Raw genomic sequence first — 41,900 nt, forward strand, 5'->3', positions numbered from 1 at the left:
GCCAAAAAGAATGACCACTTTTGAGGTGCCAAGGTTTTCTTTTGTATGCTGAGTCCACGTTTGTCCAATTAATTGGCGATTAGAGGCGTAGCGATCGCAACATCAAAGCGTCAAACCCCAGCCCGATCGTTTTGATAGAAACCTATAGGAGAAAAAAAGAGTGAAACTCGCAGTTTACGGAAAAGGTGGAATTGGCAAATCGACAACAAGCTGCAACATCTCCGTTGCCCTAGCCAAACGCGGCAAGAAAGTTTTGCAAATCGGTTGCGATCCAAAGCACGACAGCACATTTACCCTCACGGGCTTCTTGATCCCCACAATTATTGACACCCTTCAGGAAAAGGACTATCACTACGAAGACGTTTGGCCCGAAGATGTCATCTACAAAGGCTACGGCGGCGTTGACTGCGTAGAAGCAGGCGGCCCGCCCGCAGGAGCTGGTTGCGGCGGCTACGTCGTCGGCGAAACCGTCAAACTACTCAAAGAACTCAACGCCTTCGAGGAATACGACATCATCCTGTTCGACGTGCTCGGCGACGTAGTGTGCGGCGGTTTTGCTGCCCCATTGAACTACGCCGACTACTGCATGATTGTGACCGACAACGGATTCGACGCATTATTTGCAGCCAACCGCATCGCCGCCTCAGTTCGCGAAAAAGCCCGCACTCACCCGTTGCGCCTCGCCGGTCTAATTGGCAACCGCACCTCCAAGCGCGATTTGATCGACAAGTACATCGACACTGTACCCATGCCAGTGCTCGAAGTCCTGCCGCTAATTGAAGACATCCGCGTTTCTCGCGTCAAAGGCAAGACTTTGTTTGAGATGGCCGAGAGCGATCCCTCCCTCAACTACGTCTGCGATTACTACCTCAACATCGCCGACCAAATTTTGGCAATGCCCGAAGGAGTAGTGCCCAACGACACGCCCGATCGCGAATTATTCTCCTTGTTGTCAGATTTTTATCTAAATCCTGTGCAACCAGTGGTCAAGAAGGAGGAAGATGAGCTAGACCTGATGATGGTTTAATAGGTCTAGCGATCAGGATGAGGATAAAGAGGTTATGGCTTTTTTTGATACTTTTTCAGTTGCTCTCAAACAGAAGTGGTTGGACTACTACCAGGCAAATCGGACTTGGCTGCTCCTGCACATGACGGCTGACAACACGGTCGCCACACCCGACGGCGGGAAAAGGCCTGTTTCTTACCTCATCCTGGGAATTGCGGCTGCCCTGGAGCCGGAACTCCAGCAATTAATGCTGCCCTTCTCAAAACTCAAGCCGGATGCAGACAGCCTGATCGAAGTCTTGGGTCTAAATTTTGACCCGGATCTAGCACTGGGTATGCCTTCAAGTACCGTGCCACAGGTAGCCGGTCAACCTCCAACTGCAACTGCTGCACCCGCAGCCGCTCCAACTGCAACTGCTGCACCCGCAGCCACTCCAACTGCAACTGCTGCACCCGCAGCCGCTCCAACTGCAACTGCTGCACCCGCAGCCGCTCCAACTGCAACTGCTGCACCCGCAGCCGCTCCAACTGCTGATGCCAAATCTAATAAATTAGGCGGTGCGGCGTTAACAGCAGCCGGAGTAGTCGCCGGAGTCGCCGGAGTCGCTGGTCTGGCTGCTGCTGTTAACGCACTGAGACCGGATGAGGAAGAAGCAGTCTCTGACTTCGACATGGACGAGGACGAAGCAGAATCTATCTCCGACTTCGACATGGACGAGGACGAGGCAGAATCTATCTCCGACTTCGACATGGACGAGGATGAGGAAGAATCTGTCTCCGACTTCGACATGGACGAGGATGAGGAAGAAGAAGCCTCGGCTTTGGACGGTCTCGCTCTCGGGGACGATGAGGAAGACGGCATATCAGACTTTGATATGAGCGAGGATGAGGAAGACGGCATATCTGGCTTCGATATGGGCGAGGATGAGGAAGACGCCATATCAGACTTCGATATGGGCGATGACGAGGAAGATGAAGCCTCAGCTTTGGGCGGTCTCGACCTCGACGATGAGGAAGATGAAGCCTCAGCTTTGGGCGGTCTCGACCTCGATGATGAGGAAGATGAAGCCTCAGCTTTGGGCGGTCTCGACCTCGACGATGAGGAAGATGAAGGCTCGGCTTTGGGCGGTCTCGACCTCGATGACGAGGAAGATGAAGCCTCAGAATTTGGGACTTTGACCTCTGGGGATCTCGAAGCGGGGATATCCGATCCGTTTGGGGAAGAAGATGCAGAGTTTGTCGCCGAAGCAATACCCGATCCGTTTGGGGCTACGACCTCAGATGACCTAGATATGGATCTGGGCGACTTGGACGAAGATGGTCTTGACGATTTCTCTGTATCTGATGACGATGACCTCGACGAACTCGGACTAGACGATTTGGGGGAAGCAACTACCGGAGATCCTGATGAAGATGATTTAGATGCTCTAGGTCTCGGTGATTTGGATTCTGATGATGAGGATGAAGAGATTTCGGGCTTTTTGTCGGATTTTAAGTAAGGTTGTTGCGATCGCCAAAGTCTATCCTAGTCGGGAGTTTTCCCGCCTATTTGTGAGTTGTGAGTTGCGAGTTGTTAAATTTTAATTGTTAAATTTTAATTGACTCAAACTCACAACCACCAAAATGGTTTTTAGCTTAGCGAGTTGAAAAACACTAAATCCCTGCTGTGAGGGATTACAAGCCCTCGCGCAGAATTTTTGAGCTGGAATTTTAGATGCTGCTGCTGCGAAAATATTCAGTTTGCTGCATCTATTTTTCACAGGAATTACGCCAAAACCAGGTATTTCTATTATTGTTCTGCGATCGCGCGATCGCCAAATACAGCTATTTCCTCGCTAGCCTAGCCTGGGAAAGTTCAAGACGAAAAACAATTTAAATGGAGAACATTTGAAATATGACTGCAATTACGACTACTGAGCCAGAAGCTTTAAACTTTGAATGCGAAACTGGTAATTATCACACATTTTGTCCGATTAGCTGCGTAGCTTGGCTTTATCAAAAAATTGAAGATAGCTTTTTCCTAGTCATCGGTACCAAAACTTGCGGCTACTTCTTGCAAAACGCCATGGGCGTGATGATTTTTGCCGAACCGCGCTATGCGATGGCTGAGTTGGAAGAAGGCGACATTTCCGCTCAATTAAACGATTTTGATGAGTTGAAGCGGCTGTGCTTGCAAATTAAGCGCGATCGTAACCCCAGCGTAATTGTTTGGATCGGTACTTGCACCACCGAAATCATCAAAATGGACTTAGAAGGCTTGGCGCCGAAGCTGGAAGCCGAAATTGGCATTCCCATCGTCACAGCCCGCGCTAACGGCTTGGATTACGCCTTTACTCAAGGTGAAGATACAGTTTTGGCGGCGATGGCTGCTAAATGCCCTGAGAAAGCGCCAGTGATGGAATCTCAGAAAGTAGAACGCAATGCTATCTCTCAACTGCTGAATTTCGGCAAGAAAAAAGAGGAAGTTGCAGCAGATGAATCGGAATATGTCAAGCACACACCGCTGGTACTTTTCGGTTCTTTGCCCGATCCGGTTGTGACTCAGCTAACCTTAGAATTGAAGAAGCAAGGCATCAAAGTTTCTGGTTGGCTGCCTTCCAAACGCTACACTGAATTGCCAGTTCTGGAAGAAGGTTATTATGTATCTGGCATGAATCCGTTCTTGTCCCGTACCGCTTCGACGTTGATGCGCCGTCGTAAGTGTAAGCTAATTGGTGCTCCATTCCCGATCGGGCCAGACGGAACTCGCGCTTGGATTGAAAAAATTTGCTCCGTACTCAACATAGAACCAAAAGGTTTAGACGAACGGGAAGCACAAATCTGGGCGGGCTTAGAAGATTATCTGCAAATCATTCGCGGCAAATCAGTCTTCTTCATGGGCGACAACTTGCTAGAGATTTCTTTAGCACGTTTCTTGATTCGCTGCGGCATGACTTGTCCAGAAATCGGCATTCCTTACATGGACAAACGCTATCAGGCGGCTGAATTGGCTTTGTTAGAAAAGACTTGTCACGAGATGGGAGTTCCCACACCTCGGATTGTCGAAAAACCAGACAATTACAATCAGTTACAGCGGATTTACGCGCAAAATATCGACTTGGTGATTACTGGCATGGCTCACGCAAATCCTTTGGAAGCGCGGGGAATTAATACTAAGTGGTCAGTTGAGTTTACTTTCGCACAGATTCACGGGTTTGGAAATGCGCGGGATATTTTGGAATTGGTGACTCGTCCGTTGCGCCGGAATAATTCGCTGAAGGATTTGGGTTGGGGTGACTTGGTGAAGAAAGAAGCTAAGGTTTAGTTTCTCAATAACACCTGATTCCTAGCGAGGGTGGGCAATGCCCACCCTTTTTTATTAGAATAGTATAAGCATCTATAAAAATTCATGGGCAAGTTAGAAAAACTGGTAGAACAATTTTTATCAAATCCACCAGAAGTGCGGTTTGACGATGTGTGCTATATCCTAACTGCTTTTGGGTTTGAAGAAAAGCGATCGAAAGGAAGCCACCATACTTTTGTTAATGCTGATGGATTAAATATTACAGTTCCTAAAAAAGGTGGTAAAAAGGTAAAAGGAGTATACGTAAAGCAAATTGTTGCGCTATTGAAACTGGAGGATTGGAGCAATGAATCAGAAGATAGAATTGAAGAATAAATCTTTAGAATATTACCTGAGCCTGAGATATGCTATAAGTCTTTACCCAGATCCAGAAGGAGGCTATACAGTCCTCATCAAAGACCTTCCAGGTTGTATGTCTGTAGGAGAAACTTTGCTAGAAGCAATGGAGAATATTGAGGAAGCTAGAGAATTGTGGATAGAGACTGCTTATGAGTGCGGGCATGAGATTCCTTTACCTACAACGGAAATTGAGTATAGTGGAAGTTTATCTTTACGGATTCCTAAATCACTGCACAGGAATTTAGCAGGCCATGCTGAGAGGGAGGGAGTAAGTATTGAACAATATATTTTAGCTGTGTTGAGCAAGGCAGCCTAAAATTCAACCTTCCGAGTAAGTTATGAGGAATGGTTATCAAGCGGGCGACGGCTTAAGAAAGATTTGAAGATAGTAGAGAAAATAATATGGATATAAATGAGCTGATTTTTCAAGGAGTTTCTTATTTTAAGCAACGCAACTATGACGAAGCTCTTGAATGCTTTAACCAAGCTATCAGTTGCGATCTAAACTGCGTCCAAGCCTACCACTACCGATGCTTGATCCACAGGCGACAACAAAACAAGCAGGAAGCTCTTGAAAATTTACAGCAAGCAACAAAGCTCTTGAACGATAAAGAATATACGACTATCTCCAATAATTTACAAATACTTATCGAGCAGGATTGTTTCAAAACAAGTGAAAATGTACAATCAGATAATAGTGACCATAATTTAATATTTTACAATGAAAACTGGTATGAGTGCTATGACGATCTGGTAGACGCATTTCCCAATGAGTTTATGTCGTATTGGGAGATAGAATCTTTAAGACAAGAGTGTGAGAGCATTGTAGAAGATCAGTTTCTACGGCGAGAGTGCTGGCTTTCTAGGCAACTAAAACAGAGTCAAATCTTGCAGGAGAAGCGTATTAACAATGCCAAGTTTGATTCGGAGCGATTGCAAAGCCAGAACTTGCCATTGTGTAATTCTCAGGAATCCATCGCCCAAGCTATGGGAGTTAGTGTTAAAGGATTGCGCTTTCTGGCTTTCTCACGCAAAAAATACCATTACATCCGTTTCCAAATTCCGAAAAAAACGGGTGGAAATAGGAAAATCTCAGCACCGACACACTTGTTGAAGAAAACTCAAAAGTGGATTCTTGAGAATATTTTAGAAAAAATTCAACTACACGATGCTGCTCACGGTTTTCGCCTTAAACATTCTATCGTTACGAATGCAGAGCCTCATGTAGGAAAAGATGTAATAATCAATATCGATCTCAAAGATTTTTTTCCTTCTATTTCCTATAGACGAGTTAAGGGACTTTTCAAATCATTCGGCTATTCGGAAACTGCCTCAACAATTTTTGGTTTGATTTGCACGGAACCGAAAATTCAAGAGATTGAATTGAACGGTAAAACAGAATTATTACTTTCGTGGACTAAACGATACTTACCACAGGGAGCACCAACAAGTCCAGCAATTACAAATATTCTGTGCCACAAGCTGGATCGGCGATTATATTCGATGGCGAAACAGTATGGTTTTGGTTATACTCGGTACGCTGATGACCTAACTTTTTCAGCTTCGGGTGAGAGTCTGGGCCATATCTTTAATATCTTCCAAAACACCAGGTGTATTGTCGAGCAAGAAGATTTTGACATTAATGAACAGAAAACTAGAGTGATTCGCAGATATCAGCAGCAGGAAGTTACTGGTATTGTAGTTAATGAAAAACTTAATGTTTCAAGAGAAAAACTCAAAAATTTTCGTGCTGTTCTTTATCAAATTGAAAAAGATGGTCTGGAAGGTCACAACTGGGGACATTCTGGGGATATCATCGCATCAATTGAAGGTTTTGCCAATTTTGTCTCAATGGTCAATCCTGAAAAAGGTGCTAAATTCAAAGAGCAGATCGATCGCATAAAAGAGAAATACGGACGCAAAAATCAGGCAAAAGTTCCTAATGTCAGTCAACCGATTCTGAATCAATCTGACATAGTGGCTCAGATTCATACTCAACTTAAGGAATTTAGATTTTCCAAAAGAATTAAACAGATATATTTAAATAAAATTTATAATAAGCAATCATTGCAACAGTTAACAGACGAAGAACTATTAGAATTGCTGCGTGATTTGACAACTTGGTCATCAGTAGGTCATGGCAGAAAAATGGTCAACTTTCAATTAAAATATATAGGATTAAGCTGTGAAATCAGATCAGATACTCCTAATGAGGAAGATGTTAATCAGTTTTAAAGGTAGACGATCGCATTTTTTACTAAAAAGGTTGCTATATATTGTTGGGATTTGTTATACTTTAATAGTCACGCGCGCTGTAACTCATGTACAACAGCCTTGCAATTCGGACGGTGGATCGCCGTCCATACGTTTAAGCTAACTCCTAATCGCCTGACCTTCGGACTTTCGGCGAATTGCCCAGTTACTTTGTAAGTGATTTGGCTTCTCGTTTGCGAAGGGGCAACTTGATAGCAGCAGCGCGTGATATTTTTTGATTGCTATTTTTAAATTTTGTATTTACCAATAAAAAATTGTTCCATCGCTTCAATATTGAATTCAGACAAGCCAAGGAAAAATTATTTTTACCAGGCGCGAAAATTACTACAAAAAATGAACGATTCCCGGCGTTGCTGATTGACGGTATGAAAGGCTAAATATGCCAGTCATAGAAACGAGTATCGACAAAGCTTGGGGATTTTCAACTTATTTTTTTCATACCCTGATTAAGCAACACCCGATTCCCTACGGGATAGCTTTGCTTCACGCACTTTTCCCCAACCCTTCCCGAATCCGAGCCCGATCGCCCGCCACACGATCGCCCAAAACGCCGCCTATAATCAAAACTAGCCCCAAAATCTCATCAATTGACGAACCGCCATGAGTCGAGACAGCGAAAAAATCAGCTATTCAGAGAAAACAGAACGTCTCAAAGTCATCACCCAGTTTATCAAAACCGTGACGCCGATGATTTGGACAGTTGTAATTATAGTAGTCATCATTCCCCTACTAGGCAACTTTCTCATCTCCCAGTCGCTAACAAATACGGCAACCACAACCGTTGTAGTCTCACCGCCCCACGACTTCAGCAAAGTCAACCAAGACATTAAAAACGCCATCCAAAAAGCCAATACAACAGCCGAGGCTTTCGCATCAAAAGAATTGGACAAATGGGAAACCGAAGTAATAGCACGAGTAGACAACAGCTTCCTCGATTGGTACTTCGATTACTTCAACCAAAAAAAGATGGAGTTTACAGTACCTTTCAACTTCGTCAAATCCGCCGTACTCAACCGATTTGACATGACAGCAGCATCTCGCGCTGTTTCCGAAAAATTAACAGAAGACTTCCAAAGAGAATTTGCTAACCGCGTGCTGGTTCCCAAAAATGCTCAATTGAAATTTCAATTAATCACTCAAGATACTGCTAACTTGTACATAGCCGAAGTCAGCAAAAATGTCAAAGTAGTTCAAAACAACTATAACATCCCACAAGTACAGTGGGACAAATATCTGAACGACATTGCCACCACAATTAGCGACAAAGGAAACGTCTCAAATTTATCATTAAAAGTATTAGTTGGCGGCAGCGGTTACTTAATTGCTAAACCATTAATATTGGGAGTAGCAACCAAAGTCGGCAGCAAAGTTACAGCAAAAGTTGCCAGCAAAGCCGCCGCCAAAATAGCAACAAAAACAGGCGGTACAGTTGCAAGTCAGCTAGGAGTAGGTTTAATCGACCCGATTGTCGGTGTCGGGATTATCATGTGGGATTTGTGGGATTACAATCATACAGTCACAATAGAAAGACCAATTTTGCGCGAACACCTTGTAAGTTACTTGAAAGATGTCAAAAAATCCCTGTTAACCAATCCTGAAACTGGAATTATGGCAGCGATTTATCAATTAGAAAGTGGCATTTTAAAGTCACTTTCCTAGAAGTTACGCATGGGAGACCAAAAACCAGGTTTATGAACCCCGTGCGTAAGTCACGATCCATTCTCTCCCTCTGCGTCCTCTGTGTTCTCTGCGGTTAAATCATTCCGCTACAATAGCTGAAGATAAACTCGCCCTTTAATTAACTCACGTCCTCAAAAACAGTTTCAACCTCGTAAATACCACCACAATTAACGCTAAAATCGCCGTATATCCAAAGCCCCTCAAAAAACCCATAAACGGATCGGTGGAAGTCATCTCAATAATCACAGGTTCCCATTCATTTAACACCAGAATCGGCCAGATAATATTGGCAAATCCCGCATACCCAATCATCGGATTCACCCCGTTATCAATAAACAACTGCAAAAAGCATCTCTTCTGAAACACATCGATAATTATCGTCAACCCAATTAACAGAAAAATCGCCATTCCAGTCGTTACAAAAAAGTAACTCATCGTCGCCGAATCTTTCTTAATTCCGCCTTCATAAGGCTCAAATAGCAAACCCAGAACCAGCCAATAAAAACCCCATTTGTAAAGACGGTTCAAGACATTTTCCGTGACATTCCGAGGCTTTCTCAACAAAAGCAAACCGCACAAACACAGTACCACCGTCACTAAGGTCGTCTGCCACACCAATCTAGATTGCAGTCCAACTAACAAAACTAAATTGACAGCAAACATCAAAATCATAATGCTAAAATAGCGCCAACTTTTCCAGCTAGCATAAATCGCCTCTTCCGGCGAACGATACTCTATCCACCTTGCAAGTAAATCTCCAACAATCGTACCAGGAATCACTACAAACAAATACTTTAAATAATCAAATTGAAACAGCCAAGGTGCAGGAGAGTACAGCCAAATAGACTTAATCCAACCAGCATCATGAGAAGACAGGCGCGCCGCCAATAGCAAGCCCAAAAATCCGACTCGCAACCATACATTTGAACGAGTAAACAGCCAAATTATAGAACCAAAAACCGCTACATTTGCAAGTACCATCAAGATGATATCCTGGCGTTCAAAAGAAATTCCCCTACCATCGGGATATTTGATATTAGAGATGAAGCCAATTCCGGCACTCCAACCAGCAACTGTCATCGCTCGCCACAGCCAAGTTGACCATTTTTGTGGCCAGCGAACGTACATTAAAAATAATAGAAAAAAACCGCACAAAGCCAGCCACCACTTTTGCGGACTGGGTTCGTCGGGATTAATTGTAGTCGGGCGAATGTGCTGGAGAAATATGGCAAATGATGCTAATAAAAAGCCTCTTTGCAAAATAGAGAATATTACTTTTTTAAAATCCCCTCCCTTGGCGATGCGGCGCGACAAAGCTAGCGGTATCGCGGCGCCCATTGCAAACAAAAAGAAGGGGAAAACTAAGTCAACCCAGGTTAATCCTGGCAGTTTGTTATTGAAAATATGGTCTGGTGGTGGTAATTGGGCGTGATACATCCACGCTGGTAAGGTTTTGCGGGCTATTGTACCTGATAAAACCATTGCTAATACTGCTAGTCCGCGCAGCGCATCCAGTGCGTCGGCGCGTTGGGAAACGGCAGCAATTGCTAAGGGTTTTTGGTTTTCGATGCTATTTTGTGATTCCGATGTTGCGTGTTCCAATGCACTCACCAATTCTTCATTGAATAACTGTAAAAGCTGTCTAGCTTATTTTTTGCCAATTAGTTTGTGTAGCCAGCTTCCTGATGCTAGGCTGCTGAGTCTTTCTGCGGAGTGTTTTTTGTTGACTGTTAATCTCGAAACCCGGTATTTATTGGGTGGAAAAAACCGCAATTTTAATTTGAGACTGTCGTATAAGTATCCTGATGAGAAGTATTTGACGAGATATTTGTCAACTTCTTTGTTGACTGCGCCAAAGGGGTAGGCTATGTGAGACGCAACTATTTGATTTGGATCTAAGTCTTTGGTGCATTTTCTGAGTCTAATTTGGTCTTGAGATAGTTCTCTGTCTAATGCTGTCATAGAAATTTTTGTAAGATTTTCGTGGTTCAGTCCGTGGGATTGAATGTCATAAAATCCTTTTTGCATTCCGTCTCTTAAGTCCTGACAAGTTACTTTTTTTATGAGTGAGTCTTGACGACCTAAAAAGCCGGAGTTGACAAATACAACTACTTTAGTTTTTCTGCTGTATTTATTTTCGAGTCTTTGTAAAATCGGGAGTAAGTGCGTATAAATGCTTTTGTTGCCATCGTCAAAGGTAATCATAACTTTTTTGCGATCGCGATATTCACTCGGCACCGGCTTTTTGGGATTGGCGATGAAATACTCGTAAAGCTCTTGGGTTGACAAAAACCAATAGTTCTGCCTAACTAAGTCATCTAAAAAGGGTTCCAAGTTTTGCTGGCTGTAGTCGCCGGGAAAGTCTCGCCGCTGCGGCGGTATTTCCTGGGGATTCCGCAGGTCTACTATATCGTGAAAGCCGAAAATCGGAATTTCTACTGTGATGATTTCTAGGATTGCTTGATAGGTGATGAAAGTTAGGAGGAATGCTAGTAAAAATCTAATAATACGTTTTTTTCGGGGCGTCATACCGGGTTGAAAATACTCGGGCCATTTGTTAACTAAATAATTTATCATTGACAATTACAACCTCATAAGGTATATAGTTCAGGCGGTAGTATGACGGTTTTTCGAGTTCAGATGTTGGGAGTGTCTAGATTGTCGATCGCCCGTGTCGCCCCTAAAGATGAGCTAGGTCAAGCCTACCATGATACAATTTATGGCGATCGTACTTTTTCCGCAGCCCCCTTCAAACTTGACAAGATTTATTGTTGGCTAACTTTTTGACACCTGATGTCCTGTACTTGTGATTTCTTGCCCGAGGTGGTAGCATACTTCTGCGAAAGCGCGATCGAACAACAATGATGAAAATCGCAGTAATTCTGCCTGTTTACAACGAAGCAAATTGCATAGAGCAAACCTTTAACAGAATTTTAGAATTTACTCAAAAAAATTATGCTTACAATTTTATCATTGTTAATGACGGCTCGACCGACAATACACTGGAAATTATAGAAAACAAACTCAAAGCTTTTCCCACACATCACATAAAACTAATTTCTTACAGCAACCGTCAAGGCAAAGGGTATGCCGTCAAAAAAGGATGCGAAGATGCAGACGCCGACTGCATTTGCTTCATGGATGGCGACTTAGCATACTCCCTCGAACATCTCGAACCCTTAGTAGAAAAATTAGAAAAATTTGATGTCGTAATTGGTTGCCGAAATCTCGATCGAGACAACTTCCGAAATCTTACCTTACTCAGAAAAATAGCTGGCAAAATATTTAACTTAATTTCCCGAGCCATCCTGAATCTACCATATAGAGATATGCAAGCCGGACTCAAAGGCTTCAAGAAAATACCAGCCCAAGAAATATTTAAAAGACAAACAATTACCGGGTTTTCCTTTGATGCAGAACTGCTGTTTTTAGCTCACAAAAAAGGATATACAACTGGTGAGATACCCGCCCGAGTTTCACAAGAACATCTCTACAAACTTTCTCAAGTCAACATACTTAAAGATTCCCTAAAAATGCTGATCAGCTTGTTTAAAATTAGATACAACGACCGCGCAGGCTACTATGAATAAATCAATATTGTTGAGTTTTGATCTAGAAGAATTTGACATCCCCGAAGAATACGGTCAACACCTGGAAGAGGAAATCAAATTTGAAATATCTAGCCGAGGATTGTCAAATATTATATCACTTCTCGACAGATTAGAGATTACAGCCACATTTTTTGTGACAGCCAACTTTGCACTCAACAACCGAGATACAATCAGAGAACTATCAAAACACCACGAAATCGCCTCCCACGGCTTTTACCACTCTCAATTTAGCCTCGAAGATTTACAAAAATCAAAGCAAACCTTAGAAGAAATAACGAATACTCAAGTCACTGGATTCAGGATGGCAAGACTTCAGCCAGTTGACGACATAGAAATAGAAAAAGCAGGCTACGAATACAACTCCTCAATGAATCCTACTTACATCCCCGGCAGATACAATAATCTATCTAAATCCAGAACTGCATATTATACGAATAAACTGCTCAACCTTCCCATTTCAGTCACTCCTATGATCCGATTTCCGTTATTTTGGTTGAGCTTTAAAAACTTTCCTCTGTCAATGATACAATTGGCAACCAAGCTAACGCTAGAAACAGACTCGTATCTGAACATCTACTTTCACCCCTGGGAATTCACTGATATTTCCCAGTTTAAATTACCCGGTTATGTCAAAAAAGACTCAGGCAGCAAAATGGTTGATAAACTCGAAAAATACCTTACCAAGCTTAAAACCCAAGGCAAATTTATTTCTATTTCCGAATTTAAGCACAACTTCAGTCAACCAGGGCTTGATCGCTCCGACTAAAGAAACCGGGTTTTTCAACTCTTATTAAGGGTTTGAGCCAAGTATTTTGGCGAAAAACCCGGTTTCTGGCAACTTGTCGATAAGTCCTATCAACCTTAGAAAAAATATCGGTGCAGTAAAAAATATGAAATTCAAACCTCTCGACTCGTGGAACAATCAAACAGGATTTCGTCAAGTTACAATCCTAGCAGCGATTTTTTTTATATTAGTTTTAACTTTCAGCATAATTCGCTACGAAAGCTTCTTAGCATCCTACGATCACGGCCTATTTAACCAAGTATTTTGGAACAGCATACACGGCAGATTCTTTCAAAGTTCCCTGTCATCAGGCGCCTCCAGCGCCTCGCTGATAGACAGACAACTGTCATCTCCATCTTACATCCATTTAGGGCAACACTTCGTTATCAATTTTCTAATTTGGATGCCGATTTATGCCTTGTTTCCATCCCCTGTTACCCTGATAGTTTTGCAAGTAGCTTTAATCGCCGTCGCCGGAATAGTTTTGTATCTTTTAGCAAGACATTATCTATCTGTTCCCCTGTCGGTAATGATAGTAGCCAGTTATTACGGAGCAAATGGTGTAATAGGCCCGACGCTGGGAAATTTTTACGAACACTGCCAACTTCCTCTATTTATATTTAGTTTGCTGTTAGCTTTAGAAAAGCAAAAGTGGGTGTGGTTTTGGATTTTTGCAGCGCTGACGTTAGGAATTCGCGAAGAAACTGGAATTAGTTTGTTCGGAATCGGAGCTTATTTAATAGTAAGCCGCCGCTATCTGCGAGCCGGAATAGCGCTGTGCGTGTTGAGTTTTAGTTATGTTTCGCTGATTACCAATGTTGTGATGCCCATGTTTTCTGATGACAATTCCCGGCTTTACTTAGCTAATTTTTTTAGGAAATTCGTCAAAACAGAAAATCCGTCTACGCTGGAACTGCTGTGGGGGATTGTTACCCAACCTCAAATTATAATTGAGGTATTTTTTAACGATTTAGAAAGGCGGATCAGGTTTATTTTAGGTTTGTGGCTGCCGCTGGCATTTATACCTGTTGTTTCGCTGCCAGCTTGGATTATGTCAAGCTTTCCTTTGCTGGTTCTGCTGGTGCAAGTTTACAATAAATCAGCGACTTCTATCAATACTCGCTATACCTTAAGCGTGATTCCTTTACTGGTTTATGCTGTAATTTTATGGTGGTCGGAACATCCAGAAAGATTTAAACCGAGGCTGCACCGTTTTTGGATTGGATGTATTGGATTGTCGCTATTATTTACCTTGACTTCCAATCCCTATGGGGCTTTGTATTTTCTGTCGCCTTATTCTTTTAATCCTTTGGTTTATCAATCCTTGCCGGAGCAATTAGAACACGCCACAGACCTGCAAACCGTGCTAAAATTGATTCCGCAAGCTGCTAGCGTTTCGACAAGCGGTTACATAGTTTCTCACCTTTCGGGTCGCAGAAACCTCATCCGTTTAGAAGTGATGCAGTTTCGAGATGAAGAGGGAAAGGTAGTCGATGTCGATTATGCGCTGTTAGATTTGTGGCAGTTGCAGCAGCATAATTTAAAAGTTCCGCTGGATCGGGGTAGAGTTAGGGGGGCAGTGCGTTTTACAGACGAAGCTCTGCGGAACGGTTCTTACGGAATTGCTGAAGTATTGGACGGAGTTGTTTTGGTTCAAAAAGGGATTACTTCTAAGCCGGAAGTTTTGGTGGCTTGGTCGAAATTGCGGCAGGAAATTCAACCGTTGATGAAATAGTCGGAAGAAATCGATCGCCCACAACGACTAAAATCAAATAAAATTGCCAAAAGGTCGATCGACACCCACAGCTCGGCTATATTTGGATTCAAGGTTTGCTATACTCCAGAAATAGACACATATTAACCTTTGGAAAATCAATAGGCCGGAGCTATGACATCCTATGCAACCTCTACAGCAAGAGCCGAGATGAGTGAGATCCGGCGCTTGAAAAATATACTGCCCCCAGAACTCCAAAGTTGGGTAACAGTAGAAAAAACAATAGAAGTTAATCCCACCCTAATCCGTAGCGAAGAAATAGGCAAAGACCAGGTAGAAATACAGATAGACCTGATCCGCTGGGAACAGCTAGCAATGGATCAGCGCAACCTCCTATTTTGGCATGAAGTCGCCCGCATCCAAAACGACACCATCCCCAGAGACGGTTGGGAAATGGCTGCTCTGGCGATCGGTTTAGGCGGCGCCGTCGGCGAACTTTGGGTGCAAGACGGCTTGCTGCTGGTACTGGCCCTATCTTTGTGCGGCGTCTCCGGCTGGAGACTTTACCAAAAAAACAACGGAGACAAAAGTTTAAAAGAAGCAGTAGACGCTGACGAAAAAGCTCTCACCCTCGCCACTCGCTTCGGCTACACTCTGCCAAACGCTTATAAAAGCCTCGGTAGTGCCTTAAAAACCTTAATCGAGCAAACCTCCAAAAAAACTCAACGGGCTAAATACGAAGCTCGTCTCCAGGCCCTGAAACGCAACGCAGCCAAAGCCAAAGCCAAAGTGCAACCCATCAGCCGCGAAACCTCCCAGTCAGAAAACGTCTACAATTCTTGACCTACTCCTCTGACTTCTGGTGCGGAGTTTTCCAGTTAACGGTTAACTGTTGACATTCCTGTTACACAGTTAACCGTTAACTTTTAGCTGTTCGCTGCGGTAACTTTCCCCCTGCAAGACAGGCTCGAAAATTCTTAACGACAAGATTAATCGCTCTGAATCCACAAAAATCTTGATTCGGATTTGACAGATACTTCCAGCCCGGGGGTGCATCTCAATTTGGCATTCTTAGGATCGCGAATTAAATAATTTACACATATTTGTGGGATGGGCGTCCCGCCTGTCCAGAAAGGACGGGCGGGACGCCCATCCCACAACAACAATAAAAATTGTAAGTTATTTAATTCTCATTCCTTTGTGCAGTCCCCGCTCTGGTGCTATGTATAGCACCAGAGCGGCGACTGCACTAAAAAAAATCCTTTTTGCAAAAATGAGATACTTCCAGCCCGGACAGTTGGGTAGCTGATGGGTTCAAAATTTTTCCGCCAAAACTTGGACGGGTTGATGACCGGTAGACTTGAGTCTACCCTGACCTGTGATATGGCGAGGCTCGGCGGCCACATTTTCGGGCGCTTTTGTAAAGTTTGTATAAAGCTGGGCTTTAGATCGGAACAATATTTGGTAAACGTGGAGCGGCTAGGACACAATAGGCTAAAGACATCAGCTTGAAATTTGAAACTAGGACTTCATGGTCAGCCAAACCCCAGAGACAGATTTTCGGGTTACATACTTGGACGAGATTCCCTCGGTTCACATACCCGTGCGCTTGAGCGTACTTGAAGCCGTAAACTTCAAGACAACCTGCCAGCAACTTTTCTCTGAAAACACCGTTCCCAGCAAAATTGTCCTAGACTTCAGTCAGACGACATTCATTGACAGTAGCGGGATCGGTGCTTTAGTCAGCAATCTGAAATTTTCCAAACAGCGCGGCAGCGACTTGGTGCTCCGAAGCCTCAAGCCACAGGTGATGGCAGTATTTGCTCTCACCAGCCTAGATCAAGTGCTGACAATCGAGCAGCCTTCTGCAACGTCAACTCCCATAGAGACACACCCCTCCGACAATCAGCTACCGATGACGCATCCCTCGGTGCAGTCGTTGGTGAAACGGGTGATAGATGTCGTTGGGGCGATCGTCGGTTTGATAATTACAGGAATTTTGTTTGTACCCATAGCGGCAGCCATCACGATTAACGATCCGGGCCCGATATTGTTTGCACAAACCCGCTGCGGCTGGATGGGCAGAAGATTTCGGATTTGGAAATTTCGATCGATGTGTACTAATGCCGAAGCCATGAAAGCCGAAATTAAAAACCAAGCTTCTGGCGCATTTTTCAAAAATGACAACGACCCGCGGATTACCAAAGTCGGACGCATCTTGCGGAAAACGAGTCTCGACGAACTGCCACAGTTTTGGAACGTGCTCAAAGGCGAAATGAGTCTAGTCGGCACCAGACCGCCTACTCCAGACGAAGTTGAGCGCTACGAAGTCCCTCAGTGGCAGCGTTTTGATGTCAAACCTGGAATGACAGGCGAATGGCAAGTCAACGGTCGCTCTAAAGTCCGCGATTTTGAAGATGTCATCCGTTTAGATTTAAAATACCAACAAGACTGGAGCCTGATGTATGACCTGAAACTAATTGTTAAAACCATAACTGTGCTGTTTAACAAAAATAGTGGCGCTATGTAGAGCGGTCAACAACCGATTGCTGAAATTTTAGTTGCTGTTGATTTCTCGACAGCCGGAACTCGAACTTGATACTTAGTCAAGTAGGCGATCGATCGCGATACTTACGTTAGTATTAAGTGTTAAAATTCACACAGAAAATGTGCATCTATTTACCAGCTCTGCGATCGGAGCATTAATTAGCAATTGGCGAGTTCGAGGTCGTACTCGAATGACTCCAGCAGGGTTTTCGAGGACGACAAGAACTCAGGTGTGTTGAGAAAAGTACCGACTGCTAACACGGTCGAAGCTGAAATAACTCATCGCAAGCTGCTGAGTCGGGAAATTTTCCGATTTAAACGTCCTACCGAAGCGGGTTACAGTATCGGAAGTCTCTCATTTTCGCGATCGAGTAAATGGTGCGAAAGGAATGCTCACCTTGAGGCAAAACGGGCTTCTTCAATTCAAGCTTGACTAAACTAATATGTTGCCAAGACCTTGCCCTCCTTTTCCTCTCCAACCTGCGCTGGCTACAGCGGTGGTGGGGGGCGACCAGGGAGAAGAAAAATGAAAGACGAGCAACCAATTGCCGAGTTTGACCTTCAGGTTACAACAGACCTGAACGCTCTGACACAAGTTTCGGAATGGTTGGAGAATATTGTTCTGCCGCTGATACCACAGGACTTGTGGTGGCAGTGCAGCCTGATTGTTAATGAAGGGTTTACAAATGCTGTCCGCCATGCTCACCAGAACTTGCCCCCCGAGACGCCGATCGACATTGACGTAAAAGTGTTTGCAGACTACTTAGAAATTAGGATTTGGGACAGAGGTCAACCCTTCAACCTGGAATCAAAGCTGCGCTCGATCCTGCAAGAGCAGCGCGATCCGTTGGATAGAGAAGGAGAAAGGGGACTGGTGTTTATGTACAAGCTCACCGACGAGCTGCACTATATCCGTACCGACGATCGCTCCAACTGCCTGGTAATGCGGAAAAACCTTACCTGAGGGCGCCGGCAGGGCCCTCCCCTGGGCGGCTTCTGGCGATCGTCGGCAGGGCCGGGCGCCGCCCCTGCGATGCTCCCTGACACCCAACCACCTCCTCAGCAATTCACCGGGTGGACGATCGAGTAGAGGAGCGGCAGGACTATTTGCTTCAAACTAAATATATTATGCGTATTCTAATTTATTCCTATAACTACTATCCAGAGCCGATCGGCATTGCCCCCTTGATGACAGAACTAGCCCAAGGCCTAGTCAAGCGAGGGCACCAAGTTCGAGTCGTCACCGGAATGCCCAACTATCCCCAGCGGCGAATTTATCCGCAATATCGGGGCAAATTTTACCTCACCGAAGAACACAACGGCGTCACTATTCAGCGGAGTTACCTGCGCGTCAACGGCCCTCACCCCAGCCTGCTAGACCGACTTTTGCTAGACGGTAGTTTTGTCGTATCCAGCGCCGTCCAAGCATTCAGAGGCTGGCGTCCCGACGTGATTTTCTCAACAATGCCACCTTTACCGATTTGCGTTCCAGTGGCCTTTTACGGCTGGACTCGCAATATCCCGATCGTCCTCAACGTACAGGATATCGTCTCAGAAGCAGCAGTGCGCGTCGGCTTGGTGAAAAAAAACGGACTGCTAATTCAGATTGCGGACGCCTTAGAAAAATTTGCCTACAGCACAGCCAGCCAAGTCAGCGTTATCGACAGCGGTTTTGTCAGCAAATTGCACTCTCAGGGAGTACCCCCGGAAAAAATAGTTTGCCTTCCGAATTGGGTTGATGTCAATTTCATCCGCCCTTTACCAAAAGAAAATAACCCCTTTCGCGAAACCCACAAACTAAATGGCAAGTTTGTGGTTCTTTATGCTGGAAATATTGCCCTTACCCAAGGCTTACAAACAGTGGTCAAAGCAGCGACCCGTTTGAAGCACATACCTGAAATTGCTTTTGTAATTGTGGGGGAATCAACAGCACTGACGCGCTTGCAAAAAGATTGCGAAACTTACAAAGCTACTAATGTAATGTTACTGTCGTTTGAACCGCGAGAAAAATTGCCCGAAATGTTAGCTGCTGCGGATGTTAGTTTAGTCGTACAAAAGCGCCGGGTAACTAACTTTAATATGCCTTCAAAAATTCAAGTGCTGCTGGCGAGCGGTCGGGCAATTTTGGCGTCCGTTCCCGAAACTGGTACGGCGCATAAAGCAGTGCAGCAAAGCGGTGGCGGGGTGGTGGTAGCGCCGGAAGATCCGCAGGCTTTGGCTGATGCTGTGGAGGATTTGTTCTTAAATCGCGATCGGGTGGATGCGTTGGGCGAGCAAGGTAGAAAGTATGCTGTGGAGAATTACGGATTTGAGGAAGCTTTGAATCATTATGAGGCTTTATTTGCGGCGGTGGCGGCAAGTCATGCTGAGAAAATATTGCAACCGCTGCCAAAGTAGACGAGCAATTGCATACATCTGCGATCGATCGCAGATTTAAGGCAGACGCAACAGGGAGCATCTCATTTTTGCAAGAAGCATTTTTTATTGCAGTGCGAGCGTCCCCGCTCGCCTGCTATATCAATCAGCACGCGAGCGGGGACAGCACTACAGATGCAAAACTGAGATGCTCCCGACGCAACACAGATGAACACCGATAATTTTAAGAAAAGCGAGATAATGAATGTAAGATATCTCTTAATTTTGGTTAATTTTTATGAGGTGCCTTAGCCAGTTTCAGTTGAATCAAATTAAATAAAGGAATCAGATATAAATAAAACGCATAGGGTATAAAATCCGAATTGACACCCAAGACAGTTGCTGGAACTAATCCTGCAATATTCCAAGGAATTAAGGGGGAAATCACAACAGCGGTATTTTCTAAGTCTACAGCAAGTTGATAATCATCTAATTTTTGTTGGCGGTACTTTGATTCCACTAATTGATGGGTCAAGATAATTGCGATCGTCTGGGTACAACCAAAGGCTGCTGAAAAAATGCTAATTACTCTTGTGGCAAAAAATAAATCTCCTCTGGTTCGAGCTTTATTGAGAGACACTTCCACAAATTCTAAAATTCTGGTGCCGGCAAAAATGCCAGCAAATGCTGTCGAGACAACTACAACTAATGAAACTTTTGCCATAGACAAAATTCCTCCTCCTGCTACAATATCTTTTAAACTAGAAGTTGATTCTAATTTAAATCCTGCGATCGCAAATTGCAGAATCTCGATCGGCGAATAACCTTGAACGAAAAAGGCGATCGCACTTCCGGTAATGATACTAACAGCCATCGCGATTTTGACTTCGACTCGCAGTACACAAAGTATGAGAATTGTCAAGGCTGGGAGCAAAGTTATCGAATTAAGATTGAAGGCTGTGCCTAGTTCCAAAGCCAAATTGTTGCCCGAAAGTTCGACGGGATTAAAAGCCGATAAAATTAAATACAACAAGCTGGAAACGAGCAGCGGTAATAAGCCCGTCACCGCCATATTTTTGAGATTGGTATAAATTTCGGTTTTGGTAACGATCGCAATCAAAATAGCGCTCGAAGACATCGGAGAACACCGATCGCCCACATAAGCTCCCGCTACAATCGCCCCGGCGATCGGATTCGGATTTACACCGCTGCCGTTGGCGATTATCATCAAAGCAATGCCGATCGTACTCGCAGCACCAAAAGATGTTCCCAGCAGTACAGAAAAAACGCTGGTTAAGATAAACGCCCAAAAAATGAAATACTGAGGGTCGATCGATTTAATTCCCCAATATACCAGAACCGGAACCGTCCCCGCAGCCATCCACACAGCCATGACTGCGCCGATTAAAAGTAAAATAGCGATGACTGAAAAAGATTTTTGACTGCCAGCAACAGCCATTTTGATTAAGGTTTTTAGCGGAAATCCCCTCCGCAACAAAATGACCGTCAAAATTGCCATCGAAGCTAGAAGCGGAGCAACTATAAAATAACCTTTGATGGCACTGATTAAAAGTAGAATAAATGAGAACGATACAAAAAATAGCAAATCCATTATTGATGGGCTTTCATGTATTCTCGCAGTAACGTGTTAATCTGAGTTTGATAACCTCGACCTTGAGATTTAAACCACTCCAAAACATCACGGTCAATGCGTAAGGTCACTTGAGCTTTCGTCTTAGGGTTGGGTAAGCCTCGCCGAACTAATGCTTTGGCAAACGTTTCAGGCGTAATTTCAGGGCAATCAAAGAAATCAATATCTTCATCAGTCATGGCATCTAGGCGTTGCCAGTCAGTTTGAGATTTGCTCGAAGTAAATTCGTTGTTCATTGATTGTTACTAAATATTAGACTTCTGGCATAATTATTGTGGAACAGGCATCCTGCCTGTTCTTGACTGTCTTTTTGCCAGATGTCTATGGTAACTACAATTTGTCGTTACAGCCACCGACTTTAACAGATTTTTGAAGGGTTTAGGTAGAACCGATCGCCCCCTTCACCCCTCCCCATCCCACAAGCCACCGCACCCCTGTCAGCCCTACACCGCAGTCTATTAAAAGAAAACGCTAAAATAGTAGATCCTACAATTTGGGAGTTAATATTTGACACTTGCACTCGATCGCGAAAAAGTCCTAGCTTGGCTCACACAGCGCGTTCCTGCCGCCCGCATCACACACATCCTCGGAGTCGAACAGACAGCAGGAGACTTGGCTCGCCATTACGGCCTCGACGAAGCAAAAGCCCGATCGGCAGGATTGTTGCACGACTTGGCAAAATACTTCAAACCCCAAATGCTGCTGCAAATGGCTCAGAACGAAGGTTTAGAGTTAGACTCAGTGTTGGAAGCACACCCGCATTTGCTGCACGCAGACGCGAGCGCGATCGTCGCTAGAGACGAATTCGGGGTGGTCGATCGAGAAATTTTGGACGCAATCGCCAATCATACCCTCGGCAGACCAAACATGAGCCAGCTCAGTTGTACCGTATTTATAGCAGACACTATAGAACCCAGCCGCGGCAACACAGCCGAACTAGAAGCACTGCGCGAGACAAGCGTCCAAAATCTTTATGCAGCCGTGTGGCAAACTAGCGATCATTCTCTCAAATATTTGCTAGAAACTCGCTGCTACATTCACCCGCGCACCGTACTTACGCGGAATTGGGCGCTGCAAACGGCCCGCGCGGAATCGCCCGAAATAGGAAAATCGACGGGAAAGTCGATCGAACAAATCACAAGTTAAACGTAAAATTTACCAGCAATCCTGTACTTACTTTTGGCTTGAATTTAACTCCTATTTCCAGTCTCAAACTGCCAACAACCGAAAGCCAATAGCGCACCAATTCCCCCTTACCGTATCAATTAGGAACTTAAACACTTAATGTCAGATCTAACCCAACTCGAATACTCCCGGGCCCAGTCCACAGTAACCGACGCCACCATCCCAGACGAAGCCCGCGGCCTGATATTGACCGCTGCACAAGCTGCCGATGACCGCAAAGCAGTTGATATTGTATTGCTGGGCGTCGCAGAAGTATGCTATCTCGCTGACTACTTTGCGATCGTCACCGGATTCTCCAACGTCCAGGTACGAGCCATCTCCCAAGCCATCGCCGACCAAGTAGAAGAAGAATGGGGACGCTTGCCGCTGCGTACACAAGGGCTATCAGACGCCAGTTGGGTCGTCATGGACTACGGCGACGTGATTATCCACATCTTGAAACCTCAAGAGCGCGAATTTTACAATTTAGAAGCGTTCTGGGGACACGCCGAACGCATTGAATTTTCCACCGCGCCGAGAGGATCGCTAATGTGAAAGACACTTCTGTTTCTATTTGTCCTGTTCCCCAGGAACAACGCCCGGTTAATGAATATCAAGAACTTACAGAATCCTGGTTTTTTAGCTGGGTAACTCTCGATTTGCCCGCATATCTGGCAAAACTTGCTTGGGTATGGGGTTGGAGTTGCTTGGTATCCGGGCCCTTAGCAGCAGCCAGCTTTGCTCCGCTGAAGTATCCAGTTCAGTTTGCCCTGTGCGCTGCCGCTGGTGCCGGTTTTATTCTAGGATTAGCTTTGCTGCGGCTTTACTTGGGTTGGTTCTACGTGCGATCGCGACTTTCCAATCCCACAGTCGTCTACGAAGAGTCTGGCTGGTACGATTGTCAATCTTGGCCTAAAACTCCCGAAGTTTTAGCTCAAGACCAATTGATAGTCAACTACGAACTAGAACCAATTCTCAGGCGTCTGCGGCAGACATTTTATGGTTTGACAGTATTGCTGGTTGGCGGGGGACTAATTTGGAGTTTTGTGTAATCGTTCATGGTAAAAGGGAAGTTTTGAGTCGTAGGGGCGGCGCAGTTTTCTGCCCGCCCGATAGTTTTGAGTTACAAACAATCACCAAAAGATTAACTTCACAACTGGCAACTCAAGACTTCTTTCACCCCAATCTAAAATCTAAAATCTAAAATCTAAAATTGATATGACAAGGGGAAAACGAACCCAAGCTCCCGAACTCGAAGTCACACTGCTGCGCGAAGGTATTCCGGAATCGAAGCACCGCGCCCAAGCCGCTGTTTGCGACAAACGCGGCCGCGTTCTTTCCGTTGCCGGTAACTCGGAAACGGCGACATTTGTCCGTTCTTCACTCAAACCTTTTCAAGCTTTGGCTGTGACGGCGAGCGGCACTTTGGAACGCTACGAATTGACCGATCGAGATTTAGCGATTATTTGCAGTTCTCATCAAGGTACGATCGAGCAATCGCGACAGGTGTTTAACGTTCTGTGGCGCTGCGACATTGACCCATCTAAACTTCAATGCCCCATTCCTGAAGGCAAAAAGAGCGCCCTGCAATACAACTGTTCTGGCAAACACGCCGGAATGCTGGCTGTCTGTCAGCAACTGCACTGGCCTCTAGAAACTTATTTGCGGCGCAAACATCCCGTCCAGCAGCTTATTTTGGGCAAAGTGGCTGACTTGCTGGCCATGCCTGCCGAAGAGTTTATCAGCGCTCGCGACGACTGCGGCGCTCCTACCTATCTGTTGCAGTTGGGGCAAATGGCGTCTTTGTACGCTAAATTAGCCTCCGGCGACAATGTGGATATGGAGCGGATTGTCCGCGCTATGACTCATCACCCGATGATGGTTGCTGGTGAGGGGAGATTTGACACGGAACTGATGCGCTTGACTCAAGGCGAATTGGTGAGCAAATCCGGTGCTGAGGGAGTTCAGTGTATTGGCCGGGTTGGCGAAGGTATGGGTTTGGCAATTAAGGTAACTGATGGAGGAAAGCGCGCTAAATTTGCTGTGGCGATTCACTTGCTCAAGCAGTTGGGCTGGATTACTGCGACGATCGCCGAAACTCTTTCGGATACTTACCTGACTCTCAGCGATTTTAAGCGTTTGGAGGTAGTCGGCGAAGTTTCGATGCTCTAAGTTTTTCTGCATTTAAATTGTAGATCTAAATAACCAGATCAAAAATCCTCTCCCCCTCTCCCCCTCCCTCTCTCTCCCTCTCCCCCTCTCCCCCTCTCCCCCTCTTCGATCGATACTTCTTCGCCAATTTCAGCAACCCCTACCACAACCTCAAAAGTTTTTTTGATTGAGGGGTTGCAATTTCCAGAAAGATGTGTTTATATTAGAGAGTAGACAAAACGACGCGGGATAGAGCAGCCTGGTAGCTCGTCGGGCTCATAACCCGAAGGTCAGTGGTTCAAATCCACTTCCCGCCACCAACTTGAAACAAGCCCTGCAATCTTTGAGGATGCAGGGTTTGATTTTTGAGAATAGATAGATATAAAGCGACGCGGGATAGAGCAGCCTGGTAGCTCGTCGGGCTCATAACCCGAAGGTCAGTGGTTCAAATCCACTTCCCGCCACCAAATTGAATCGAACTAAGCCCCCGCACACCTAAAAGTTGCTGGGGCTTGTTTTATAAAAAATAGTCGGGAAGCGAAAAACGAGCGAGTCTTTAGACCTGAGATGAAAGCGACACGGGCGGTTTTAACCGCCGTGAGTCTTTCTTAATTCTTAACATTTTTGGCAGTGTAAAAAGGGCAAAAGCTCTTACACTAAGCATGATGGGATGGATACACAGGTGCAAACCTGAGAAGCAAATGCCTACCATACATTAAAGGTACGCGGGGACTCCACGAAACCAAGGGCTAAAAACCCTTAAACGCTTGAGGAGCTTGCTGAAAGGCAAGGATAGCAGCCCACCATTCTTTGGCAAAAGGATTGCGCCCAGGAACCCTAGCAATAGGGATATTAAGAACGAAATTTCTTAAGAATCTCAGTGTCTTTAGACCTGAGAGTGTCAACGCGTCTGGAGCCATAACAATAGGGACACAGCAGTGCTGTGTCCCTATCGCATATTTAGATCTTACCCAAAGGTAAAAAATCAACCTCAACCTCAACCTCAACACTCAACCCTATACTTTTATTTAGACGACCGTTTGTTTGACACTCCCCGGCTTGAACGCGCAGGGATTCTTGGTTCAACCAGTCGGCTTGCCCGTTGATGTCACCACCAATGGGTAGAGGTCGGTCTGTCCCCAAGCGTTAATTCCGGTGTGCCCCACCGTATTTAAATTAATTCCTGCACGGGCTTTCAATCCTTTAGCCAAAATATTCAAAGCTGCATTGGGGTCGCGGTCTAACACCGCACCGCACAGGCAAATATGAGTTCTGACCGATAGGGATTTCTGAACGCGATTGCCACAACTTGAGCAATCTTGGGAAGTGTACCCAGGTGCTACAGCAACTACTGTTTTACCGTACACTTTCCCAAAATATTGCAACCATTGGGCAAACTGTGACCACGCTGCATCGCTAATTGATTTGGCAAGCTTATGGTTCTTCACCATATTTTTCACCTGAAGGTCTTCGTAGGCTACGAAATCGTTAGATTTCACTACGCACAACGCCGTCTTGATGGCGAAGTCTTTACGCTGCCTACTGACTTTTAAGTGCTTTCTGCTTAACTTATTTATCGCTTTCTTGCGATTACTCGATCCTTTCTTTTTCCGAGAAACTCGTTTCTGCAACCGCTTTAAAGCTTTTTCACTTTTACGCAAATGCCGAGGATTAGGAGCTGTTGCCCCTGTACTATCGGTGTAGAAATGGTTCAATCCCACATCTATGCCAATCGTTTTCCCCGTAGGAACTATTTCTTCTGTTCGCTCTACATTGATACAGAACTGAGCGTAGTAACCATCGGCTCGACGAATTACTCTGACTCGTTTAATCTCAGTAGGTGCATAGAAGTGCAAGTCTCGACTACCGAGTAACCTAAAGGTACCCGCCGCAAAACCGTCCGTGAATGTTAGACATTTTTTGTCGATCGAAAGCGCCCATCCGGAAGTTTTGTATTCTACGGAGTGAGTGTTTTTTTTGAATTGTGGGTATCCTTTTTTTCCTGGTTTCTTAGCTTGGCAATTAGAAAAGAAACGTTGAATAGCAAAAATGGCACGCTCAGCCGAAGCTTGACGCGCCATTGAGTTAAGTTTTCCGGCCCATTCAAACTCTTTCGCCATGATGGCGCATTGTTTGTATAAATCCGATAGTTTAACTCTGGAATTGTCGATCCAATATCTGAGAGCTTTGTTTCGGACAAACTGAGCTGTGCGGATCATTTCGTCTACGATCCGGTATTGCTGTGGCTTGCCTTTTAACTTGAACTCTAGTACAATCATGGAATTATTCTATGACGCTTATGGGCAATTGTAGCTATAAACTTGATTGGAAAGTAATCTTTAGACTTTGAATTCAAGCCGTCCTATAATGACGGGGTTCTAGACCCAATCTTTTGGTAAGCTTTATTTCTCACAAATCTGGAATCAGATATCCATATTTTAAAATTCGGAATTTTAAATTATTAAGCCGACTGAGTTTCCAGCCAATCAAAAATCAGGTCTAACTGTTCCAAGGTAACTAACCCGTACTGCCACAGAACCATCGGCAGTTGGCCGGCATCTTGTTCATCGTGTCTCAGAGCAACGGCGATCGCAGAATTCGATATCGCCAACTCCCCCCGCAAATAATCGATTAGTTGAGCCTTTCCCATGACCTTCACCGCCAGTTTTATGCGCTATTGTAAAGATACGTATCTAATTGGGATGCGTCTGATGTTTAATAGCCCCAATTGTAGATTGAGAATAAAGACTCTCCTGTGATGGAAGCCGCACAAAACTTGTGATAAAATTCAGAGAAACGAGCGATCGCAGTCACAAGAGCTTATAGCCTCAAAAATCGGGCTGTGCGATCGCTCGTTTGCTTGACATCAATTCATTCAAAATTACTAAAGTCCTAGCTGAAGCTGAACTCCAGCTCCTGTACCACTGTCGTTGGGTTGGAGAGGAACGGGATTTCCTTGGCGCTGGGCGTCGGAAGGAGTAGTGATAAATTCCAATTCGGGGCCGATTTTGAGGCGAAATGTATCCCCCAAGCTGCGCTGCCGAATAGCAGCATTAGCCGCCGTTTCTCGTTCACCAATCAAGTTTTGGTAGTCCGAGTCTACGGTTCTGTCCTCCACAGTTCTGAGGGAATCCCCTGATAAAGTCGTTTCTGAATTTTGGGGCGCTGGTTGCAGCCTTTGTTGGGCGATAACCGCCGGGGTCAAACCGATCAAAATTGAGCTCAGTCCGAGAGCAGTGCCAAGAGTAGCAATAACTGCGTTCATCATCCATGCCTCCGCTAGTTGCATCCTACTATACTTATTCTACCCAGCCGGAATTAAGTTGCGCTCTATCAAAAGTAGCTTGTTGTGGAGATATCAAGTGAATTTATTGTAAATATTTATAACTTGCGATCGCGCTCCGACTCTCAGAAACCTGCTTGTTTAGTGCATCTGGCGGATGCAATGAAGTAGACGCGAGAAAAAAAACAGTTTCTGATGCTGGGAGTGCGATCGCAAACTACCCAATTTCAAATGTAAAATCTCAAATAGTATCAGCGCCTACATTCATTCCAGGAGTGATAAGTAAATCCACCTAATTAAACATAAAATATGAATCAAGCTCAAGCTTGCTGTGTCTGTCTTCTTCCTTCTTCCTTCTTCCTTCTTCCTTCTTCCTTATACTTACTGCATTAATCTCGATCGCCCTGACCAAGCACGCGATCGCGCTAAGATGACGGTGGCAGTCGTTAAAAATTAAGTTACTAGCGGCAGATTCAGAGTTTTTAACAGCACTTTGCCATATAAAACGATCTCAACGTTAAAATCTGCGCTCATCAGGTTGTACTTTACCGAAACTTTGTGGGTTCGTAATATTTCTGCTTCATCATGCCAATCAGACATCTGAGCGACCATATTTTAAAAATGTCGCGCCAAGTGCCAATTCGCCTCGTCCTTGTAGTGCCTTTTGCCATCCAGACTTTCGCTGCGGTGGGGCTGACGGGGTGGCTGTCCCTGCGCCACGGGCGCATAGCTGTCAACGATGTTGCCGCGCAACTGCGGGCCGAAGTCACATCGCGCATCCAGCAACACATTTATAGTTATATCGAAAGGCCGCACCAAATCAATCAACTCAATCTCGATGCCATCCGTCTGGGTATTTTGAACGTGCAGGATGAAGCCAGTTTACTCAGCTACTTCTCCAAACAACTCGAAACCTTTAATACAATTAGCTACATTCAATTCGGCTCCGAACAAAAAATTTTTACGGGAGTTGAAAGGCTTGACGATGGCAATTTGCAAATTAGGATTTCTAATAAGTCTACTGGCTATAATTTGCACAGCTACACGCCGTCTAAGTTCGGCGAAGCAACTAAGCTTTTAAAAACTACTCCTAACTACGACCCTCGCACCCGACCTTGGTATGTAGCTCCGGTGCGGGCTGGCAAGCCGACATGGACTAAAATTTATACTTATTTTGACACTCCCAAACTAGCAATTACTGCTGCTCAACCCGTTTACGGAAAGAATAATAAACTGCTTGGAATTCTTGGTTCTGATTTGACACTCTCTGATATTCATCAATTTTTGGAAAAACTGAAGATTGGTAAATCAGGACAAACTTTTATTGTCGAAAGGTCTGGAGAATTGGTTGCAAATTCAACTCCAGAAGCGCCATTTATTGTGAGCAAAGGCGTTCCACAACGGATTGGGGCAGCGAATAGCAAAAATGTTCTAATTCGATCGACTGCCCGCTATTTGACACAACGCTTCGGGCATTTGAGCAAGATCGATCGTATTTACCAGTTAGATTTTGCGATCGATGGGAAACGACAATTTCTACAGGTGACACCGCTCTCAGACAGCAAGGGCCTCGACTGGTTGATTGTGGTGGCGGTTCCCGAAGCCGATTTTATGGAAGCGATTAACGCCAACACTCGCTACACAATTTTGCTCTGTTTCGGTGCTTTGGTGGTGGCGACGGCTCTAGGATGTGTGACTTCGAGGTGGATTGTCATGCCAATTCAGCGTCTGAGCAAGGCTGCGGAGGCTTTGTCGCGGGGAGAATGGGACTCAATGGCGGTAGATCCCCGCTTGATGGCGTCTGTAGATCGGGAGGATGAGGTGGGTGTCCTGGCTCGCTCTTTTAATACGATGGCAGATCAATTGGAAGAGTCGTTTACTACTCTCGAAGAGCGGGTGGAAGCTGCGATTGCTGATAAAACTCAATTAATTCGCTCTCTGAAACTATCTCAGGAAAAACTCGCTTTTCACCTCTATCAAACTCCTTTGGGGGCGATCGAATGGAATCTCAATTTTGAAGTTGCGGACTGGAATTTGTCAGCAGAAAGAATTTTTGGATTCAATCGCTTGGAAGCAATGGGACGCCACGGAGTAGATCTCATAGTTCCTGAAAATGCTAAGGAGTATGTCAGGCAACTATCTATAACTTTGCTCACTAATCAAGGAGGAATTAGTAGCATTAACGAGAACATTAGAAAGGACGGCAAAATTATTCTTTGCGAGTGGTACAATACGACTTTGGTTGATGCTGAGGGCTGTATAATTGGGGTGGCATCGCTGGTTCAAGACGTGACAGAGTTTCACCGTGCTGTGGATCAGTTGCGCGCCAGTGAGGAACGGTTTCGCCAGTTGGCAGAAAATATTCATGAGGTATTTTGGATTAGAGAACCGAATCAACAGCAGATAATTTATGTGAGCCCTGCTTGCGAGAAAATATGGAATTTAAGCTATCGGAGTTTGCTGTCACATCCGGACGCTTTTTGGGATGCTATTCACCGAGACGATCGCGATCGCGTTAAGGCTGCCTTTGAAAAACAGGTGCAGGGGGATTATGATGAGGAGTATCGGGTAGTGCGATCCGACGGTTCAGTTTGCTGGGTGCGCGATCGGGCTTTTCCAGTCCGCAACGAAACAGGAGAAATTTACCGTATAGTCGGCATTGCCGAAGACATTACCCAACGCAAACTAGCAGAAGAATTCCAACAAGTCGCTCAAACCGCTCAAGCAGCCAGCCAAGCCAAAAGCTCATTCTTAGCCAATATGAGCCACGAATTGCGAACTCCCCTCAACGCCATTATCGGTTACAGCGAGATGCTCAAAGAAGACGCCGAGGATTTGGGCTGCGAAGATTTTATCCCAGACTTGCACAAAATTCAAACTGCCGGCAAACACTTGCTATCTTTAATTAGCGACATTCTCGATATTTCTAAAATTGAAGCGGGGCGGATGGAACTTTATTTAGAAACTTTCAACCCGGTTAATTTAATTGACGAGGTAGTTTCTACTGCCGAACCCTTGGTAGAGAAAAAATTTAATAAATTTGAAGTTAATTGTGCTAATGACTTGGGAGTGATGTATGCTGACATTACCAAAACTCGTCAAATATTGCTCAACCTGCTGAGCAATGCAGCAAAATTTACCGAAGGCGGGACTATTACCCTGTCCATTGAAAGAGTTAAACATGACAGCTTAACAACTCAAGAAATAGCAGAACCTTCCGATTTAATAATTTTCCGCGTAGCTGATACTGGTATTGGGATTCCCCCCGAACAAATGCAGCATTTATTTCAAGCTTTTATGCAGGGTGACGCCTCAACTACGCGCAAGTACGGCGGCACGGGTTTGGGATTGACTATTAGCCGTCACTTTTGTTTGATGATGGGCGGTGATATGCAAGTTCAAAGCCAGTTAGGTGGCGGTTCGGTTTTTACTGTGTGCTTGCCGGCGCAAGTAGAATTATTAGTAAGCAGTTAGTCTTACTTTTCGGGATGCAATTGTAAGGTACGTAGTTGCGCTTCAGCGCTCTTTTCTATAGCAATGAGCGCTGAAGCGCAACAACGTACCTAAGGTCATAATACGATGCAGCATAAGTCTTATCCTAGTTGATTTGCCGTTTCTGCCGCCCCAAAAGTTGAGCTGCTAATACGCCGCCGACAAAGCCAAAGAAATGCGCTTGCCAGGAAACTCCAGGCTGCGAGGGCAAAACTCCCCAGATTAAACCGCCGTAGAAGAAACCGACAATTAAAGATACCATAATAGACGTAAAACTGCGTTCAAAAAAGCCCCGCAATAGCAAAAATCCGAAGTAACCAAAGATTAATCCGCTGGCACCAATGTGCACGGAATTGGGCGCGCCTGTCAGCCAAACTCCCAATCCGCTGATGAGTACAGTAACGGCACTGACAACAAAAAAGTCGCTAATTTCTTGCAGCATGATCAGCCAACCAAATGTCAGAAACGGGAGGGTATTGGCGGCTAAGTGAGCAAAACTGCCGTGCAGAAAAGGCATGAATAGGATGCCTTCAAGTCCGTCGATGCTGCGGGGGCGGACTCCGTAGGAATTCAGCGCGCCTCGAAATATGAATACATCGAGAATCTCAATAATCCAGAGGAGGGAGACGAAGCCGCCGAGAATGGCGACGTGGCTTTGCAATTCGCGGGTGATAGATTTGGTTTCTGGGTTGCTCATGGGTGGTGAGGGCGGTAATGCCGATTATTTATAATTGTAGGAGTTTCTGGCCGATTCACGCTCGGGATAGCTACGATTCACGCACGCAGCGACAGTGGGCGCTGGGTTTCAGGGTTTTTTGCAGCGCCGTGCTTATTTGAAACTATTATAACTTTGATTGAAAATTCCGCATTTTCACGCAGGGAATTATTGACCTCGATGCGTCATTATCGTAGAGGAAGTACAAAAGGAGAGTTAACTGAAGGTTGAAGGTTTAAGGTTTAAGGCAGAGTTTTTACCCCATAGATAAATCCTTGGGCTGGCAATGAGGACACTTTTGCGATCGCACACCGTCTCTCAAAAATAATCAGGAACTACTTTTCTCGGATCAAGTCATTAATTCAAGAAGTTTCATCCGGTAAAGCAAAACGAGCTGCTGTAGGTACTTATTGTAGACAAAATCTCGTACAAGCTCTACAAAGAGTTCTTGGCACCTCGTTGTAAAAGAGGAACAGAGAAATATGAACGTATTTGAGAATACACAGTCCGATCGAATTCTGCCAATTTGGGTATGGCATGGCAAAGAAGAAACCCCTGTTAGTGTCGCTACAAATCCTCAACCTTACGGCCACAAGCCGCGCTTTGACTTGTTGAATCCGCTGAAACAGTGGCTTGACAATAGTGCAATTAAAAGTCAAAAGTTAGCTCGGTTTCTGTGCAAGTTTATTCCCAGCCAGTGTCCGTTTGAGCGGGAAGTCAAAATTTGCGATCGCACTTTATTTTACATTCCGCCGCTGTGCAAGTTAAATCCGCTTTACGAGCAAGTGGTGGGGCTGCGCTTTCGTGCTTTGTGTTATTTGGCCGATGAGTGCGGCGAGGATGTGACTCATTATTGTTAATTCGGAAAAAACTTAAATTTCTAACTCTCTTTTTCACCCTCCCTTCTCCTTGTTGGGGAGGGTTTCTTGTTTGGTGCGGGCGAATCTGGGTTCGGAAGTGCCGCGTAGCTATCCCGATCGTGAATCGCCCTTCTTTACCTAATCTAGAGCCTTCACCTTAATATCAGTTGGTGCGTGCTGAGAATCTCCCCAAATTTCAGGTAGCGGTGTCACCCAAGAAATCGGTACAGAAATCACATCTAAAGTTTCACCATTTTTAAAGACTTCTAAAGTATATCCAGATTCGGGCTGCTTGTTCGTGGGTGGCAGATAATCTAAAACAACTCCTGTGTCCCCTTTCTTTACTGGACTATTAGGAATATCTTGCTTGAGTCTTACCCACTGAAATAATGTTGCTGTTGTCATTGTTGAGCCTCCCTATGACTTGTCAGGATAAAGGGTGATAAATTTAACCATCTCGGATGCCTCATCTTGTTGCCAGATAGTAACAACTTTAACTAATCGATTGTTAGGGCCATACCACTGAATTTTGACTTTAAAGCGAGTACCCCAACCTGTAGAGGTAACTTCTGCCACTTCAGCACCCTCTACAGCTTCCATTATATCTCTCTTGAGAATTTGCCAATTTTCTTGGTTGTAACCCGCTAGAGCTAAATACTCCGATTTATCATCTTTAGGCTGGTAAACAAGTAAGTAGTTTGCGCTCTTCTGGTCTTGAATGAGTAAGTTTGAAGGTATTCACATTAATTGCGCCCTAATCCCTAGCTCAAGCATATCATTGATGAGAAGTGCGATCGCCCTTTCGGAAGCTAATACAGCAGATTTCACATTTGTAGAGGCGGTTCTCAGAGTTCCCGCCCGCGATGATATGAAATGGGTGCATCTGGGTTTTGAAGAGGACTCTCGCATCGCATGACCGCATATCAGTTATTAGTTATAATTTCATATTGACGGAGGTCAATCGATTTTAGATTTTAGATTTTAGATTTTAGATTTTAGAGGCGACCCCACGGATAAATTCGGGGGAAGAGAGGATTTTAGATTTTCGATTTGGGATTGATTCCACGGATTCGCCCCTACGCACATATTTGTCAAACCAAAATGCACCCCATGAAATTTGCTGCGACGATCCAACGGAGGACTAAAGTCCTTACTACGAACCTATTTGGAGTGACTATCCCTGTCTTCTTCGTCTTCTTCTCTAATATCCTGGAAAATATGCCAAACCAAGCAAACCATACCAATCCCCAATCCTGAAACTGGATCTAACCAGGAGATTAAATTGACGATGCCAAACTCGGTCAATTGTCCAACAATGCAGGTGAATTTGTGATTTTTTACAATAGGTTTGAACTTCATGTCGGTGCTAACAGCGACAGCCCTAAAAGTAAGGGGAAACGCCTTGCTGTCATCGGCGAACCGAGTGCGGGAAACACTACTTCGCTGATACGATGTGGCTGTATTTTAATATCATTTTTACATAATTTTAGTACAAAATTTGTGTTGGTTTGTTTATCTTGGATCGCATATAGCCTTTCTCAGAAAGGTGAGAACGGGGAATAGGGAATAGGGAATAGGGAATAGGGCATAGGGCATAGGGCATACCTCACTTTTTTGAGAACCGCTATAGGTGCGTCGCTATCAGATTGTCGATATGCAAGTCAGAGATTTTGGGTGGCGACGCACCCTACTAACTGCTATCCGATTTCGTAAGGAAAAATTAGATCCTGCTGATTCGTGAAGTTGTACAGGAAGCTATTGCCGCTGGCTATCTAAGTTTGGAAGCGGAAAATCAAATGCAGCATCTTTTTGCCTCAGCCAAGTGGGATTTGGAAGATTTGAATGCTTTTATGAGTTTGCAGTTAGCATCTATGGCTTGTCGCGTCAAACAAGAGTCTTTGGAATTGAGTAATTTGCGCGATTTATCGGAAAAAAATCTTACTCAAACAATAGGGGAACACTAATGCGCTTCAATTGAAAAACGCATTAGTGAATATTTTTTCTGCTTAAATTGTGGCGAGACGATCGCCCTCGGGCGGATATTTGATGTTTGTCACACTTTGAGTGTGCGAGTTGGGGGTTGCACCGCCGTAATAGTCTAAATACCACTCTACAAATTGATGGATGCCTTGTTCTATCGGGGTACTAGGCTTAAACCCTACATCCGCCATCAAATCATCTACATCTGCATAGGTAGAAGGTACATCACCAGGCTGCATTGGTAACAAATTTTTAACCGCTTTTTTGCCCATTGCCGTTTCAACTACTTCAATAAATGCCAGCAATTCCACTGGGGAATTATTGCCAATATTGTAAATTTTATAGGGAACGGTGCTTGATGTTTCTGAATTGGATTGAGGAGGCTTTTCCATGACTCGCACAACTCCTTCAATGACATCATCAATATAAGTGAAGTCGCGCTGCATTTTGCCGAAATTGTAAACATCAATGGGTTTGTTTTCCGCGATCGCCTTTACGAACTTAAAATATGCCATATCCGGTCGTCCCCAAGCCCCATACACTGTAAAAAAGCGTAATCCCGTCATTGGCAAGTTGTACAAGTGGCTGTAGGAATGAGCCATCAATTCGTTAGCTTTTTTTGTGGCGGCGTAAAGCGATATGGGATGATCCACATTATCGCTAACAGCAAAGGGAATCTTGGTATTATTGCCATAAACGGAACTGGAAGAAGCAAAGACTAAATGTTTGATTTTGCTGTGACGACAACCTTCTAAGATATTCAAAAATCCCATTAGGTTGCTGTCTGCATAAGCATGGGGATTTTCCAGGGAATAGCGCACACCAGCTTGGGCTGCGAGGTGGACAACTCGGTCAAATGTTTGATTTTGGAAGAGTTGGGATACTAAAGTGCGATCGCTCAAATCTAACTGCTGAAAAGTAAATTCTGAATGCGGCTGGAGTTGAGCCAAACGCGCTTTTTTGAGATTGACATCATAATAGTCATTTAAGTTGTCTATACCGTAAACCTGTTCACCTTGGGACAATAATCTTTGGGCTAAATGGTACCCTATAAAGCCTGCTGCGCCTGTGACTAAAATTTTCATTGTGGGTAATTGGTGATGGAAATAATTTCAAGGGATCTCTAACTAATTTGACCGGAGAGATTCATCGCTTGCAATACAGGATATTTCGCGGAAGCAGGATAGTGTAAAATGTTGATAGTTCCGGGTTGAACCTTGAGAGATTCCTGTTGAATTGGCAAGCCTAAAACTTGATTTAATGCTCCCTGAATTTCGCCAATTTCGGCAACAACTAATCCGGTACAAAGAGAGGAAGTTTCGCGCGATCGCCCAGAAATTGTCTGATGCCAAGTCTGCATGAATTTTTCGGTTGAGATGGATAACTGCACTGTGGGCTGGGAACACGATCGAATTAGTTTTTCTGCCATTTGTGCGGAATTGGCTCCCTCACTGTTAAGGCAAAAATTGAGAGGGCTTTTCTCGATAATTCTGGCAATACTGTCGATATAAACGTCTTTTTCACTGTCTGCGGGTACTAGCAACAAACGCAGTCCTTGTTTGCCTTCTTTCAGTTTAGGTAAAATTTCTCCTAAATGATTTGTCAAATTCATCGCTTCTAATTCAGCCTGATATTCTGCACCAACAAAACTCAGAATGCTAATCCCACAATTAGACTGCTGTAGGGTATGAAAGTCTTGACATTTCATCCCGATCGCGGTACTGATTAATGCTTTGATTGTCCCGCCGTGAGTGACAATTAAGATTGTTTTACCAGCATATTTTGGCAGAATATCAGCCCAAAAATTTTGAGCTTGGCGGTAGAGATTTTGGACTGGAAAATTTTGTGGTTTGACTAAAGTGGTAACTGAATTGCTACCGGAGGAATTATCCTCAGTTTCAGCAGACATCTGAAATTCGTGAGGGCGTTCTCTCCAACAGCGGTAATCTTCAGCAAGGTGTTCTCGAACGTATTTGAATGATAAACCATTCCAAGCGGGTAAGTCAATTTCTTTTAAGTTTTCATGGATGTGCAATTCTGGGTGACTGTCGGCTATAGTTGCGATCGCACTTAAAATCTCGCTAGTTGTCTCTCTAGCGCGCTGAAGTGGGCTGCTGTAAACAAAATCTATGGGAATGGTGCTTAAAGAAAGTCCTGTTTGATAGGCGGTTAAACGACCTTTTTCAGTTAGGAAAGAATCGTCGCAGCAGCCTTGATAAAGTCCTTGCTGATTATAAATACTTTGACCGTGACGGACGAGGATAACGCGAGTTGTATTGTTCATGATTGTAATGAAGGAAGAAGGAAGAAGGAATAAGGAAGTTTTTTACTTTTTTATTGGTTATTCTCAAAAACTAAAAGTTGTGCGTAAAGTACCGATGTAAATTGGATCATTATTGCTGTTATGTTCTGGATTAGTTATCGCCAACAAACCCAAAGTTACTGCTAGATTATCTGTTAATTGCCTCCGATAAAATGCTTCTAAATGCAGTGATGTGTCCGAGTCGATATATTCTCGATCGTCTTCGATAAAATCGCTGTTTATTACTTTAGGTTGTTGGCCTATAACTATGCCTCCTACACTATCTTCTGAACCCAAATTGGGGAAGGCTAAAGTTACCGCCCAGTTAAACATACTAGCTTGAGGTCGATCGCGCAAATCAAGGGCCTGGGCGCGGGTATATCCCACCCAACCTCCGGCTGTGACTTGGCGACTGAGTTTGACAGTGGATTGAATGCCGAAGGAATTGGCTGCAATTGCATCGCTTTCGCCGTCAAAAGGATCATTTGCCCGATCGCTCCCTGTTCCCGTATCCAGGCTATTATAAGAACGGACGTAGGTTAAACCAACTCCGATATTATTAGTTGGACGGAGAGTTAATTGGGCGATCGCACCATAAGCTGCTTTCCCGAAACCAATTGCCGGATCATTTACTTTATCAGCCACAAATCCGACATCTAAACTAACATTTTTACTAACAGCATAACTCACTCCAACACCGCTACCTTCGCCGTGACGATAGATCGGATTTCGCTGTCCAAAACGGGATACCGCACCCCGACTGCTGCCGCTTAAATTAGGATTAAGAGTATCAGTATAGTCGTTGAGACTGCCGCCGACAGCTTCCACATAAACTACGGCTTGATTGTTGATGGGAAACCGATATTCTAATCGACTGAGTTCAAATTGATTTTTGCTTTCGCCTTGAAAACTCAAATTAGCCATGTCTGTTCCCGCAGCGTCGCTAACTTTAGGAATGTTGTTAGCTTGCAGTCTCGTTCTGAGTCGATCTTTCCCCGTAAAACTCGTGTCAAAATTCAATCTGACTCGATAGCCAAAAGTAAGATTACTATCAACATCACCTTCACCATCTGCCTTTTCATTTCCCTCAACTCCAATAACTCCTAACAGCGCCTCTCCTTCCAATTTGGTAGTAGTTGAAAATTGCTGCACGGCATCTAAACGTTGTGACAAAGTTTCGATTCTACCCCGCAAACTTGCCAACTCTCCCTGGAATTCTGTTTGCAGTTTACTCAGAATTTCCAAGTCTTCGCGGGTGATTAAATTAGCAGTATTAGTCCCAATTTGCTGATTTAGGCGATCGAGGGCTGCATTCAAAGCTGCGGCAAATTCGTAGCGGGTTAAAGCACGATTGCCACGAAAAGTGCGATCGGGATATCCGACAATTAACCCGTAACGTTCTACCAAAGATTGAAGGGCTTGAAATGCCCAATCCGTAGGTTTAACATCGGATAATTCGGAGACGGAGGTAATGTTTGCTAAAGATTCATCCTTTCGTGTTTCCTTCATTTCTGAGTCCACGAAGGTGGACTTTGTTTGTGTAGATGCGGTTTCAACCGCCGATTCTATTTGTGCGGTTTCAACCGCCGATTCTATTTGTGTAGATGGGTTTTCAACCGATGATTCTATTGGTGTAGATGGGTTTTCAACCGATGATTCTATTTGTGCAGTTTCAACCGATGATTCTATTTGTGCAGTTTCAACCACCGACTCCGATCTAACTTGATTGAGAGAAATTTGACTATTAGTGATAGAAGATAAATCGCCATCTATCTCAGCCAACTCGCTGGCATAAACCGGAGTAGCTGTCGTCAAAGCAATTAGAATAACTACGGAAAATTGAGAAACCATGAGTAAAATAAAAACGGCAATAATTCAAGATAGAAAATTCACATTTACCGAAAATAATTGGTTGAAAGCCTCTCCCTTTGAGGGAGACATAAAAACCAGACTATTCATTACTCCAATCCTCTTCCTTTTAGGTAGAAGTTGCTCTCAAACTGTCAACTGTCAACTGTCAACTGTCAACTGTTGAACGCATTAACGGGAAATAGCAAAGGAATCCGCTTCATCCGGCAAATTATTGCCGGCAGATTGTACAGCATACATTGCTGCGTATTTGTCGCCCAAACGTAGCAGTTCAGAATGAGCACCCTGTTCCAAAACTTTGCCACCTTCAATATACAGAATTGTGTCAGCTTGTTCGGCTGCTTTCAAATTGTGAGTAATCCAAAAAGTCGTGCAATTCTGAGTCAATCTTTCCAAGGCTTCGCTAACCTCACGTTCGTTTTCTTGGTCTAAACCAGTTGTCGGTTCGTCTAAAATGACGATCGGAGATTGACGCACAGCCGCACGAGCGATCGCAATTCGCTGCCTTTGTCCCCCCGAAAGCGTCGATCCTCGTTCTCCTAAAATAGTATCGTAGCCGAGAGGTAATGCTTCGATAAAATCGTGAGCATTAGCCAAACGGGAGGCCGCTTCAATTTCAGCATCAGTTGCATTCAAACATCCGTAAGCAATATTATCCTTGACGCTGACAGCAAACAAAACACTCTCTTGTAACACGATACTAATCTGTTGTCGCAACGAATCAACTTTGTATTCGCGCAAGTCATGTCCATCAATTAAAATGCCTCCTTCCACAGGATCGTAAAGCCGAAGTAACAGACTGACTAAACTCGATTTGCCACCGCCAGAAGGCCCGACTAAAGCAACTTGCTGACCTGCTTTTATTTGAAAACTCATGTTTTGCAAAATCACTTTTTCCGCATCATAAGCAAACATTACATTTTTAAATTCAACTCCACCTCGGAAACGTGGTGCTGTCACTGTACCCCGCAAATCGCGAATTTCGGGTACCGTATCAAGGAGGTCGATAATCCGTTCTCCCGAAGCCGTGGCTTTAGAAATTTGGGCGGTATATTTTGCCAACTGCCGCATCGGTTTAAATGCTGTTTTGAGGTAATTAATGAATACCAATAATTCCCCAGGTGAAACCATTTTATCCAGCACTAATTGCACGCCACGCCATAAAATTATAGCTGTTGCAACTGCAACCAACATCTCTACAGTTCGCTCCAATCCCGCTGCTAGTTTTTGCGATTCTGCTCCTTCATGTAAGCTTTTTTGGTTGTCTTTATTAAAGGAACTTTCTAACATTCCTTGGAGCGAAAGAGCTTGCACTACTTTAATGGCACTCATTGCTTCGGCGGCGGTGGCGGCCATCGCTCCTTCGCGCTTGCGCTGCTTGCGAGCTACTTTTTGAATCTGCTTGGAAAGGTGAGCGGAAACGAGGATAAATAGCGGAAAAACTGCGATCGCAATTATCGCCAATTCCCAATTCATCCACAGCATCACCCCCAGCATTCCCGTGAGTGTAAAAATATTGGTAAATAGTGGCAGTGCTGCGGTGACAGTAGCTTCACGAATGCGCTCTACATCGTAGGTAACGCGGGTAATTAAATCCCCACTTTTAGCTTTACTATGAAATGACAAAGAAAGCCGTTGCAAGTGACTGTAAAGAGTCCCCCGAATTTCGGTCATGATGTGAGTAGCAGCTAAAGCCATGCCGATCGTACTAATATAAGCGCAAGCGGCCCGCAAAGCTGCGATCGCCACAATTGCCACAGCGATGACTGTTAACAACTCAATGGTGCTGAGATTTCTAATAATTGGAAATGTTTGAGAAGCGGTTTCAAATCCCGACAGCAGAATGTAGTCAAAGATTATTTTCAGAGGCCAAGGTTCTAGCAAACGAAAGGCCGTTTCAGCGATTAGTGCTAAAAATGAAATTAAAAGCAAAACCTTTTGATGGCGAATCTGTGGCCAGAACTTTTGGATAATTCGTCCCAGTCCGGGTATAGTTTCTTTAACACTTTTAGTTTCCGGCATTTTAGAGTCCTTGAAATGATGAATTGTGCAATTTTATCTCCCTTTTGATAGATGCTGAAAAAACTAGATTGGTTGGGTAGTTCGCTTATCCGACAGTCCGCCAGGGAATGAATTCCCTGGCTCATAGCTAAAGTCCTCTGAAGAGGACTAATGAGTTGAAAATTATTCTTCTCAGTCCTCTTTAGAGGACTTTCGCTTTGAGGCAGGGGTTTAAACCCCTGGCGGACTACTGGAGAGCAAATTTGACTATTCTTACAAAACAGAAGATGCTGCTTCCAAAACCTGCGATCGCTCCGGTTGTAATACCTTAACTTCCACTTTACGATCGCCCGTTCGATCGAACCGAGAAGTAATATAACGGTTGATTGTGCGATCGACTGAAATAAACATTTTTTCCAACAGCGGATTGCGATTTCCGAAGGCAATTTTGCGTACAAAAGGTCGAACAATCGCCTGATGGCGGCGCTGTCCCAATCTGCTGTAGCGCTTTTTGAAATACTTGTCTTCAGTCAGATTCCATTTAGTGCGGAAATGTTCCAAACTTGCCACTTCCCAAGCATCGCTCCAGCGTAGCATGAAAAAGGAAAAATCAGACCATTGCAGCGGACCAGGAACGTAAGTAACTACCGAGTCAGTTTCGCAATAAATAGTGCCGCCCGCAGGGAGCATCCCACTTTTTGACTAAGTAGAAACACCTAGCTTGATGTCATTATTTAAATACGCACATCTCAGTCTTAAAATTTGAGGCACATTTTTTTC

General features: G+C 44.5%; 41 protein-coding genes and 2 tRNA genes. 27 read left to right on the forward strand and 16 right to left on the reverse strand.

The features are described 5' to 3' along the window. Nucleotides 1–160 precede the first annotated feature (160 nt). The 8 genes from bchL (at nucleotide 161) to JGK14_RS24175 (ending at nucleotide 8,620) form a co-directional block, all read left to right on the forward strand. Nucleotides 161–1,027, forward strand: a complete 867-nt coding sequence (bchL, locus tag JGK14_RS24140; RefSeq protein ID WP_265237962.1) for a ferredoxin:protochlorophyllide reductase (ATP-dependent) iron-sulfur ATP-binding protein — start codon at nucleotides 161–163, stop codon at nucleotides 1,025–1,027. A gap of 34 nt (nucleotides 1,028–1,061) precedes the next feature. Then, on the forward strand, nucleotides 1,062–2,504 hold the full coding sequence (locus tag JGK14_RS24145) for a DUF5331 domain-containing protein (RefSeq protein ID WP_293190520.1): 1,443 nt from the start codon (nucleotides 1,062–1,064) through the stop codon (nucleotides 2,502–2,504). A 395-nt stretch (nucleotides 2,505–2,899) separates the two neighbouring features. Further along, a complete protein-coding gene (locus JGK14_RS24150; RefSeq protein ID WP_293212396.1) occupies nucleotides 2,900–4,309 on the forward strand; it encodes a ferredoxin:protochlorophyllide reductase (ATP-dependent) subunit N in 1,410 nt (469 codons plus the stop codon). An 84-nt stretch (nucleotides 4,310–4,393) separates the two neighbouring features. Beyond that, nucleotides 4,394–4,663, forward strand: a complete 270-nt coding sequence (locus tag JGK14_RS24155; RefSeq protein WP_293218905.1) for a type II toxin-antitoxin system HicA family toxin — start codon at nucleotides 4,394–4,396, stop codon at nucleotides 4,661–4,663. Next, on the forward strand, nucleotides 4,635–5,003 hold the full coding sequence (locus JGK14_RS24160; protein WP_293218907.1) for a type II toxin-antitoxin system HicB family antitoxin: 369 nt from the start codon (nucleotides 4,635–4,637) through the stop codon (nucleotides 5,001–5,003). The genes JGK14_RS24155 and JGK14_RS24160 overlap by 29 nt, the downstream gene beginning before the upstream one ends. 86 nt (nucleotides 5,004–5,089) lie before the next feature. Further along, nucleotides 5,090–6,922 (forward strand): reverse transcriptase domain-containing protein, encoded by a 1,833-nt coding sequence (locus JGK14_RS24165; RefSeq protein WP_293218909.1) that lies wholly within the window; start codon nucleotides 5,090–5,092, stop codon nucleotides 6,920–6,922. A gap of 418 nt (nucleotides 6,923–7,340) precedes the next feature. Next, nucleotides 7,341–7,565, forward strand: a complete 225-nt coding sequence (locus JGK14_RS24170) for a hypothetical protein (protein ID WP_293218911.1) — start codon at nucleotides 7,341–7,343, stop codon at nucleotides 7,563–7,565. Further along, entirely contained in the window at nucleotides 7,562–8,620 is a 1,059-nt protein-coding gene (locus JGK14_RS24175) for a hypothetical protein (protein WP_293190526.1), read from the forward strand. Before JGK14_RS24170 ends, JGK14_RS24175 begins: the two co-directional genes overlap by 4 nt. Nucleotides 8,621–8,764: 144 nt before the next feature. Here the strand turns inward: JGK14_RS24175 and JGK14_RS24180 are convergent, their stop codons facing one another. Together JGK14_RS24180 and JGK14_RS24185 are read right to left on the reverse strand one after the other, a co-directional pair. Then, on the reverse strand, nucleotides 8,765–10,252 hold the full coding sequence (locus JGK14_RS24180) for a DUF5009 domain-containing protein (protein WP_293218913.1): 1,488 nt from the start codon (nucleotides 10,250–10,252) through the stop codon (nucleotides 8,765–8,767). 36 nt (nucleotides 10,253–10,288) lie between these two features. Beyond that, nucleotides 10,289–11,170, reverse strand: a complete 882-nt coding sequence (locus tag JGK14_RS24185) for a polysaccharide deacetylase family protein (RefSeq protein WP_293327453.1) — start codon at nucleotides 11,168–11,170, stop codon at nucleotides 10,289–10,291. Between the two features lie 90 nt (nucleotides 11,171–11,260). On the opposite strand from JGK14_RS24185, the gene JGK14_RS24190 reads away from it, so the two are divergent. The 9 genes from JGK14_RS24190 to JGK14_RS24230 all read left to right on the forward strand — a co-directional run bounded on the left by JGK14_RS24190 (nucleotide 11,261) and on the right by JGK14_RS24230 (nucleotide 19,694). After that, nucleotides 11,261–11,428, forward strand: coding sequence for a hypothetical protein (locus JGK14_RS24190; RefSeq protein WP_293183239.1), 168 nt, complete (start codon nucleotides 11,261–11,263; stop codon nucleotides 11,426–11,428). Nucleotides 11,429–11,502: 74 nt separating this feature from the next. Next, complete coding sequence (locus JGK14_RS24195; RefSeq protein WP_293183241.1) at nucleotides 11,503–12,231, forward strand: glycosyltransferase; 729 nt, start codon at nucleotides 11,503–11,505, stop codon at nucleotides 12,229–12,231. Next, entirely contained in the window at nucleotides 12,224–13,018 is a 795-nt protein-coding gene (locus JGK14_RS24200) for a polysaccharide deacetylase family protein (protein WP_293183243.1), read from the forward strand. Before JGK14_RS24195 ends, JGK14_RS24200 begins: the two co-directional genes overlap by 8 nt. 124 nt (nucleotides 13,019–13,142) lie before the next feature. After that, nucleotides 13,143–14,771: a DUF2079 domain-containing protein gene (locus tag JGK14_RS24205; RefSeq protein ID WP_293183245.1), complete on the forward strand. Its 1,629-nt coding sequence runs from the start codon at nucleotides 13,143–13,145 to the stop codon at nucleotides 14,769–14,771. A 153-nt stretch (nucleotides 14,772–14,924) separates the two neighbouring features. Continuing rightward, entirely contained in the window at nucleotides 14,925–15,593 is a 669-nt protein-coding gene (locus JGK14_RS24210; protein ID WP_293183247.1) for a DUF3318 domain-containing protein, read from the forward strand. 688 nt (nucleotides 15,594–16,281) lie between these two features. Further along, nucleotides 16,282–17,280, forward strand: coding sequence for a sugar transferase (locus tag JGK14_RS24215; protein ID WP_293183249.1), 999 nt, complete (start codon nucleotides 16,282–16,284; stop codon nucleotides 17,278–17,280). A 249-nt stretch (nucleotides 17,281–17,529) separates the two neighbouring features. Next, entirely contained in the window at nucleotides 17,530–17,730 is a 201-nt protein-coding gene (locus tag JGK14_RS24220) for a hypothetical protein (protein WP_293183251.1), read from the forward strand. 93 nt (nucleotides 17,731–17,823) lie between these two features. Beyond that, nucleotides 17,824–18,261: an ATP-binding protein gene (locus JGK14_RS24225; protein WP_293207092.1), complete on the forward strand. Its 438-nt coding sequence runs from the start codon at nucleotides 17,824–17,826 to the stop codon at nucleotides 18,259–18,261. Between the two features lie 164 nt (nucleotides 18,262–18,425). Further along, entirely contained in the window at nucleotides 18,426–19,694 is a 1,269-nt protein-coding gene (locus JGK14_RS24230) for a WcaI family glycosyltransferase (protein WP_293183255.1), read from the forward strand. A gap of 247 nt (nucleotides 19,695–19,941) precedes the next feature. On the opposite strand, the gene JGK14_RS24235 is transcribed toward JGK14_RS24230, so the two are convergent. Beyond that, nucleotides 19,942–21,264 carry a Na+/H+ antiporter NhaC family protein gene (locus tag JGK14_RS24235; RefSeq protein ID WP_293218915.1) on the reverse strand — a complete coding sequence of 441 codons (1,323 nt, stop codon included), beginning with the start codon at nucleotides 21,262–21,264 and terminating at the stop codon, nucleotides 19,942–19,944. Continuing rightward, nucleotides 21,264–21,539 carry a BrnA antitoxin family protein gene (locus JGK14_RS24240; RefSeq protein ID WP_293196895.1) on the reverse strand — a complete coding sequence of 92 codons (276 nt, stop codon included), beginning with the start codon at nucleotides 21,537–21,539 and terminating at the stop codon, nucleotides 21,264–21,266. The genes JGK14_RS24235 and JGK14_RS24240 overlap by 1 nt, the downstream gene beginning before the upstream one ends. A 271-nt stretch (nucleotides 21,540–21,810) precedes the next feature. Between JGK14_RS24240 and yqeK the strand changes: the two genes are divergently transcribed. From yqeK to JGK14_RS24265, 5 genes are all read left to right on the forward strand, one after another. Further along, entirely contained in the window at nucleotides 21,811–22,449 is a 639-nt protein-coding gene (gene yqeK, locus JGK14_RS24245; protein ID WP_325315583.1) for a bis(5'-nucleosyl)-tetraphosphatase (symmetrical) YqeK, read from the forward strand. 138 nt (nucleotides 22,450–22,587) lie between these two features. Continuing rightward, on the forward strand, nucleotides 22,588–23,022 hold the full coding sequence (gene rsfS, locus JGK14_RS24250; RefSeq protein WP_293183263.1) for a ribosome silencing factor: 435 nt from the start codon (nucleotides 22,588–22,590) through the stop codon (nucleotides 23,020–23,022). Continuing rightward, the gene (locus JGK14_RS24255; RefSeq protein WP_293183265.1) at nucleotides 23,019–23,519 is read left to right on the forward strand and encodes a CGLD27 family protein; all 501 of its coding nucleotides are present in this window, start codon (nucleotides 23,019–23,021) and stop codon (nucleotides 23,517–23,519) included. The genes rsfS and JGK14_RS24255 overlap by 4 nt, the downstream gene beginning before the upstream one ends. 166 nt (nucleotides 23,520–23,685) lie before the next feature. After that, nucleotides 23,686–24,639 (forward strand): asparaginase, encoded by a 954-nt coding sequence (locus tag JGK14_RS24260; protein WP_293196897.1) that lies wholly within the window; start codon nucleotides 23,686–23,688, stop codon nucleotides 24,637–24,639. 222 nt (nucleotides 24,640–24,861) lie between these two features. After that, a tRNA-Met gene (locus JGK14_RS24265) sits at nucleotides 24,862–24,938 on the forward strand. On the opposite strand, the gene JGK14_RS24270 is transcribed toward JGK14_RS24265, so the two are convergent. Continuing rightward, nucleotides 24,917–25,045 carry a hypothetical protein gene (locus JGK14_RS24270; RefSeq protein ID WP_293270904.1) on the reverse strand — a complete coding sequence of 43 codons (129 nt, stop codon included), beginning with the start codon at nucleotides 25,043–25,045 and terminating at the stop codon, nucleotides 24,917–24,919. The genes JGK14_RS24265 and JGK14_RS24270 overlap by 22 nt on opposite strands. On the opposite strand from JGK14_RS24270, the gene JGK14_RS24275 reads away from it, so the two are divergent. Continuing rightward, a tRNA-Met gene (locus JGK14_RS24275) sits at nucleotides 25,009–25,085 on the forward strand. The two genes, JGK14_RS24270 and JGK14_RS24275, sit on opposite strands and share 37 nt — an antisense overlap. Nucleotides 25,086–25,700: 615 nt before the next feature. On the opposite strand, the gene JGK14_RS24280 is transcribed toward JGK14_RS24275, so the two are convergent. The 3 genes from JGK14_RS24280 to JGK14_RS24290 form a co-directional block, all read right to left on the reverse strand. Next, nucleotides 25,701–26,897 carry an RNA-guided endonuclease InsQ/TnpB family protein gene (locus JGK14_RS24280; RefSeq protein ID WP_293270906.1) on the reverse strand — a complete coding sequence of 399 codons (1,197 nt, stop codon included), beginning with the start codon at nucleotides 26,895–26,897 and terminating at the stop codon, nucleotides 25,701–25,703. Nucleotides 26,898–27,079: 182 nt separating this feature from the next. After that, the gene (locus tag JGK14_RS24285; RefSeq protein ID WP_293183271.1) at nucleotides 27,080–27,268 is read right to left on the reverse strand and encodes a DUF2949 domain-containing protein; all 189 of its coding nucleotides are present in this window, start codon (nucleotides 27,266–27,268) and stop codon (nucleotides 27,080–27,082) included. Between the two features lie 234 nt (nucleotides 27,269–27,502). Next, nucleotides 27,503–27,886: a hypothetical protein gene (locus JGK14_RS24290; RefSeq protein WP_293183273.1), complete on the reverse strand. Its 384-nt coding sequence runs from the start codon at nucleotides 27,884–27,886 to the stop codon at nucleotides 27,503–27,505. 600 nt (nucleotides 27,887–28,486) lie between these two features. Here JGK14_RS24290 and JGK14_RS24295 point away from each other — a divergent pair. Then, the gene (locus JGK14_RS24295) at nucleotides 28,487–31,375 is read left to right on the forward strand and encodes a PAS domain S-box protein (RefSeq protein ID WP_325315584.1); all 2,889 of its coding nucleotides are present in this window, start codon (nucleotides 28,487–28,489) and stop codon (nucleotides 31,373–31,375) included. A 124-nt stretch (nucleotides 31,376–31,499) separates the two neighbouring features. On the opposite strand, the gene JGK14_RS24300 is transcribed toward JGK14_RS24295, so the two are convergent. After that, complete coding sequence (locus JGK14_RS24300) at nucleotides 31,500–32,090, reverse strand: rhomboid family intramembrane serine protease (RefSeq protein WP_293230312.1); 591 nt, start codon at nucleotides 32,088–32,090, stop codon at nucleotides 31,500–31,502. Between the two features lie 500 nt (nucleotides 32,091–32,590). On the opposite strand from JGK14_RS24300, the gene JGK14_RS24305 reads away from it, so the two are divergent. After that, entirely contained in the window at nucleotides 32,591–32,968 is a 378-nt protein-coding gene (locus JGK14_RS24305) for a Mo-dependent nitrogenase C-terminal domain-containing protein (RefSeq protein ID WP_293183279.1), read from the forward strand. A 138-nt stretch (nucleotides 32,969–33,106) separates the two neighbouring features. On the opposite strand, the gene JGK14_RS24310 is transcribed toward JGK14_RS24305, so the two are convergent. Continuing rightward, nucleotides 33,107–33,373: a DUF4926 domain-containing protein gene (locus JGK14_RS24310; RefSeq protein ID WP_293207080.1), complete on the reverse strand. Its 267-nt coding sequence runs from the start codon at nucleotides 33,371–33,373 to the stop codon at nucleotides 33,107–33,109. Nucleotides 33,374–33,385: 12 nt separating this feature from the next. Then, entirely contained in the window at nucleotides 33,386–33,706 is a 321-nt protein-coding gene (locus tag JGK14_RS24315) for a DUF6883 domain-containing protein (protein WP_325315586.1), read from the reverse strand. Here JGK14_RS24315 and JGK14_RS24320 point away from each other — a divergent pair. Together JGK14_RS24320 and JGK14_RS24325 are read left to right on the forward strand one after the other, a co-directional pair. Next, nucleotides 33,687–33,884 carry a hypothetical protein gene (locus JGK14_RS24320; protein ID WP_293207074.1) on the forward strand — a complete coding sequence of 66 codons (198 nt, stop codon included), beginning with the start codon at nucleotides 33,687–33,689 and terminating at the stop codon, nucleotides 33,882–33,884. The genes JGK14_RS24315 and JGK14_RS24320 overlap by 20 nt on opposite strands. A gap of 880 nt (nucleotides 33,885–34,764) precedes the next feature. Beyond that, entirely contained in the window at nucleotides 34,765–34,932 is a 168-nt protein-coding gene (locus JGK14_RS24325) for a hypothetical protein (RefSeq protein ID WP_442921477.1), read from the forward strand. Between the two features lie 42 nt (nucleotides 34,933–34,974). Here the strand turns inward: JGK14_RS24325 and JGK14_RS24330 are convergent, their stop codons facing one another. From JGK14_RS24330 to JGK14_RS24350, 5 genes are all read right to left on the reverse strand, one after another. After that, a complete protein-coding gene (locus JGK14_RS24330) occupies nucleotides 34,975–36,033 on the reverse strand; it encodes an NAD-dependent epimerase (protein ID WP_293207071.1) in 1,059 nt (352 codons plus the stop codon). A gap of 38 nt (nucleotides 36,034–36,071) precedes the next feature. Continuing rightward, the gene (locus tag JGK14_RS24335) at nucleotides 36,072–37,232 is read right to left on the reverse strand and encodes a histidine phosphatase family protein (protein WP_293207069.1); all 1,161 of its coding nucleotides are present in this window, start codon (nucleotides 37,230–37,232) and stop codon (nucleotides 36,072–36,074) included. A 63-nt stretch (nucleotides 37,233–37,295) separates the two neighbouring features. Further along, entirely contained in the window at nucleotides 37,296–39,101 is a 1,806-nt protein-coding gene (locus JGK14_RS24340; protein WP_293207067.1) for an iron uptake porin, read from the reverse strand. A 189-nt stretch (nucleotides 39,102–39,290) separates the two neighbouring features. Next, the gene (locus JGK14_RS24345; RefSeq protein WP_293207065.1) at nucleotides 39,291–41,141 is read right to left on the reverse strand and encodes an ABC transporter ATP-binding protein; all 1,851 of its coding nucleotides are present in this window, start codon (nucleotides 41,139–41,141) and stop codon (nucleotides 39,291–39,293) included. A 252-nt stretch (nucleotides 41,142–41,393) separates the two neighbouring features. Beyond that, entirely contained in the window at nucleotides 41,394–41,717 is a 324-nt protein-coding gene (locus tag JGK14_RS24350) for a hypothetical protein (protein ID WP_325315585.1), read from the reverse strand. Between the last annotated feature and the right edge of the window lie 183 nt (nucleotides 41,718–41,900).

Origin of the sequence: Microcoleus sp. PH2017_28_MFU_U_A (assembly GCF_020738035.1) — a bacterium.
Taxonomy (GTDB): Bacteria; Cyanobacteriota; Cyanobacteriia; order Cyanobacteriales; family Microcoleaceae; genus Microcoleus.

Bases quoted from the DNA above. Each gene is read 5' to 3' on its own strand.
- JGK14_RS24145 (WP_293190520.1), top strand. From the start codon at position 1,062: ATGGCTTTTTTTGATACTTTTTCAGTTGCTCTCAAACAGAAGTGGTTG.
- JGK14_RS24150 (WP_293212396.1), top strand. From the start codon at position 2,900: ATGACTGCAATTACGACTACTGAGCCAGAAGCTTTAAACTTTGAATGC.
- JGK14_RS24155 (WP_293218905.1), top strand. From the start codon at position 4,394: ATGGGCAAGTTAGAAAAACTGGTAGAACAATTTTTATCAAATCCACCA.
- JGK14_RS24160 (WP_293218907.1), top strand. From the start codon at position 4,635: ATGAATCAGAAGATAGAATTGAAGAATAAATCTTTAGAATATTACCTG.
- JGK14_RS24165 (WP_293218909.1), top strand. From the start codon at position 5,090: ATGGATATAAATGAGCTGATTTTTCAAGGAGTTTCTTATTTTAAGCAA.
- JGK14_RS24170 (WP_293218911.1), top strand. From the start codon at position 7,341: ATGCCAGTCATAGAAACGAGTATCGACAAAGCTTGGGGATTTTCAACT.
- JGK14_RS24175 (WP_293190526.1), top strand. From the start codon at position 7,562: ATGAGTCGAGACAGCGAAAAAATCAGCTATTCAGAGAAAACAGAACGT.
- JGK14_RS24185 (WP_293327453.1), bottom strand. From the start codon at position 11,170: ATGACGCCCCGAAAAAAACGTATTATTAGATTTTTACTAGCATTCCTC.
- JGK14_RS24190 (WP_293183239.1), top strand. From the start codon at position 11,261: ATGACGGTTTTTCGAGTTCAGATGTTGGGAGTGTCTAGATTGTCGATC.
- JGK14_RS24195 (WP_293183241.1), top strand. From the start codon at position 11,503: ATGATGAAAATCGCAGTAATTCTGCCTGTTTACAACGAAGCAAATTGC.
- JGK14_RS24200 (WP_293183243.1), top strand. From the start codon at position 12,224: ATGAATAAATCAATATTGTTGAGTTTTGATCTAGAAGAATTTGACATC.
- JGK14_RS24205 (WP_293183245.1), top strand. From the start codon at position 13,143: ATGAAATTCAAACCTCTCGACTCGTGGAACAATCAAACAGGATTTCGT.
- JGK14_RS24210 (WP_293183247.1), top strand. From the start codon at position 14,925: ATGACATCCTATGCAACCTCTACAGCAAGAGCCGAGATGAGTGAGATC.
- JGK14_RS24215 (WP_293183249.1), top strand. From the start codon at position 16,282: ATGGTCAGCCAAACCCCAGAGACAGATTTTCGGGTTACATACTTGGAC.
- JGK14_RS24225 (WP_293207092.1), top strand. From the start codon at position 17,824: ATGAAAGACGAGCAACCAATTGCCGAGTTTGACCTTCAGGTTACAACA.
- JGK14_RS24230 (WP_293183255.1), top strand. From the start codon at position 18,426: ATGCGTATTCTAATTTATTCCTATAACTACTATCCAGAGCCGATCGGC.
- JGK14_RS24235 (WP_293218915.1), bottom strand. From the start codon at position 21,264: ATGGATTTGCTATTTTTTGTATCGTTCTCATTTATTCTACTTTTAATC.
- JGK14_RS24240 (WP_293196895.1), bottom strand. From the start codon at position 21,539: ATGAACAACGAATTTACTTCGAGCAAATCTCAAACTGACTGGCAACGC.
- rsfS (WP_293183263.1), top strand. From the start codon at position 22,588: ATGTCAGATCTAACCCAACTCGAATACTCCCGGGCCCAGTCCACAGTA.
- JGK14_RS24260 (WP_293196897.1), top strand. From the start codon at position 23,686: ATGACAAGGGGAAAACGAACCCAAGCTCCCGAACTCGAAGTCACACTG.
- JGK14_RS24270 (WP_293270904.1), bottom strand. From the start codon at position 25,045: ATGAGCCCGACGAGCTACCAGGCTGCTCTATCCCGCGTCGCTTTATAT.
- JGK14_RS24280 (WP_293270906.1), bottom strand. From the start codon at position 26,897: ATGATTGTACTAGAGTTCAAGTTAAAAGGCAAGCCACAGCAATACCGG.
- JGK14_RS24285 (WP_293183271.1), bottom strand. From the start codon at position 27,268: ATGGGAAAGGCTCAACTAATCGATTATTTGCGGGGGGAGTTGGCGATA.
- JGK14_RS24290 (WP_293183273.1), bottom strand. From the start codon at position 27,886: ATGATGAACGCAGTTATTGCTACTCTTGGCACTGCTCTCGGACTGAGC.
- JGK14_RS24295 (WP_325315584.1), top strand. From the start codon at position 28,487: ATGCCAATCAGACATCTGAGCGACCATATTTTAAAAATGTCGCGCCAA.
- JGK14_RS24300 (WP_293230312.1), bottom strand. From the start codon at position 32,090: ATGAGCAACCCAGAAACCAAATCTATCACCCGCGAATTGCAAAGCCAC.
- JGK14_RS24305 (WP_293183279.1), top strand. From the start codon at position 32,591: ATGAACGTATTTGAGAATACACAGTCCGATCGAATTCTGCCAATTTGG.
- JGK14_RS24310 (WP_293207080.1), bottom strand. From the start codon at position 33,373: ATGACAACAGCAACATTATTTCAGTGGGTAAGACTCAAGCAAGATATT.
- JGK14_RS24320 (WP_293207074.1), top strand. From the start codon at position 33,687: ATGAGTAAGTTTGAAGGTATTCACATTAATTGCGCCCTAATCCCTAGC.
- JGK14_RS24325 (WP_442921477.1), top strand. From the start codon at position 34,765: ATGCAGCATCTTTTTGCCTCAGCCAAGTGGGATTTGGAAGATTTGAAT.
- JGK14_RS24330 (WP_293207071.1), bottom strand. From the start codon at position 36,033: ATGAAAATTTTAGTCACAGGCGCAGCAGGCTTTATAGGGTACCATTTA.
- JGK14_RS24335 (WP_293207069.1), bottom strand. From the start codon at position 37,232: ATGAACAATACAACTCGCGTTATCCTCGTCCGTCACGGTCAAAGTATT.
- JGK14_RS24340 (WP_293207067.1), bottom strand. From the start codon at position 39,101: ATGGTTTCTCAATTTTCCGTAGTTATTCTAATTGCTTTGACGACAGCT.
- JGK14_RS24345 (WP_293207065.1), bottom strand. From the start codon at position 41,141: ATGCCGGAAACTAAAAGTGTTAAAGAAACTATACCCGGACTGGGACGA.
- JGK14_RS24350 (WP_325315585.1), bottom strand. From the start codon at position 41,717: ATGCTACGCTGGAGCGATGCTTGGGAAGTGGCAAGTTTGGAACATTTC.